Origin of the sequence: Shewanella sp. FJAT-51649 (assembly GCF_019457435.1) — a bacterium.
Lineage (GTDB): Bacteria > Pseudomonadota > Gammaproteobacteria > Enterobacterales > Shewanellaceae > Shewanella > Shewanella mangrovisoli.
The window spans coordinates 2,825,908-2,883,578 of sequence record NZ_CP080411.1 but is presented as its reverse complement, the minus strand read 5'-3'; the positions used below and the strand labels follow the sequence as shown (position 1 = coordinate 2,883,578).

Here is a 57,671-nt window from a genome sequence, read left to right as displayed (position 1 = left end):
ACGCCCAGAACTGTTTGCCGCTGTGTTACCGGCCGTGGGTGTGCTGGATATGCTGCGCTTCCACAAGTTCACTATTGGCTGGGCTTGGACCAGTGAATACGGTAGTGCCGACAACGCTGAGCAATTCCCTGCGTTATTGGCTTACTCGCCTTACCATAACGTTAAAGCGCAGGCCTATCCTGCAACTATGGTGATGACGGCCGATCACGATGACCGCGTGGTACCGCTACACAGCTTTAAGTTTGCCGCCATGATGCAAGAGAAGCAGCAGGGCGATAAACCCGTCATTATGCGCATTGAGTCCAATGCAGGGCACGGTGCGGGCAAACCGACGGCGATGAAGATCGACGAGTTTGCCGACATTTACAGCTTCCTGTGGCAAAGCTTCGGGCTGACATTGCCGCAAACTCTCGCAAAATAGCGAACTATGTTAATGAAATGGGGTCGTTTGACCCCATTGTTATTTACAAATCCCTCAATTGCGCTGAAACCCGCGCTATCCCTATCTATATCTTCGTCGGGTCATTCACAAGTCTTGTTTCCCTAGGTATAGTAAGCGTCAATTTTTCAACCAAAATTTGCTGATTTCAAATGACGTTTAATTGGCCCATTTCAGTCTATTACGAAGACACCGACGCAGGCGGCGTTGTCTATCATTCGAACTATCTCAATTTTTTTGAGCGGGCGCGAACCGAGTGGTTAAGAGCCTTAGGCGTAAGCCAGACTGCACTGTTAGCCGATGATACGGCGTTTGTGGTTAAGCGGGCGGAATTGGATTTTAAAAAAGCCGCGCGTTTTGAACAGAACCTTATTGTAGAAACTAAGGTCATAGAGTTGAAAAAGGCCTCGTTGGTATTTCATCAACGTTTGGTTGATCATCAGGGAGACTGTTATTGTGAAGGTACAGTGCTAGTGGCCTGTGTTGCCTTATCACGAATGCGGCCCCGAGCTATTCCCTTAAATATTGTGCAGGAGTTTGACAGTGCAAGCTGATATGTCGATTGTTGGGTTATTTTTACAAGCCAGTTTATTAGTGAAATTTGTGATGTTCACTTTACTTTGCTTGTCTGTAATGTCTTGGACGGTGATTTTACAACGCCGTAGCTTATTGACATCTGCAAAAAGTAAATCGGCAAAATTTGAAGATAAATTTTGGTCAGGCGTTGATTTAAACCGTCTGTATAAAGAATTATCGGCTCGTCCAGATAATACTGGCTTAGAGTCATTATTTGTGACGGGTTTTAAAGAATATTCACGTCTAAATAAATTAAATAGCAAAGTACCAGATGCGGTGATGGATGGGACTTCACGTGCCATGCGAGTCACCTTATCCCGTGAATTAGAAAAGTTAGAGGCCAACTTACCTTTATTGGCAACTATTGGTTCGACTAGCCCTTATATCGGTTTGTTTGGTACGGTATGGGGTATTATGAATTCATTTATCGCTATCGGTTCAATGGAAAACGCGACGCTTGCCATGGTGGCGCCAGGTATTGCAGAAGCTCTGATTGCAACCGCAATGGGTCTGTTTGCGGCAATCCCAGCAGTTATCGCTTATAACCGTTTTGCCACCCAAGTTGAAAAACTGGAAATCGGTTACGCTAACTTTATGGAAGAGTTTTCTAGCATCCTGCATCGCCAAGCGTACAGTGAGAAGGAAGGCGTATAATGCAAGTCGGTTATCAGCGTAAACGTCGTCGCCCCGTTGCCGAAATCAACGTGGTGCCTTATATCGACGTCATGCTCGTGCTGCTGATTATTTTCATGGTAACAGCGCCGATTGTGACCCAAGGGGTGAAAGTGGAGCTGCCGCAAGGTGCCGCCGAAGTGCTGCCTGCGGACAGTAAGCCGCCAGTAGTAGCGTCTATCGATGCCGACGGCGCTTATTTCCTCAATCAGGGCGGTTCCAATAACGAAGAGATGGAATTGGATGAGTTAGCCACCGCCGTTGCGGCGATCATGGTGACTGAGCCTGAGCGCCCAGTGGTGGTGAAAGCCGATAGAAATATTCCTTACGATAACGTGATCCAATTGATGGTGACCCTGCAGCAGGCAGGCGTTCCTTCAGTCGGTTTGATGACGGATTCACCCAAGGAGAAATAGGTGGCGGATAATTCAAATGTTGCATTACCTCTGTCGATTTCAGCAGGTATTCATATTGGCGTGATAATTATTCTGGCTATTGGCATAGATTTCACCCATAAACCTGAACCTGTGCAACAAGTTAGCGCCCCTGCAGTAAAAGCTGTTATGGTTGATCAGCAAAAAGTGGCTAATCAAGTTGAAAAGCTTAAGCAGGAAAAGCGCGATGCCGAGCGCCGCGAACGTGAGCGCCAAGCCGAACTTGAACGCAAAGCACAGGAAGCAAAGCAAGCCCGTGAGCGTGAACAAGCACAGTTGAAGAAACTGGCGGAAGAACGTAAGCAGCAGGAAATTGAGACCCAAAAGGCCAATGATGCCGCGAAAGCCGCGCAGGTGAAGCAGCAACAGGAAAAGGAAAAAGCGCAGAAAGCTGAAGCCGACCGCAAGCAGAAGGAGCAAGAACGTAAACTTGCTGAAGATGCAGCCCAAAAAGCGGCGGAAAAACGCAAAGTAGAAGAGGCCGCAGCCGCGAAAGCCGAGGCTGACCGTAAGCAGAAGGAAGCCGAAGCCAAGGCGAAAGCAGAAGCTGACGCTAAGGCCAAAGCGGAGGCAAAAGCCAAGGCCGATGCTGAAGCGAAAGCAAAAGCCGAAGCTAAGGCAAAAGCGGATGCTGAAGCCAAGGCGCGTGCTCAGCAAGAGCAGGAAATGGCCGATGCGTTAGCCGCCGAGCAGGCAGCGTTATCGCAAACCATGAATAAGCAAATGCAAACGGAAGTGGGTAAATACACCGCGATGATTAAATCGACGATTCAACGTAACCTAGTGGTTGACGAGTCGATGCGCGGTAAAACCTGTACCGTTTCTGTGCGTTTAGCCAATGATGGTTTTGTGATCAGCAGTCAGACGCAGGGTGGCGATCCTAATGTGTGCCGTGCAGCAAAAGCGGCGATCTTAAAAGCGGGCAAGTTACCAGTGTCTCCGGATCCTGCGGTTTATAACTTGATGAAAGAAATTAACTTAATCGTTGAACCAACGTTTAATTAAAGGAGTCCCATGAAAATTTTGGCAAAATGGTTAGCATTGGCGGTTCTGCTTTGCACTATGCCGGCAAAAGCGGCGCTGGATATTGTGATCACTGAGGGTGTGGATGCGGCGCGTCCAATCGCAGTGATGCCATTCCAATGGCAAGGTGCGGGTGCGCCACCTCAGGCGATCGCCGATGTGGTGATGTCTGACTTAATTCGTAGCGGTACCTTCAAACCATTAGATGAATTAGGGTTACCACAACGTGGTATCGGTGCATTAGCTCAGTTTGACGCGAGCGCGTGGGCCAATGTGGGTGCCGAAGCCGTCGTAGTGGGTTCGGTAAAACCCTATGGTACGGATCAGTTTTTGGTGAGTTTTGACCTTATCGATTTGGTTAAAGCGCAAAACCAAGCGCTAAAAGGGCCGACCAGTGCGACAGAATTTTTGATGGACAGTCGCCAAACTGTGATTTCTGCGGCGCAGTTCCGTCAATATGGCCACCGGATTAGCGATATCGTCTATGAGAAGCTGACCGGTATTCGTGGCGCTTTCTTAACCCGTATTTCCTACGTGGTGGTGAATCACACTCAGAAAGCCGCTTATTCACTGATGATCGCCGACTATGACGGTTACAACGAGCAAATGTTACTGCGCTCTCCAGAACCGCTGATGTCGCCTTCTTGGTCGCCTGATGGTCGTCGTTTAGCTTATGTAAGCTTTGAAAACAAAAAGGCTGAGATTTTTGTTCAGGATCTTTACACCCAAGTACGTACAAAGGTGAGCAGCTTCCCAGGCATTAACGGTGCACCCACTTTCTCGCCCGATGGTAAATCCTTGGCTGTGACCCTCTCAAAGGATGGTCAACCTGAGATTTACGTTATCGATATCGCCACTAAGGCAGCAAAACGTATTACCAACCACTATTCCATCGATACTGAGCCATCTTGGTATCCCGATGGCAAGTCATTGTTGTTTACCTCCGAGCGCGGTGGTAGACCACAGTTATATCGTGTAGATTTAAATTCAGGCAAAGTGACCCGTGAAACCTTTGAAGGTGAATGGAATTTAGGTGGTTCAATTACCCCTGATGGTCGTAGCATGATTTTTGTGAATCGCACAAACGGTAAATTTAATATTGCACGTATGGATTTAAGTACGCGCTTTATGCAGGTGCTGACATCGACACGTTTGGACGAATCTCCAAGTGTGGCCCCTAATGGTACTATGGTGATTTATGGCACTACGTATCAAGGCAAGCAAGTTTTAGCAGCTGTTTCTACGGACGGACGCTTTAAAGCGAGATTACCGGTAGGTCAGGGTGAGGTGAAATCACCTTCTTGGTCTCCGTTTCTCTAATGTATTAGCTCGATTTATTCACATTTAATTTTATAAGGAACAGATAATGGATCTGAACAAGTTGTTAAAAGCTATGTTGGTAGCACTTCCAATTATGGCTATTAGTGCGTGTAGCTCAACTTCTGAATCAGAAACTGATGCAATGGGCTCTACAAACGGTTCTGGTAGCGAACTGAATGGTGGTGGCGTTCAAACTGGCGGTATTGGTGGAATGTTGTCACCTGAAGAGCAACAACGTCAGCAACTCGAGCAGTTGAGAAAAGAACACATCATTTACTTCGACTTCGACCGCAGTGAAGTTCAAACTGAATTCGCCGCCGTACTCGAAGCCCACGGTACTTATTTAGTTGAGCACCCAAGCGTACGCGTATTGATTGAAGGTCATGCCGACGAGCGTGGCACGCCAGAATACAACATCGCACTGGGTGAGCGTCGTGCTAAAGCTGTTGCTAAATACTTACAAGGCATGGGTGTACAACCTAGCCAAATGAGCATCGTAAGCTATGGCGAAGAAAAGCCACTTGACTTCACTCGTACCGATGAAGGTTTTGCTAAAAACCGTCGTGCAGTTTTAGTTTACTAAGATTGAATTACGGAGAGTAACTAGATGAAACGTGCCGTCTTAATTACGGCAATGTTCTTCGGCGCAGGAGCTGCAGTGGCAGCTCCTGCTCCTGTTGAAGATATTGCTGGTGGTTCAGGTGATGACAGACTTGCTCGTTTAGAGCGCATTGTAAAATCGAGACAACAAAGCGAAATTGATATGCAGCGCCGTCTGGATACTTTGCAGCAAGAAGTTCTCGACTTACGTGGTTTGACCGAACAACAGAATTACCAAATAGAGCAGATGCAACAACGTCAGCGTCAGCTTTACGATGAAATTGCCAATTTATCCTCCAAAGCTGCTGCCGCGCCAGCTGCTTCTACTCCTTCAACGCCCGCTGCTGTGGCAGCAACCGCCAATGCCGCCGCCAGTAGCCTAAGTGAAACGGCCAGCTACGAAAGTGCGGTGAACTTAGTGCTGAAAGAGCGCAAGTATGATGATGCTATTCCAGCGTTTCGTGCCTTCATTAAACAGTATCCAGATTCAGTCTATGCTGCCAACGCCAACTATTGGTTAGGACAGTTACTGTTTAATAAGAGTGAATTTGCTGAAGCCAAACAAGCCTTCAACACCGTCGTGACTCGTTTTAGTGATTCCAACAAACGTGGTGACAGTCTAGTGAAGCTTGGCATGATCGCAGAGAAAACCGGTGATAAAGCCGGAGCGACTCAATACTACCAACAAGTAGTAAAAGACTACGCCAACAGCGCTGCAGCACGCATTGCACAACAGCAATTGGCTGCAATTAAAGCATAATTAACTAAAAAACATACTCTTAGTCTGTTTTTCATGCAAACGACAAAAAATTGGGAATTTACGCTTGCATGGGAAAATGAAAAAGGTATTATAGGCGCCCTCGGAACGGCGAGGTCGTTCGGGGCGCAAAATACCAGTAAATGGGTCGTTAGCTCAGTCGGTAGAGCAGTTGGCTTTTAACCAATTGGTCGAAGGTTCGAATCCTTCACGACCCACCACTTACTCTAGTAAATAGAATAAGTTAGCGGTATTTGAAGTGTTGTAAATAAGATGGGTCGTTAGCTCAGTCGGTAGAGCAGTTGGCTTTTAACCAATTGGTCGAAGGTTCGAATCCTTCACGACCCACCACTTTTCTGGAAGTGTAAAATTCAGAGTCCTTAGATGGGTCGTTAGCTCAGTCGGTAGAGCAGTTGGCTTTTAACCAATTGGTCGAAGGTTCGAATCCTTCACGACCCACCACTTTTCTGAGAGTGTAAAATTCAGAGTCCAATAGATGGGTCGTTAGCTCAGTCGGTAGAGCAGTTGGCTTTTAACCAATTGGTCGAAGGTTCGAATCCTTCACGACCCACCACTTTTCTGGAAGTGTAAAATTCAGAGTCCTTAGATGGGTCGTTAGCTCAGTCGGTAGAGCAGTTGGCTTTTAACCAATTGGTCGAAGGTTCGAATCCTTCACGACCCACCACTTTTCTGGAAGTGTAAAACTCAGAGTCCTAGATGGGTCGTTAGCTCAGTCGCTTATTTTATAAAGCTAGGGCAGTTGGCTTTTAACCAATCAGTCGAATGGTTTAAATCCTTCACGACTCGCCACTTTTCTGAGAGTGTAAAATTCAGAGTCCTTAGATGGGTCGTTAGCTCAGTCGGTAGAGCAGTTGGCTTTTAACCAATTGGTCGAAGGTTCGAATCCTTCACGACCCACCACTTTTCTGGAAGTGTAAAATTCAGAGTCTTAGATGGGTCGTTAGCCTGTCGCTTATTTTATAAAGCGAGGGTAGTAGGCTTTTAACCAATCAATCGACTGGTTTAAATTCTTCACGATTCGCCACTTTTCTGAGAGTGTAAAATTCAGATTCCTTAGATGGGTCGTTAGCTCAGTCGGTAGAGCAGTTGGCTTTTAACCAATTGGTCGAAGGTTCGAATCCTTCACGACCCACCACTCTAAAATTCCCTAGTAAACTCCTCTTTAGCTTGCAATCCCAAAGTATTTTCGCGTTATATTCAGCATTTTCTACTTTTGTCTCATAGACTTATTGCCAATGTTGCTCGCTTGTTAAATTGTCCATATTGGCTGCGGACAAATAATAACAACTGGGGAAACATAAAATGAAACAAGCAAAACTTAGCTTGCTTTACTCTGCAACCTTATTGGCATTTATGGGCTCTGCCAATGCGGCTTCTTTAAAAAATACTGACGTTGAATTTGGTGGCTATATCAAGGCGGACGTGATGTTCAGCGATTATGGCAATGGGGCACCCGATTCGGGGGATTTATCCCGTCAGTTTTACGTGCCGGGTACCATTTACGGTAAAGACGGCAACGGTAACCAAGTGGTGGATTTCCAAGCCCGTGAAACGCGATTCAATTTTAAGGCGGCAACGGATCTTGATGGCCATAGCTTGTCGGGCTTTATTGAACTGGATTTTATGACCCACACCGATGGCAATGAGCGGGTGTCTAACAGCTATTCACCACGTATCCGCCATGCCTATGTATCCTATGATAATTGGACCGTAGGTCAAACCTGGACCACTTTCCAAAACCCTGCAGCTCTGCCCGAAAACCTCGACTTTGTGGGTGCTGCAGATGGTACGCCCTTTGTGCGTCAATCGTTACTGCGTTATACCCATGGCAACTTCCAATTTGCGATAGAAAACCCTGAAACAACGGTAACTCCGAATCAAGGTGGCGCACGCATCACCAGTGGTAATGGTGTCGTGCCTGATGTGGTGGCGCGATATAATCTCAAGACGGACGGCGGCGCCTCATTCTCATTTGCGGGTATTGCTCGTCAACTCAATTTAGAAACCAAAATCGGTGCGACCCAAATCGATAGTTCGAGCTTTGGCTACGGCGCCAGTGTGGCGGGGATTATCCCCATTGGTAAAGATGATCTGCGCTTTACCGCAACCTATGGTGACGGTTTAGGGCGTTATATGGCGCTTAACTACATTAATGCGGGTGTGTTAGATGCGAGCGGCGATATTGAATCCATTCGTACCTTCGGCGGCTTTGTGTCTTACCGTCATTGGTGGAACGAGCAGTGGCGCACCAGTGTAACACTCTCTGGTATGCAAGCGGATAATGATGTGGCTTTAACAGGCACTGGGGTGAATAAGGATGCTTATTCTGGCTATATCAACCTGTTGTATTCCCCTAGTAAACCACTGACCTTTGGGGTGGAATATATGTACGCCCAAAACAGTAAAGAGAATGGTGATGATGGCGATTTAAGCCGGATCATCTTTTCGGCGAAGTATGTGCTCTAACGTTTGATGTAATAAATAAAAAGGAGACCTCAGGTCTCCTTTTTATTTGGTATTGGGATTAACCTAATAGGTTGTTATCGCGAACATATTGTTCGAAATCGGTGCAACCACCTACGTGTTTTTCATCAACGAAAATCTGTGGCACAGTTTCGACTGGCTTGCCGACAGTTTTCTCGAGATCCGCTTTAGAAATCCCTTCGGCGTGAATATCCACGTATCTAAATTTAAAGTCATCACGTTTTTCAACGAGTTGCTCTGACAGTTGTACTGCTCGCACGCAATAAGGACAGCCTGGACGGCCAAAAATAACAACGTACATAATAGCTCCTTAGGATTACTTTAAGCGTTTTATACCATAGCGCTAACCGAATTGATAATGTCAGATGTGTTTATTTTCAGTTTGATAGCGCCCTTGGTAATCGAAATAGCTTTCGAGCAGATCCCAGCCTTTTTTATGCTTTTTCAGCAGTAACAGATCTGGCATCCGAAAGGCGGCGCTATCGGCAATCAGCTCAGACACTTTTTTGTATTGCTTAGGTTTAAGGCCCGGCGTGCGACTATGGGGGAAAATAAACAGCGCATACAAGGCACGCCATTGGGCGGGCGTTTGCAGTTTAAAGCGTCGATTAAACTCGTTTCCTTCAATGTCCAGATATTGCACCTTAAGATCGCCCGCATCATCCATTAACGTCATATGCTGGCAGCGGAACAGATGATGGTGCTGCTTGTTCAATACTTGCTTAAGGCGTTTGTCGGGGTCGATTAAGGTCGACTGGCAATGCTGGCAAATACGCGCCGCTATGTCGTTCTCTTGCCCGCAATCGGGACAGGATTTAGACCTAAATCGAAAGTCACATTGCTGCTTTTGCCCATGATGCTCGACTATGCCCTGACAGCGACGGCCAAAGTGTTCGATAATATCGCCATCATTGTCGGTTAATCCCCAAAAGATATTGGCAAACTGGCAGACAGGGCAGTGCACTTGTACCGGAACCGACTTGCTATTTGGCTTAGCTTGGCCGACTTCTGGAAAATACAAATCATAGCCATTGGCTGCGTAATCAATCACTAAACAATCTTTTTTACCTTCACAGATCCTAAGACCTCGGCCAATCATTTGCTGAAACAAACTCACCGATGCGGTGGGGCGTAATATCGCAATCAAATCCACATGGGGCGCATCGAATCCGGTGGTCAATACCGCCACGTTGACGAGGAACTTAAGCTCTCTGGCTTTAAAGCGCTCGATAAGTTCATCACGTTCATTATCTGGCGTCTGCGCCGTGACGATTGCTGTTTGCTCGCAGTGCTCCTTGTTGAGCTGGCTGACAATTTCTTCAGCATGGCGCACTGTCGCCGCGAAAATAATGATCCCCTGGCGATGGTGACTCAGCTCAATCAGTTGCTTCACAATCGCCGTTGTCGCGCGTCCGGCGTGATTCAGCAGCGCATTGACTTGGGTCTCGGGATATTCGCCATTGTCATTGGGCTTGATTTGGCTGAAGTCATATTGAGCGCTTAAACCATCAAACAAGGTGGGTGCGGTTAAATAACCTTGTTTAATCAGCGGACGGATAGGGAGCTCGAAAATACACTGCTCGAAGATCCCAAGTTCAGGCGAGCCTACTTTGCCGTGGTAGTGGTGTTTGTAAATCCAACCTGTCCCGAGCCGATAGGGAGTGGCCGTTAGGCCTAATAACCTCAGCTTGGGATTACGCTGCTGTAAATGACTTAAGATCTGCTGATATTGGCTGGTTTTTTCGAGGCTGACTCTGTGGCACTCATCGATAATCACCAATGAGAAGGGCTCATCGAATTGATTTAATGCACGCGCGGCGGATTGGATGCTGGCCACGACGGTTTTGCCGTCAGTCGATTTTTGATTTAACCCAGCGGAGTAAATGCTGGCCTCAGTCGTCAGTAATCCCACTTTTTGCGCGTTTTGGGCAACCAGTTCCTTCACATGGGTTAAAACCAGCACTCGTCCTCTGGCGATGCGGGCAAGCTCGGCAATAACGATACTTTTCCCGGCTCCCGTTGGTAGGACTAACACGGCGGAATCGGTGCTTTTTTTAAAATGCGCGATGGCGGCATCGACGGCTTGTTGCTGGTAATCCCTGAGGGTAACGTTTGGGCTGGAATTAACTGACACGCTGCTAGGTATTCTTGGTCGATTGAGTTTGGCGCCAAGCTTAACACAGAACCAAAAAAATGCCCCTTGGTTGGAGGGGCAACTAAGAGAAAGGGGCAATCAGGCACTTTCTCAACAGGGTTTGCTTCATTTAAAGGAACCTGTACTCGACGGAGCAAGGTTCAAACGTACAGGAGCTAAAGCTGCGCTTAACCGTGATAAATCACGATTAAGCGCGGGATAACGATTACTCGTTACGATTCAAGCGAGTTTCAATCAAGGTCTCAATCACGGCTGGATCGGCCAGCGTTGATGCATCACCTAAGTTGGTCACTTCGTTCGCGGCAATCTTACGCAGGAAGCGGCGCATGATTTTGCCAGAACGGGTCTTAGGTAATCCTGTTGCCCACTGGATAAGATCCGGTGTGGCCAGGGCGCCAATTTCTTTACGAACCCATTGGCGTAGCTCTTGGCGAAGTTCTTCACTCTCTTCTGTACCACGGGTTAAGGTGACATAGGCATAAATACCTTGGCCTTTAATATCATGCGGATAGCCCACAACCGCGGCTTCAGCGACCAGTTCGTGTGATACCAGTGCACTTTCTACTTCTGCTGTACCTAATCTGTGTCCAGAGACGTTAATAACATCGTCTACACGGCCGGTGATCCAGTAGTAACCGTCTTCATCGCGGCGCGCGCCGTCACCGGTAAAGTACATGCCACGGAAGGTTTTGAAGTAGGTCAGCACGAAGCGTTCATGGTCGCCATATACGGTACGCATTTGTCCTGGCCATGAGTCGAGCAGCACTAAGTTACCTTCGGTTGCACCTTCTAAAATGTTACCCATGTTGTCCACGAGTGCCGGTTGTACCCCAAAGAACGGGCGAGTCGCCGAGCCGGGTTTGGTATCGGTTGCACCTGGTAATGGCGTAATCAAAATGCCGCCGGTTTCGGTTTGCCACCAAGTATCGACAATCGGGCAATGTTCATGGCCGATGACCTCGTGGTACCAGCGCCAAGCTTCAGGGTTGATAGGTTCGCCCACAGAGCCCATGATGCGCAGCGAGCTGCCATCATACTTGTCAAAATGCTGTTTACCTTCGGCCATCAGTGCACGAATAAGTGTTGGCGCTGTGTAGAGGATATTCACCTTGTGACGGTCAATCATCTCGCCTAAACGCGCAGGGCTTGGGTAATTCGGGATCCCTTCGTGGATAAGCACGGTCGCACCGTTCGCGAGTGGGCCGTACACCATGTAGGAATGACCCGTGATCCAACCCACGTCGGCGGTACACCAGTAAATCTCACCGGGTTTGTAATCGAACACATACTCGTGGGTCATAGAGGCATACACCATATAACCGCCGGTGGTGTGCAATACGCCCTTGGGATTACCGGTTGAACCAGAGGTATAAAGTAAGAAGAGCGGATCTTCGGCGCCCATTTCTTCAATGGCGCAGTGCTCGGATGCGGTATCAACCAGAGAATGCCACCACACATCGCGGCCTTCGACCCAATCAACCTTGCCGCCAGTACGTTTAAGTACAATCACCTTCTCAACGCTGGTGACATCGGGATGCTTTAGCGCATCGTCGATGTTGCGTTTGAGTGGGATCGCGCGGCCACCACGCATACCTTCATCGGCGGTGATGACGACCTTAGATTTACCGTCGATGACCCGTGAAGCGATTGAATCGGGTGAGAAGCCACCAAAGACCACCGAGTGTACGGCACCGATGCGGGCACAGGCCAGCATTGCCACTGCCGCTTCTGGCACCATTGGCATATAAATGGTCACAATATCGCCACGGCGCACGCCTTGGCTGCGTAGGGCGTTGGCAAACTTACACACTTGAGTGTGCAGCTCACCGTAAGTGATTTTACGTTGTTCGCTGGCGTTATCGCCTTCCCAAATGATGGCAACGCGGTCGCTGTGTTCTGCTAGATGGCGATCTAAGCAGTTGGCCGAGGCGTTTAGGGTGCCGTCGTAGAACCAGTTAATCGATAAGTTATGATCGTCAAAAGTGGTTTTTTTGATTTTAGTGTATGGCTTTATCCAATCGATCCGTTTGCCGTGCTCTCTCCAGAAACCCTCTGGATTGACAATCGACTCTTGGTACATTTTTTTATATTGATCGTTATTTACAAGTGCATTGGCAGCGATATTGCCGGAGACTTTGTAGAGAGACTGCGAGCTCATAGGGCTTCCCTTTCTAAAAATTGCGTAGTCTGAGTATGGTATGCAAGGGGCTGGCAACTCCATTAGACCTTGGTCTAGTTTTAAAATCTCCTTTATATTTAGGCTGTTGCACTCGAAAATCTGGCTAGATTTCAGCCATTATTTATCGCACAATAATGGAAAAAAGAGCAAAAATATGAATCTAACCTTAGTCGTCGCCGTTATTGCTATTTGTTATGTCTCACTTTTATTCCTTTTAGCCTGGGGCGCGGAGCGTTGGTTTAGCGGCGTGACCAAGAAGCTTCAGGTAGGCATTTATGGTTTAAGTCTGGCGGTTTATTGTTCATCGTGGAGCTTTTTAGGCACAGTAGGGCAGTCGGCTAATGATTTTTGGTCCTTCATTCCGATTTTTATCGGTCCTATCATTATTTTCACCTTAGGTTTTGGCATGCTGCGCAAGATGGTCCTCGTGTCCAAGGCGCAAAATATTACCTCGGTCGCCGACTTTATCGCCGCCCGTTACGGTAAGTCACAAACCTTGGCGGCCATTGTAACCCTCATCGCGCTATTTGGCATCATGCCCTACATTGCCCTGCAACTTAAGGCGATGGTATTTAGCCTTAATTTGTTTCAGCCAGCAGACGATCCTTTAAACGGCATTACTATCCCTTTACTTATCACAGCATTGCTGGCGATTTTTGCCATTCTATTTGGAACGCGTAAGCTCGATGCCACCGAGCATAACCCCGGCATGATGCTGGCGATTGCCTTTGAATCGCTAGTCAAACTGGCGGCATTTTTGCTGGTGGGGATTGTGATTAGCTTTGGGGTGTTCGATGGTTTTGGTGATATCTGGCAGCAGGCGAGTGAAAAAGCCTTAATTAATTACCCAAATCCTCGCATCGAAGCCTTAATGCCTGAGCTGCTCGTCGGCATGGCGGCGTTTTTATGTATGCCACGGCAATTCCACGTGATGGTGGTGGAGTGCGCCGATGAGTCGGTGTTGTCTAAGGGGCGCTGGTTATTCCCACTGTATTTGGCCTTGTTTGGCTTATTCGTTGGGCCACTCGCCCTAGCGGGTAAAGTCATCCTCGGGGATAGCGTTGCCGCAGACACTTATGTGATCAATTTACCGCTTGCGTTAGATCATCCACTGCTGGCCGTGATTGCGCTGTTAGGCACTTTATCAGCGGCAACTGGCATGGTGATTGTGGCGGTAGTGACAATAAGCGTGATGGTGAGTAACGAGTGGCTGGTGCCCGTGATGCTGCGCACGGGTAATATCCGTGAGAAAAACTTTAGCCAGTTTTCGCAGATGCTGTTAAATGCACGCCGCCTGGCCATCGTCATCATCCTTGGCCTGGGTTATGGCAGTTATCTGGCGCTCGCCGACAGTGACTCCTTGTCGCACCTTGGGATGTTATCCTTTGGGGCGTTTGCCCAGCTGGCTCCTGCGCTGGTGGGCGGGCTCTATTGGAAACACGGTAATCGTGCTGGGGTGTTTTTAGGCTTGAGTGTGGGCTTTGGCCTGTGGTTTTACATCATGCTGAGCGGCATGAATGACGGCCAAAATGTGGCGACCTTGTTGTCGAGTAATATCGACCTGTTAGATGCCATTACCCCCAATGTGCGTGACGCCCTCACAGCCTTGTTCGCCAATATTGCCTGCTACATCTTAGGCTCGATTTGGTTTAGGGCGGGGGTGGCCGAGCGTATTCAGGCCAGCGCCTTTGTCAGCCCGGGTAAGCTTAAAAATAATGCCAATAAGAAAAATGGCCCAATCTCTCAGCAGGATTTATTGATCTTAGCCAGCCGCTTTGTGAGCCCAACTCGCGCCTATGAAAGCTTTAGCCGATTCTCCACCGAGGCGGTCAAGAGTGATAGTTGGCACAAGGCAGCGACACCTGAGCTTATCGCCCACACCGAACGCTTACTCGCCGGAGTACTTGGCGCTTCCAGTGCCTCCTTGGTAATGGACTCGGTTTTACAGGGGCGAGACTTGGCCTTGGATGAAGTCTTTAGCCTAGTGGATGAGGCCTCGTCCAAAATTATGCTCAGCCAAGATATGCTGCGCGGGGCTATCGAGCATGCCTATGAAGGAATGAGCGTTATCGACAGCGACCTCAACTTGGTGGCATGGAACTACAAATACGTCGAGCTGTATCAATATCCTGAAGGATTCTTGCAGCAAGGTATGCCGATTGGCGAAGTGATCCGCTTTAACGCGGCGCGGGGCTATTGCGGCGAGGGGGATATTGAGTCACAGGTCGAAAAACGCGTGCAGCATATGCGTAATGGCACGCCGCATACCTCAGAGCGGCAACGTAAAGACGGCAAAGTGATTAAAATTCAAGGCAATCCTATGCCAGATGGCGGCTTTGTGATGACCTTTACCGACATCACTCAATACCGTGAGCAGGAACGGGCTTTGCTTGAGGCCAATGAAACCCTCGAATCGCGCGTTAAAGAGCGTACCTACGAGTTAGCCATGCTAAACAGTGAGTTACTTGAGGCTAAGGCGCAGGAAGAAATGGCGAACGCTTCTAAGAGTCGCTTCTTAGCGGCGGTAGGGCACGACTTAATGCAACCGCTGAATGCCGCGAGATTGTTTACCGCGTCCTTGTCCCAGTATCCTAATTTGGACCGCGAGGCGCGCACCACCCTATCCCATGTGAATAGCTCGCTCAAAACCGCGGGCGAGTTGCTCACCGACTTATTGGATATTTCGAAGCTGGATTCCGGCATGGTGGAGGTCAATCGCCGCGATTTTGCCATATCTGAGCTGCTCAATGGTCTGTCGGTCGAATTTGAGGCGATGGCGGCGGATAATCAAATTCGCTTTAAGATGATCCCCTGTAGTGCGACGGTCAACTCAGATCCTTCGCTACTGCGGCGCGTGCTGCAAAACTTCTTAACCAATGCTTATCGTTATGCCCGAGGTGGGCGGGTGCTGTTTGGCTGTCGCCATCGCGGCAGTGAGCTAGAGATCCAAGTATTGGATACGGGCTGCGGCATTGATGAGCATGAAACCCGTGAAATCTTCAAAGAGTTTAAGCGCTTAAATAATCCACGTAGTAAAAGCGTTAGCGGTCTTGGCCTTGGGCTAGCGATTGCCGATAGGATCAGCCGGGTACTAAACCACAGTATTCAAGTGTCCTCACAACTTGGACGTGGTTCAGTGTTCTCTATAAGTGTGCCTTTAGGGGAAACCGTGCGTCAGCCGCAGGTCAAGGCCTTGCCATCGCTATTACAACCTTTGTCTGGCATTAAAGTGCTGTGTATCGACAACGAAGAGGCCATTTTGGCTGGGCTTGAGAGTCTACTCAGCCGCTGGCAGTGTGAGGTGATTTGCGCCAAAGATTTAGCCGATGCACGCATAAAGTTAGGCCTAAAAGGGGTGGCGCCGGATATTGTTTTAGCAGATTTCCACTTGGACGATGGCCAAAATGGTGTCGATGCGATGGACGGGATCCGCGCGCTCTATGGCAAAGAGTTACCGGGGATTTTAATCACCGCCAATACCCGTAAGGAGTTGGTGGAGGATGTGCAGCGCCGAGGTTACCACTATATGGCGAAAATGATTAAACCGGCGGCGCTACGGGCCTTGATTTCGAGCCTGGTCAAGGCGAGTCGTTAAAGAAGGGGCCAACATCAGGATGTTGGCCCCATATTGAGTTCACTCGAGCTTAGAGCTTAAACGCCGCCAGTTTGGTATTGAGATTAAGCGATAGCTCGGCGAGGCTCTCGCTTTCTTGAGCAAGATAGGTGGCTGATTCAGACACTTCAAGCGCCGAACTATTAATCCCGCAGACGTTACGGTTCATTTCTTCTGCCACCGCGCTTTGCTCTTCGGCCGCGGTTGCAATCTGAGTGGCCATATCACTCACGTGCTTAATATGGGTCACAATGAGGGATAAATCGTTGCCTGCCTTTGTGGACTGGTCAACGCTCTTTTCAGCCAGATCGCGGCTCGTATCCATCGCATTGGCGGCACTGACAGCACGTTGTTGTAATAGGGAAATGGTGTTTTGAATTTCCTCTGTGGATTGCCTCGTTCTGCTGGCTAATTGCCGCACTTCATCGGCCACCACGGCAAAACCTCGGCCCTGCTCACCGGCACGCGCCGCTTCAATGGCGGCGTTTAATGCCAATAAATTGGTTTGATCCGAAATGCCACTGATCACCGCCGTCACTTCACTGATCTGCATGATTTCTTCTTTTAGCTTGTTCACTTGCTGCGTTGCTTGCTCCACTTCTTTGGCAAGCGCATGGATACCATCAACGCTGGCGTGCACGTCTTTATCGCCAAGTCCGGCTTCGCGGGTGGCTTCTTTGGTGTCTTTCGCGGTACTTTCGGCATTATTGGCCACATCGGCAATAGTGGCGCTCATTTCGTTCATCGCCGTGGCTAACTGGGCGAGTTGATCCCGCTGGTTGTTTACCGCTTGATTGGTTTCTTCGGCGGTTGATGCTATACGTGAAGCGGCTTGTGAGACGTTGTCGGCGCTGTGGTTAGCCTCAGCCAATGCCGTTCGAATGCTTGTCATGCTCTGATTGATATTGTGCGCTAGGGCCGCAAGTTCATCTTTGCCTGTGACCGCAAGCTGCGGCGTCAAGTTGCCAGTGGCGATGATTTGCATCGCGTTATTCACTTGATCTAAGGGTTGAACAATAGAGCGACTGATGATGTAGCCCAGTGCCGCCATCAGTAGAATGAGAATAAGTGTAGTGCCGCCCATTAGCACATATTCATGCCAAATCGTGTTTTCAATGTCTTGCAGTAAAATCCCCGATCCTAAAATCCAGCCCCAGGGTTTAAATCCCATCACTAAGGACATTTTCTGGGCTTTTTTGCCATTGCCTGTTACCCAAGGATATTGCAAGACACCTTGCTGACCATTGCGCCCTAATTCGACCATGCTGAACCAGTACTGCTCTGCGCCATTGTTGCCCATTTGCTGGCTGACTAACTCGGGTTTAACGGGGTGAACTATGATGTGGCGTGTTTCATCAATCACAAACAGGTAGTTGTCACCGTCGAACCGCATATTGTTAAGCATCTCTTTTGCGGCTTGTTGAGCCTGCTCTAGGGGTAAGTTTTGCTGTAAAGCCTGAATACGACTGAGGGCTAAGCTGAGCACTGCGTTGAGTCTGGCTTCACGTTCTGCCATCAAATTGCTTTTTAAGGTAGTGACAGAAAGGGTGAGAAGAATTAAGGCGCCGATAAGGGCTGTGATAAGTTGTAGCGCGAGTTTTCGGCTGACGGGGATGTCGGCGAGTTTAAACATAAAAGCTCCTTTTTCTTGGTCACGCTCACTAAGCTATCCTTTTTGCCTAGGTTTTTAGCGGCTGCTTATGAAACGTACTTATGTGGAAGTCAGTGTTATTAAGCATTACTGGCTTTAACTAATTTTCCAGTTAACTTGCTAAATAAATGTGAAAATAGTGAGATTTTATGCAATTTGTGAACAAGGTTATCTAAAGCGTTTTTATGTGACGACTTTCACTCAAAGTAAGGAGATCCACATTAAGAGTACAAAAGATAATTCAATTCTGAGCCGGTTGAGTGAGCCAGTTGAGTGAGTAGGGTTAGGATGGCAAAGCCAAAGCCTGAGGCCTTTGAGAAACAGTTCTGCCGAGCGTTAAGGCATTCGGCAGAACTGAAACTGAGCTGAACTGATATTTGGCTGAGTTTAAATGGGGCCAAGCTAAGACGTGCAGAGCAGAGCAGAGCAGAGCAGAGCAGAGCAGAGCAGAGCAGAGCAGAGCAGAGCAGAGCAGAGCAGAGCTTGCATCACGAGTGCATTGTGATTGAACAACATTAGCCGTGGCTGATAGTGATGCTCTCTGTCACCAGTGCCTCGCTTTGATTGGCATGGGGCGGTGCAATCGTTGCCGCCACTTGCTTCATCGCCTGAGTCAGCCTTGTGAGCTGTGAAGAACTAATCACATAGGGCGGCATAATATAAATCAGGTTGGCAAAGGGGCGCACCCATACGCCTAAGTCGACAAATTGCTGTTGCAGTGCGGCGGTATTGACCGCTTGGTGCATTTCGAGCACGCCAACCGCGCCGAGCACGCGCACCTCTTTCACGCTGGGAATATCGATGGCATCGGCAAGCTCGCGCTGCATTTGCTGCTCGATGGCGGCAACCTGTGCTGGCCACTCCTGCTGATTGATTAAATCTAAGCTGGCGCAGGCGGCGGCGCAGGCGAGGGGATTGCCCATAAATGTCGGGCCATGCATAAAGACACCTGCGGGCGATTGGCTAATGCCTTGGGCGACGTTATCCGTGCACAAGGTGGCGGCAAGACTGATATAACCGCCCGTTAACGCTTTGCCCAGGCAGAGAATGTCGGGCGTGATGTCGGCATGCTCATAGGCAAATAACTTACCGGTCCGCCCAAAACCCGTGGCGATTTCATCGAGAATAAGCAGCACATTATATTCATCACACAGGGCACGCAGGCCGCGTAAATACTCGCTGCTGTAGAATCGCATTCCCCCAGCGCCCTGCATAATCGGCTCGATAATCACGGCGGCAATCTCTGGATGTTGCTCGCGTAAAATACGTTGCATTGGCGCTAAATCATCTTGGCGTAATGGCTCACCGAAGGGTGTTTGCGGCGCGTCGACAAAACACTGTTTCGTGACGGCTTCGCCAAACATGGTATGCATGCCACCTTCGGGATCGCAGACACTCATGGCGGCAAAAGTATCGCCATGGTAACCCTTCTTCACCGTAAGAATGCGCTGTTTTTGGGCCTTTTGCGCTAAAGGCAAATCTTGCCCCTGCCAATATTGCAGCGCCATTTTGATGGCAACTTCGACGGCAATTGAGCCTGAGTCGCAGAGAAAGACTTTAGTGAGGGGCTCGCAGGTCATCGCCAGCAGTTTTTTGCAGAGTGTAATGGCGGGCTCGTGGGTAATGCCGCCAAACATCACATGGCTAAGTTGGTGCAGTTGCCGCTCCATCGCCGTTAATATCGCTGGGTGTCCGTAACCATGTACGCAGGCCCACCAGGAGCTGGTGCCATCGATAAGCTTACGGCCATCGACCAATTCCAGCTCGCAGCCTTGTGCACTGTGTACCCCATAAACAGGAAGTGCACGGGTCATTGAAGTATAAGGATGCCAAATATGGGCGCTATCAAAATCCAAATCGAGTAAATTGCGCATAAAAGCTCACAGCGTTGATTGAAAATTAATCAGTGGTAAACCTGTATCACTGGTTGGCGTTGACAGTTTAAGGGCTGAGGTTATCCTAGCCAAGGTAAAATACAAAAATAAAAGGGTGTTCAATGTCGCAGTTGCAAGTTCGTCATGATTGGAAGCGGGAAGAAATCGAAGCCTTATTTGCGCTGCCGATGAATGACTTATTATTTAAAGCACACAGTATCCACCGTGAAGTGTACGATCCTAACGAAGTGCAGATCAGCCGATTACTGTCGATCAAAACCGGTGCTTGTCCTGAGGATTGTAAATATTGTCCGCAGAGTGCGCGTTACGACACTGGCCTTGAAAAAGAGCGCCTATTGGCGATGGAAACCGTGTTGACCGAAGCACGCAGTGCTAAAGCCGCGGGTGCTTCACGTTTCTGTATGGGCGCCGCTTGGCGTAACCCGAAAGATAAAGACATGCCATACCTCAAACAAATGGTGCAAGAGGTCAAAGCCCTTGGCATGGAAACCTGTATGACCCTAGGCATGCTAAGTGCCGAACAAGCCAATGAGCTGGCCGATGCAGGTCTTGATTACTACAACCACAATTTAGATACCTCGCCTGAATATTACGGCGATGTGATCACGACCCGTACCTATCAAAACCGTTTAGATACCTTAAGCCACGTGCGTGCATCAGGCATGAAAGTTTGCTCTGGTGGTATTGTTGGTATGGGTGAAAAGGCCACAGACCGAGCAGGTTTATTGCAACAACTAGCGAATTTGCCTCAGCATCCCGATTCTGTGCCCATTAATATGTTGGTCAAAGTGGCGGGTACACCCTTCGAAAAACTCGATGATTTAGATCCGCTGGAGTTTGTCCGTACCATTGCTGTGGCGCGTATTTTAATGCCTAAGTCCCGTGTGCGTTTATCGGCGGGCCGTGAAAACATGACTGACGAACTGCAAGCTATGTGTTTCTTTGCGGGTGCGAACTCGATTTTCTATGGCTGCAAGCTGTTGACTACGCCAAACCCTGAAGAAAGTGATGATATGGGCCTGTTCCGCCGTCTGGGCTTACGTCCTGAGCAGGGCGCTGCCGCGACTATCGATGATGAACAGGCGGTATTAGCCAAAGCCGCGGCTCACCAAGATAAAGCCTCGGCACCTTTTTACGACGCAGCGGCGCTGTAACTAAGGCTTATCGCCACAGTAAAACTTGCTACGTTGGACTTGCGTTTTGTTAAGTGGCGAAGCGCAGGTTCCAAGGATGATGCGGGCTGTGAGACTCAGCGAGCATTTGAGCTGACGTTGTGCCGAGACTGAACGAAAAACCAGTCAAGACGCCGAGTAAGCCAGCAAAGTAAAATACACAGCAAGAAAAGTTGAGCAAGACAAGTTGAGTAAGAAAAAATGAGTTCACCAGTCACCTCAAAACTGGGTTCAAAAATTCTCGCCCGTCAGCAGGCGTTAGCCGAGCAAGGTTTGCTTAGGCAGCGTCAGGCATTGTCGAGCGCGGCAACACTCAGTGAGGATGGCCCTCAGTTTGGCTTAGCGGAGCAGCACTATCTTAACTTCTGCAGCAATGATTACTTAGGTCTATCCCGTGCTCCCGCATTGGTCGAAGCGCTGCACCTTGGCGCTAAGCAATATGGCGTGGGTAGCGGCGCATCACCACTGGTGACGGGTTACAGCGAGGCGCATTTGGCGCTAGAAACTAAGCTGTGCCAGATAACGGGGTTTGAGGCGGCGCTACTCTTTAGTTCAGGGTTCAGCGCCAATACCACCTTGTGTAAGACCTTGTTTAATAAGCAGGATGTGGTACTGGGCGATAAACTGGTCCATGCATCGATTATCGATGGATTACGCGATAGCGGCGCGGATTTTAAGCGATTTTTGCATAATTCCACCGAAAGCGCCGAGCGTCTATTAGCGAAGAACGCTGTATCTGCGTTGATCACTGAGAGTGTGTTCAGCATGGATGGTGATATCGCGCCGATTTCGGCGTTATCCATACTTTGCCGAGCACATAATGCTTGGCTAATTGTCGATGATGCCCATGGTTTTGGAGTGGTGGATGCTGTGAATGCTCAAGTTGAGTCGAATTCAGCTTCCAAGCTTATCGATATCCAGATAGTGACCTTTGGTAAGGCGTTAGGCTGTCAGGGCGCTGCAATCCTCGGGAGTCGGCAGTTGATTGAATTTCTGGTCAGCAATGCACGGGAATATATTTATTCTACGGCGTTGTCGCCCGCCAATGCGGCCCTTGCCCTAGCGGCAGTTGAATACGCTAAAGCCCATCCTGAGCTTAAGCAAAAATTACGGAGTAATATATTACTTTTCAAACAGTTGTGCCAAGATGCTGACATTCCACTCCTAGGAAGTGATACGGCAATTCAACCTTTGATTATTGGTGATGCGACACAAACCTTGCGGGTGGCGGAAAAGCTAAAGGCATTAGGCATTTGGGTCGGCGCTATTCGTCCACCGACAGTGCCTGTCGGCTCGGCAAGATTGCGCATTACCTTAAGTGCATCCCATAGCGAGGCAGCAATACGGCGCTGCGTCAGTGGAATTGCCACTGTGCTGAAGGAATGCGCACTGCCCAGGGTTTCTGAGCGGCCTGAACGGTAACCCAGCGTTTGATTCAGAATATCCGGTGAATGGCAGGGCACTTCAATGCTCGGTATTGAGTTCTTGAGAGTGAAGAGCTTGAAGATAAGAGCTTGAATGTAAGAGTCTGAAAGTAAGAGCTTGAACGTAAAAGCTTCTAAGTAAAAGTTTGATGTTAAAGTGAGAATAATCTGTGATGTCTATGCCGCTTGGCGTGAGTGTTAATTCCCATCCATCTGCCAGTCAGGTCGAGCATATTGCCGATAGGTTTTCTGCTGCGGCCAAGCGCTACCAAGAGCATAACTGTTTACAGCGTTTAAGCGGCGCGAGTTTGTTGCAGGGATTTGCTGCCAAGGGTGCAATTCTTGATATTGGTGCGGGGCCGGGAACCGATTTTGCCGACCGTGCAATGGGCGATGATATCAAGGTTTATGCCCTCGATATCGCCCTCGGGATGTTGCAACAACTTCAAGCGACTTTCCCTCGGCATCAATGCGTGTGCGGTAATGCTGAGAAATTACCCTTTGCCGATGGGAGTATCGATAGTATTTACTCCAATTTGGCTCTGCAGTGGTGCCATGATTTATCGGCTGCGACCAGTGAAATGGCTAGAGTCTTAAAACCCGGTGGAGAAGCGTACCTGAGTATCGTGGCAAAAGGCAGCTTGGCTCAGTTATCCCATCTGGGTTTGAGGGTGAACGGTTTTCAATCCCTTGAAAGCTTACAAGCCGCTTTTGATACCAAAGATTGGCAACTGTTTGATGTTCAACTTGTGCCAATGACCGTCTATTTTCAAGATCTTAAAACCTTGCTCTATTCCATTAAGGGCGTGGGCGCATCGGTGCAATCATACGTACAGACCGAAAACCCTTCAGATGCCGATGCTCACTTAGGCAAATTGCGTGGCCGCCGCGATTGGCTGGCATTGCAACAACGCGCAGAACTATTCCGTGAGGCTCAGGGCCTGCCTTTAACCTATCAAATCGCCCAATTTCGTGTACGTCGCCAAGGCGATAGGGGGTAAGGCTCGTCGTTTAGCTTTGAGCGCGTGATTGACTATGGATTAAGAAGGAAAACGCATGTTTTTTGTAACAGGTACAGATACCGATAGTGGTAAAACCTTAGTGTCGACGGCGCTGTTAACCGCATTCAATCGTGAAGCTGCTCGCATAGGCGCTGTAAACTTAAGCCTTGGGGTCAAACCTGTGGCCTCGGGATGTGAAATCACAGAGCAGGGCTTACGCAACAGTGATGCGTTAAAACTGATGTCGGCCTCATCTTTAAAGCTCAACTATGAGCAGGTCAATCCGATAAGCTTTGAACCCGCCATTGCGCCGCATATTGCCGCAAAACAGCAGGGGGTTAATTTATCCCCCGAGGCGATTTTGGCAACGTTAGATAGACAAGCCTTTGCGCAGGCTGATTTTTGCTTGATAGAAGGCGCGGGTGGCTGGCGTTTGCCCTTAGGGGACGGGCGTTATTTATCGGAATTAGTGCAGCAACTTAATTTGCCAGTGATCTTGGTTGTGGGAATGAAACTGGGCTGCTTAAATCATGCGTTATTAACCCAAGAGGCGATTATAGCTGATGGCTTAACCGTGGCGGGTTGGGTGGCAAATTGCGTCGATCCCAATATGAGCGTGTTTGATGAAAACTTAGCATCGCTTAAAGAGATGATGACATCGCCTTTCCTGGGTTGTATTCCGCATCTTAAACAGGCTGATGCAGAACATGCCGCCCATTTTATCGATATCCAGGCTTTGTTGATGAAATAACCCATTCAAAAATACGTGTGATATAACAAAAAAGAGGCCATACAGCCTCTTTTTGTTATTGAGTGTTTAATTTATTGTGACTAAAACTTAACTCGGTAGCCAATATTAAAGGCAATGTCAGTGCTGTTATCCATATTGAAATAATTTTCAACGACGGAAAACTCAATTGCACTTGTGTCTAAGTAATAACGGTAGCCGAGTAATATTTCATTTGACGCCTTAGCGAAATCATTTTCAGTTTCTAATAAACCTTGGTAATGATGTAACTCAATTAACCAGCCATGGCGACCCGTGATATATTCATAGCCGAGATTGACCGAATAGGCATGATTATCGTAGCGGATCCCCGAGAGCACTTCATTTCCCTGCCTAAAACTGACAGCGGCGCTAGAATGAAAATGATGTTTCTTGTAACGGAAGCTGTAATTTAACTGTAACGCTTGTTCAAAGGCTTCATTTTCAAAGGGACCTGAGTCCACATAGTTATAATATAAGCTACCACCTAGGGATAAACCCTGATGTTGGCTCTCAAATAATTGATAACCAACATAAAGCATAATGGCATTATTGAGTGTCTCACCCGAAATATCTTGTTGGTTCACACCATCTTTAGAAAATATTTGGTTTTGGTGTTTTGCCGTATCTTCACGACCGTTTTGACTAAAACCAAAAGCATCATGGAACCACATAGTTACCGAGTCTAAGTGATTATCGCCGCTAAAGCGCCAGTGATAACTTGTGTCTATCATCCATTTGTCATTGATTTGCCAAGTCAGCCCACCTTCGAGGGTGTTGTGGTAGTAATCGGCAAAATAATCATCGGTTTCAGCCCAAACACTTGCTGCACTTGCAGATAAGTGCAGCTCTTTTTGACCTTCAGGTAACGAAAACCCTGATCTAAGCATCGGCGTTAAGCTGCCCGCTTGGGTGGGTGATTGTGCGTAGGTGCGTAAAGGACCATAGTCACTAAAATCGACGGCAGTAGCAAAGGCATTCGGGACAAACAGCAAAGAAAGTGCAAAGGCTGGTTTAAGGTTTGAAAACGGCATAGCTTAAATATCCGTCTAGATAATGAGTTATCTAGATTCGATGGGTTGATGAAACAGGGTATTATCGACCAACAGTTACACTGATGATTAATATAGATGTTAACGTCAATTGCGGAGTTAACATTTTATTTGCATTTAAATTAGCGTATAGCAGAGTAAAACCAACGCAAGCCAAAACACTCGCCCAATCATTGGTAGTGAATATAAGGCAAGTAAGATACTTATCATTAACAATATTGTCGTTGGCTTACGAAAGTACGCAGCATTTAATATGGGTAACTTCATTTTTTCTCTGACATATTCATGATGCGAAATATAACTAACACTGAATATGATGATTGCAGTAGATGGATATCTTGTAAATAAGTGTATATAGCAAATATTCAGTTGCTGTGAAGGGGTAATATACCGCTGTGGAGTAGGGGAGTAAATCTTATGGGCGTGCTAAATAGGGCCGAAAATTGGAACTGAAGTTCCCTATTTTTGTTAGATAGAAATAATCCTAGATATTCCGAAGACGTTATCCTGCCCAAGTTATCCTGTAAATTAAGAAGTTGAATAGCTAAAGAGTTATGATGTTGTCACGACTTGCTGAGAATATAATCGAGTTAGATCTGAACATTCGTTAGTGTAGAACCAAGCGCAATAAAAAACGCCGTAAGTTCGGCGTTTTTATGGTGTAACGGATAGCTAGCTTATTTGCCTAGGGCCAATCGTCACTGTTCCAGCGATACAGCCAAGTGGCAGCAACAGGTTTTTCATCTTTACGCAATTGGATGCGCAGTTCTGCCACATTGGTGCTTTCGGGCTCGAAGGTCACAAATACGCGGGCACCATTGATATCTGGATGAGCGACGATACGAGATGACAGGATCTTGCCCTTGCTGATACTGGCATCAATCACAATGTTCTCAACATCTTGTGGTTTGATATTGCTGTAATCGATAAGCAACTCTTTACCTTTGGCTTGCTTTTGTCCCTTTGAGCTACGAACCACTCGCGCCTTAGTGTTGGCACTCGGGCTATCGTTAGACGCTGTGATGCGATAGGAATAACGATAGGGTTCACCTTGCTTCAATCCGCCCTGAGGCTCCCAGTAAGTGACTATATTGTCGTTAGTTTCGGCGCTCGATGGGATCTCCAGTAGCACTAGCTGACCTTTACCCCAATCGTTAAGCGGCTCAATCCAAGCGGAAGGGCGCTGCTGATAGTTTGCAGTCAGATCTTGATAGTAATCGAAGTTACGATGACGTTGGATTAAGCCAAAACCCTTAATATCTTCATCGCCAAAGGCACTGATCTGCAATTTATTTGGGTTATTGAGCGGGCGCCATAAACGCTCACCGTTACCGCGATCAATTTGTAAGCCTTCGGAGTTATGTACCGCTGGGCGATAATCTGGCTTATCCGGCGTATCTAAACCACCATAGAGAAACATTGAGGTCAGTGGTGCAATCCCTACATGGGTAATATCACGGCGGGGGAATAGGGTCACATCTACCTCGACTCGCGTTGGCGCGCCAGGGTAAATGCCGAAGCGATAGGCACCAGTAACACTCTGGCTATCTAACAATGCGTGCACCACAATCGCCGTTTGATACTTAGACGGACGCTCTACCCAAAAACGCTTGAATAATGGGTATTCCTCACCTTTAGGTTGAGCGACATCGATAGCTAATCCGCGGTTCGATAAACCATAGGTTTGCCCTTTGGACAGCGCTCTAAAATAGCTTGCGCCTTGGAACATGATGAACTCGTCTTTTACCTCATCATCATTGATGGGGTAGTGCAGGCGCACGCCGGCGTATTGGCCAACCTGAGTCAATAATTTCTCTATGGTATCGTTCGGCACACTAAAGGAGGATTCGGTTAACTCGATAGGAAAAGCATGGCTGTTTTCAACCACATCGATATCGACCAAGTTTTTGTATAAAAAGCCGGGGGCAAACAGTTGTACCGAAAACTTCGTGGGGGTTCCGCCCCAAATCGCAGCGTTTTCTTGATAATTGATTTTGCCATAGGTGGCGTAATCAAGATCGATTAGCTCTTTGGGGGCTTTTCTCGCTTCTTTAAACGGTTTTTGAGCCAGTTGCTGGGCAAGTTCAACCACAGTGTCATGGGAGAACATCTTAGCTTTTTTCTCTTGAGCGGCATCGGCGCCATAGGCGGTAAAACTGCTGATGCCGAGCGTACAGGCGAGTAACGAACCGAGAAAAAACCTCGATTTGGTCGCTTTGGGGCGCGAGATAGGGGCGAAATGGTTGAATGTTGAATGCAGTCGCAAAATAGAAACTCCTCACTTTAATGGGCTAAGGCGAGAGACTCGCACTTAATGACTTGCCCAAAACTCCCGATTTATAAATAACTTAGAATGCTTTTGTACGGGAAGTGCTCAGGGGTGAATAATAATTTAATCTTGTTTATCAAAGTGTTCGACAACGAAATTAGAGCAGTTACTTAAGTGGTGCAAGTCTTTTCTGCCGCAGGATAAGTGTTTGCCTTATTGGTTAAAACACTTGCCGGCTGGTGTTATCACTTGGGATATTGTTGATTTCCGTCCTCACCGCGCGCGGTATCCTTGCCTCTGTATACGACATTTTGCGGCATGTTATCGGCCAGCCAGCTTGATTACACACTCATGCTCGGTGGCCGATAGTAGCAGATCCGCTTAGGCAATGCCGCCGCATAGATCTTATTTCAGCATATGGGATAAATCGCTGCCGACAGGGATCGGGATTTCTTGCTGCTCACCACAGAATAAATAGGCAGGATTGTCACCTAGCAGAGATAAGGTGTCTCCCTGACGCCAAAGTGCGCTGCCTTCGACAATACCCACAACTGGCGTGATGGGGTCGACACGAGTGAATTCGAGCAAACGTTGGGCGCGGGTTTCGCCGTTATGTCCCGGAGCGCGGTAGTTCGAATAATGTGGATTTAACTGAAACGGCACTATATTTAACGCGGTAAATGAAGGCGGCTCGATAATCGGCATATCGTTGGTGGTGCGAATACTCAATCCGGAGACATTAGAGCCCGCGCTCCAACCAATATAGGGTTTACCATTTTGCACTTCTTCACGGATTAGATGCACTAAATCATACTTATAGAGCTCGTGCAGTAAATGGAAGGTATTGCCGCCACCGATCAAAATGCCGTCAGCATCTTTAATCGCTTGGCGCGGATCAGGATGCTGGTGAATGCCGCTGATATCGAGCTTGAGTTCACTTAAGCCTGCGACGACTGAGGCCAAATAAGTGTCATAACTCATGCTGACACCAGCATAAGGGATAAAAATCCATTTTTGGGCGTTAGCGGTGAGCGGCTTGATAAAGGGAAGCGCATGGGAAAGGTAAGGCGTATCACCGACGCGAGAGCTGCTCAGCAGTAGGGCATTGATTGTCATTTTTTTATCCTGAAATCTCGGAATGTGCTGGCATGTTAACAAAGTTTAATCGCGATAAACATAGATAAACACACATGAATTTGGCTGTAACGCTGACAGAGCCTAGATTTAAGTTTGGATTAATACATTGTCCCTAGACTCACGAGCCATGAAAGGCAATGTCTAAATTGAGAGAAAAATTAGCGAGTAGAAAAACTCTTATCTTTACCCCTTGAATTTCGATTAATTGGACATATTATGTCTTTGAGCAAAGTTAAATGGCATATGTTTGCCGTAAAGGAGCTGAAATGAAGCGTATTTTTTTATTAATTGCGACTAACCTAGCCGTGTTGCTGGTAGCCTCAATTGTGATGTCTATTCTGGGCGTGAATACGTCGACTATGGGTGGACTGCTTGTGTTCGCTGCGATTTTTGGATTCGGCGGAGCCTTCATCAGCTTAGCCATTTCAAAATGGATGGCGAAAAAGACCATGGGCTGTGAAGTGATCACCACGCCACGTGATAGCACAGAGCGTTGGTTATTAGACACTGTTGCCCGCCAAGCGCAACAAGCTGGGATTAAAATGCCAGAAGTGGCAATTTACCAATCACCAGAGATGAATGCCTTCGCCACAGGCCCAAGCAAAGACAACTCATTAGTTGCCGTGAGTACCGGTCTGTTGTATGGCATGAGTCAAGACGAAGTTGAAGGCGTACTCGCCCACGAAGTGAGCCACGTCGCTAACGGCGACATGGTGACCTTGACCTTAATTCAAGGCGTGGTGAACACCTTTGTTATCTTCGCGGCACGTGTCGTTGCAGGTATTATCAACAACTTCGTCTCAAGCAACGATGAAGAAGGCGAAGGTTTAGGTATGTTCGCCTATATGGCAGTGGTATTTGTCCTCGACATGCTGTTTGGTATCTTGGCCTCGATCATCGTGGCTTACTTCTCACGTATCCGTGAATACCGTGCAGACGAAGGTGCGGCGCGTTTAGCGGGTAAGCATAAGATGATTGCAGCGCTCGAGCGTTTACGCCAAGGCCCTGAAAGCTCGGCAATGCCAGCGCAAATGTCGGCTTTTGGTATTAACGGTAAGCGTTCAATGGCTGAGCTGATGATGAGCCACCCGCCATTAGAGAAGCGTATCGCCGCCTTACAAACTCGTTAATCGAGTTCAAAAGTTCACAAAAAGGAGACCTCGGGTCTCCTTTTTTATTGGGGCTTTTCTTTTGCTGATGATTAGGCTAGGGAGGTTTTTAGTTGTGACTTTTAGGTTGTGGCAATGTAAAACTCTTATATAAGCATGTGGTTACATGATGCAGCGCACATTTTACCCCTCGGTATATTGATAAAGTTACTTTGCATAAGATTGGGTTGCTTATTGCTCAATCCTTAGCTAAGTTAAATCGAGTCGTGCTATTTACATTGGTTGCGAGATGGAAGTCACCCTGACAAGAATTTCCACTGTCAATCGCCATTGGAGGATACAATTGTGAGCAAAAAACTATTAAGTGCGCTTTTCGGGGCAAGTCTTGCAGCGCTAGCGCTGTCACCAACCGCATTTGCCGCGGATCAAAAATTATCAGACTTCCATGCAGAATCTGGTGGTTGTGAAAGCTGTCATAAAGACGGTACACCTTCTGCTGACGGTGCTTTCGAATTTGAACAATGTCAAAGCTGCCACGGCTCTTTGGCTGAAATGGACGCAGTACACAAGCCACACGATGGCAACTTAGTGTGTGCTGACTGTCATGCGCCACACGATATGAACGTAGGTCAAAAACCTACCTGTGAAAGCTGCCATGACGATGGTCGTACTCCAGAATCTATCCTGAAGAAGTAATCCTACTTCGGTATAAGTTTGATAAAAAACGCCAGCAATTGCTGGCGTTTTTTTATATGCATCACTCGTCCTTCGGTTGTCCTTGGATCAGTTTTTTGCCAGAAAACATGGCGGAAATGATCCCGGGTTGGCGTTTGACTTCTGTGTAAATCACGGCAAACACATGCAGCACGATAAGGAGCATCAATAAGTACACGGCGTAAACGTGTACTTCACCGGCCAGTCCCTTCATGGGCTTGATAGCATTGGCTTTATCGGTATCTACGCCTGTGGCATCGTAGGGTTTTAAGCTATTTGGCTCAACATCCGCTGCGGCTAAGTAGCTTTGTACTGTGCTGCCGAGCGGCGGATAGTAAATGTCTGTACCTGCGCGGATCAGGCCTGTGATCATTATGGTGACAAGCAAGAGCATGATGGCGAGTACGGCGAATTTCCCCTTAGGATTGTGGCCTAGATACTGGGGATTTTTACCCGCGGCAAGTTCCGCTTTATAGCTTTGTAACTCGCTCTTGCTATTGGTATTGGGGAACATATGACTAAAGCGGGCATATTTATTGCCCACAAAACCCCAAACCAGGCGGATCAGTAAATTAATTGCAAAGCCATAGCCAATGATGACGTGCATGGTTTTAAGCCCAATTTTGCCGGAGAGTTCGGTAATGCCTAAGTCGCTGCGAAACATCATCATGCCGCCAACGATAATCAGGGCGAGTACAAGGATGAGATTAATCCAGTGGAACAGACGCGTAGGTCTGTCCCACACGCGATAGGACTGCATTTCAATAGAGTTTGGCTGCGGGTTGGACATGGTATTTCCTTATGATTTATGTTGATTTGATCTTACGCCTTTCTATTCAAAATAGCGCATTATTTTCAGTTTAAATTCAGCCTTCTGATTGACAATGCTCAGTGCTAAAGTTGCAGAAGTTTTTGATTTGCGTACGGTAAATATTTTTATCGTAAGTCTTTTGAATCTGTTTTATCTAATGCTAATATCGTGTGCACGGTAGACTTGGAAGTCTATTGAACGGATGTTGAAGTGGTATTGAGAGATGTTTCTCCTCTCAAAATGAATAATCGTTAACCAGACAGGGAGTGAGCAGGATGTTCAAAATATTACATTGGATTGTAGTGTCAAGATCGCAAGTTCTGATGGAATTGCTGGCCGGACGCTGGCCGCAGGAGTTTCTCGTTAAGCTGTCGCAAGTCAGCCCGGATGAGATGTGCGATCAAATCAAAGATAACCAAGCCTCTATGGTGGTGATTGATCTTTCCACCGTCGATCTTCAAAAAGCCTATCAATTTCAACGCTTGCTTGCCCGCGAACATCCGAGTGTGCGAGTTGTTTATATCCAGTTCCCTAAACAAGTTGATGCCCGCTTCTTAATGCAAGCCTCGACCACGGCAGGGGTGTTTTATCTGGATGCAGGATTGACTGAAATCAGCCTTGGCCTTTCCAACATCCTGCGCGGACACAGAGTGATCCCTATCCAATTGGTGAACGGGGTGAATGATGACTTTGGACTGTTTGAAGATACCGAGCCATTAACCATTCGTGAGCGTGAAGTGTTACAAGCCCTGCTGTCTGGCAGCACTAACCTCGATATCGCCAATCAATTGTTTGTCAGTGAGAGCACCATTAAGACGCACTTGTACCGTGTATTCCGTAAGATTGGTGTGTCGAGCCGTGGTCAAGCCATCGCGTGGGCGCAAACCTATTTACACGATGTGGTGGTGTAACCCATTGTTGATGTATTGCTAAGCCAATATTCAATTGAACAAACAAAGAATCAAATAAAAAGGGGCAATCGTCGATACGATTGCCCCTTTTGTGCTTTATGGGTTAAAGACGAATTTAAAGGCTAATGCGTTGAAAATTAGCGACCCAACCAAGCCTGGAGCTTATCTTTATCTGTGATGCTTAAGGCAACCGTATCCTTTGGCGCCTCAGCAACAATCAGTTCTCCGGTCATCAATTCATCGCGTCTAAACCAATGCAGGCTTAAGCGTTCTCCGAGTTGGTATTGCTGAAGCTGAGCTTCAAATTGGCCTGTCACCTGCAGATTATCCGCCGCAATTAAGATATCTCCGGCGCTTAAACCCGCAAGGTGAGCAGGGCTGCCTTGGGCGACAGTGGTCACTTTAAGGCCCATTGGCGCGGCTTGCGTCTTAGCGCCAAAGGCAATCTCATACCCTTTAGCCGTGCCACCGCCGACATCCTGTGCGCCATTGCTCGCGCGTAAGGTCAATTCAACCCCAAACTCGGCAAGTAGCGGTGCCAGTGGAATATCGTCGGTATTGTCTAAATAGGCGAAGAGATCTTGGCAATCGCGCCCCAATAAACGTTCAACAATCCTTTGATGACATTCATCCGTGGTGCCGCGATTTTGCAGGGCATATTCCTGCCACAAAATGCTCATCACATCGTCGAGATTGTATTTTCCCTTAGTCTCGCTTCTTAGGGTTAAATCAAGATACAGGGCAAACAGGGCGCCCTTAGTGTAATAACTGATAATGGCGTTTTGGGCGTTCTCATCCTGCTTATAGAACTTAGTCCAAGCGTTAAAGCTTGAGTCCTTAATGCTTTGTTTAAAGCGGCCTTGACTGCGGTACACCCTTGTAAAGGTTTCGCTCAGCATATCTAAGTAGCTTTGTTCATCGACTAAGCCTGCGCGATAAGTGAGGAAATCATCATAATAGGAGGTGATGCCCTCATAGGCCCACAGCTGCGGCGTATAGGTTTCCGCCTCGAGTTGATAGGGTAAGAAGCATTCTGGCTTGATGCGCTTGACGTTCCAGCTGTGGAAATACTCATGGCTGCAGAGCGATAAATAGGTGCGATAGTCGTTATTAATCGGCGCATCCATCGACAGCGGCAAATCCTTGCGCGAGCACATGAGTGCCGTCGATGCCCTATGCTCTAAACCACCAAAACCATTGTCGAGCACTGTCGTCATAAATAGATAACGCTCAAAGGGCGCAGGCGTGCCAAACAGCTTGATTTGATACTCGCAAATGGCCTTTAAGTCTTGGCAGAGTCTCGGCATATGGGCGCGGTGGCGACCGTTTAATACGATATCGTGTCTGACGCCGCAGGCTTCAAAACTGGCGTGGGTGAATAAGCCCATTTCTACCGGATGGTCGATAAGATCGTCATAGCTTTGCGCGCAAAACTCACCAAAGGCGAATTCATCCCCGCTTTGGCGTGTCATACTGGTGGCAAGGCGCCACTCGTTTAGGCTCGGCTCGGTCGGCGCCGCCATGGTCACTGTGTGTAAGCCTGCCTCAAAGCCGTGGGCGGCTAAAAATACACTGCTACCGTTAAAGAAACCGTGGGTCATATCCAGGTGTGCGGTGCGTACCGACAAGTCCCAAGCATAAACTTGATAGGTTAAGGTGAGTTGGGTGCTTTGATGTTCGACCAACCAAGTTTGTTTATCCAGCTGAGTGAGCGTAAGCGGCTCGCCGTTAGCGCCCGTGGCTTTAAGGTCGATAATATTCTTAGCAAAATCCCGCACCATATAACTGCCAGGAAGCCACGCGGGCAGGCTAAAAACTTGCTTAGGGTGAGGCGTTTGTACCGTCATGGTGATGGCGAACAAATGCGCCTTAGGATCGACGGGAATGATGTGATAGTGGATCATAATTTATCCTATAAAACCGCTGCGTTTTAATGGGCGTCATGCTGCCAAAAATGCGCACAACAGGCAAATGAAACGCAAAATATCTGGAGACACAAAGCGTTGAATTGCTAGTATACTATCCCAATTAACCCAAGGAGGACTCCCCATGGCCGAAGAAACTATTTTCAGCAAAATTATCCGCCGCGAAATTCCCGCCGACATTCTGTATCAAGACGAGCTGGTAACCGCTTTTAGAGACATCTCGCCAAAGGCGCCAACCCATATTCTGATTGTGCCGAATCATTTGATCCCAACCGCAAATGATATGAAAGCCTCGGATGAACCTGCACTCGGCCGGATGATGACAGTGGCGGCTAAACTGGCGGCAGAGGCGGGGATTGCCAAAGACGGTTATCGTTTGATCATGAACTGCAACAAACATGGCGGACAGGAAGTGTACCATATCCATATTCATCTCGTCGGCGGAGAGCCACTGGGACCCATGCTGAGCCAAGGTCAATGAAGGTTAATCCCGAGTTTTTCCCGCTGACTCAAATGGCGCAGCGATTTGTCGATCAGCTCGCCCAGTGCCGCCGCTTAGGGCTCACCGTGCTCGAGGCCAGTGAGCATCATGTACTGATTGAGTTGCCCTATAGCACTGAGTTAATTGGTTATCCCGATACAGGTGTTATCCATGGCGGGGTGATCACCACCCTGATGGACACCGCCTGTGGCAGCGCTGTAGTGAGTGCGATTTTTCAAAAATATCAATCCTTAGAGATTTCGCCCACCCTCGACTTACGGGTCGATTATATGAAGCCCGCCCAGCCCCATAAGCCAGTTTATGGCTTTGCCGAGTGCTATAAGTTGTCATCTAATATCGCCTTTACCCGCGCCATCGCCTATCAGGACAGCATTGATGATCCTATCGCCCATGCGGTGGGCTCCTTTATGCGCATCAGCCCCGAAATGGTAGGGGATGCCTTTAGACAAGCCTTGATGGGAGAAGCCGTGCCGCCCTTAGGAGAGACAGATGAACTCAAATAAGCCGACCGAGCAGAAAACCCTCGATGTGCAGGGAATTGTAAAACGCGCCACCGAGCTGAACGACTTTGGTCATCTGCTTGAACACGTGCCTTATGCTAAGTTTATTGGCATGAAGGTCGAGCGCTTTGGCGACGAGCTGATTTTCAAACTCCCCGCCAAGGATGACAATATCGGTAATCCCATCCTGCCCGCGATTCATGGCGGAGTGATTGCTGGTTTTATGGAAATGTCAGCCATAGTGCAATTAATGGTGTTTATGCAAACGGCAAAAGTGCCAAAAGTAGTCGATTTCTCCATTGATTACCTGCGTGCCGGCCTGCATAAAGACAGCTTTGCCGAATGTCGTATCACCCGTCAGGGCCGACGGGTCGCCAACGTGAATATCAATTGTTGGCAAACCAATCGTAAGCAGTTGATCGCAACCGCAAGGGCGCACTTTTTGATCGATTAATCGCGAGGGCGGGGCAGGAGGAGCACGTTTTGCCTATGCGTACGTTAAGCATAAGTTCAGCTGGCGTCGCGTAGTGTCATTGCCCATCCGTTGTTCGGCACCTAGGTTTTTGTGAGTGAGGGAAAACAAAATGAAAGCAATTTACAGTGGATTAATCTTGGCAGCAGCACTGACTCTCGGTGCCTGCACTAATACGGCGGGCATTTCGGTGAACTCACTGGGAGAAACCCGCGTCGATAACAACAGCTTCGCCCGTGATATCAGTGTTGAAGGGGTTGAGGCGCGCCGCGTTGGCGATCTTATCCAAGGTTCGGCGTTGATCGTCAGCAAGTCCTCAAGCGATATGCGAGTGCAATATAAGTTCACTTGGTATGATGCCAGCGGCTTTACCATTGAAGATGAAGCCACCAGTTGGAAATCGGTGAAATTACACGGTAAACAACAGCTGCAAGTGTCGGCCGTGGCCCCAAATGCGCAAGTGGCGAAATTCGATGTTTATGTGCGCGAGACCTATTCAAACTAAGCTTGAATCATAGGGTTGAGTTGTCACAATCGCGTTAGAGCATTTGGCATTTCAAAGCTAAGTTAACGCGCGTTGATAAAGGCTTTCGCTCCATTTATAAAGACTTACGTTTTTGGGACGTAAGTCTTTTGCTTTTATCTACCCTCATCCTCACCAACCCATCTTCCTTTTGCTCGTTTGTGTGGGATTGAATTTGTCCCGTGACGGTTGCTACGGCGAGAGGCAAAGTTGCGATAACTGACTCAGTTCGACGGAAAAAGTCAAACCGCGACAGAAAAGCGGACTTTAGTCCTAAAACTATTTCAGGGTTGAGCACTACTATCAGCATAATATTAGATGAGGATAGACCTATGACCGCGCACATTAATGCACAACCTACTGATTTTGCTGAAACTGTAATTATGCCTGGGGATCCGCTGCGGGCAAAATATATTGCCGAAACCTACCTTACCGATGCCGTCGAAGTCACCAACGTTCGCAATATGCTGGGTTACACAGGTTATTACCAAGGGCAGCGTATTTCTGTGATGGGTCACGGTATGGGGATTTCCTCAATGGTGCTCTATGGCCATGAGTTGATTAATTTTTTTGGTGTGAAGCGCATCATTCGTATCGGCAGTTTAGGCGCAACCCAAAAACACGTGCAAATGCGGGATGTGATTTTAGCGCAGGCGGCGGGTACCGACTCACCCACGAATGCCAAGCGTAGCAGTGGCTATCATATGGCAACCTCGGCCACCTTTTCCTTACTGCACAAAGCCTATACCCAAGCCAATGAAAAAGGCATTAGCGTGAAAGTTGGCAACGTATTTAGTGGCGATCTTTATTATGATCCCGACGAAGATATGATCCCAGCATTGGAGCGTTTTGGGGTATTGGGTATTGATATGGAAGTGGCTGGTCTTTATGGCTTAGCACATCAACAGGGCATTGAATCATTGGCCATTCTCACGGTATCCGATCACTGCCTAACGGGTGAGGAAACCACCGCCGAAGAACGCCAGTTATCCTTCAATAATATGATCGAACTCGCGCTCGCGACTGCGCTGAATTAGGTCTCACGCTAACCTTTGCACCTTTCGCATTTCACGATGGAATGACAAAAATGAATAATAAAATCACCTTAACCGCCATTAGTTTTCTCGCGAACTTTATTATGGCAGGTTTTGCGACGCAATTTGGGATGTTGATAGAACCCATAGCGGAGAAATTTGCAGCCGATGTGAATGATGTGGCCTCAATCTTCTCCTTACTTAATGGTGGCGCATTGGCTGGGACCATTGCCGCCTTCTTCTTTATTGAAAAGTTGGGCATCAAGCGGATCACCTTGCTCAGTTACAGTCTAGTCGCGCTTTCTGCGCTGGCATTACACCTTACTAGTTCGCTACAACTAGTGATGGTAGCCATGACCTTAATTGGGTTCTGCGGTGGGATTGGTCTGTGTATCGCAGGCACCATTGTGGTGTCTGTATGGCAAGCCAAAATGCAGAGCACTATGTTAGTGGTGCAGGATGCGACCTTTAATGTTGCTGGGGTGGTGTTTCCGCTGATCACAACCTACGCCTTAACCAATGCCTTATCTTGGAGTTACAGTTATTTAGCCGTGGGTTTGGTTGCCTTAGGCACGGTAATTATTAGCTTATTCACCAGTTTTTCTCTGTGCGAGCAATCATCGAATACGGAAGAGAAACAACAATCGGAGTGGAATTTCGGCATTATCAGCGGTGGTATCGGCTTATTTTTAGGCATGCTGGCGCTGTATACCTTCCTCACATGGGCGCCGTTATTTGTAAAACAAAAATTTGATATTCCTTTTGAAGAGGCGGGTAATATCATTACCCAATATTGGTCGGCCGCGCTGATCGGTGCTTTGATTTCAACCCTGATTGTGACCCGGGTAAAAATTCATCATTTCTTAGTCGGTATTATTGGTTTAGCCATGGTGATCACCTTTGTGATTGTGACTACCGACAAGTTGAATTGGATTGCTTATTTAACCTATGGTTACGGCTTTGTCTGCGCGGCACTTTACAATGCGTTTATTGCCTATGGCGTGTCGTTTGTGAAGCAAGCCAGCAGTAAGAATGTCTCCTACATTTTGATCAGTGGCAGTACGGGCGCCATGTTTAGCCCAGCGATCAGTTCGTTCTTCGAGCGTATTATCGGCTTACAAACCGTGATGTATGTGATCCCCGTGCTTTACGCCGCAATCTTTATGTTGTTGATTGCATCGAGTCGGATGAAACCTGCGATGTCAGCACAATCGCTTTCGGCAAGTTAAGCTAAAGGCCCATACTTGGTTGTTATCCGCCGAGTATGGGTGTTGTCGAAGTGGGTTAAATGCCTGCTTCGACAAAAGCTTTAAGTGCATTCAGGTTTTTAATCCGAATGCCTTCTTTTTTACGCTCGATTAAACCGCGCTCTTCCAAATGTTGCAGTGCCCGTCGATAGACCCTGTCTGTGGTACCAAAACGCTCTGCCTCTAAATAACGCTTACTAAAACCATCGACGGGTAAATCGTTTAAATACTCATGGTAGATATCGAATGCCACGTTATAGCTGATGGGATAAAGCAGCCTTCGGGTAAAAATATCGACGGTATCTTGGTAATCAATCGCTATGGCACTGGCAAAAAATAGCGCCAGTTGTGGGTGTTGTCCGAGGGAATGTTGCAACTTTTCGGTGCTAATTAGCGAAATTTCCAAGGGTTCGTTGGCGATGATGTCGAGCTGACACTGGTATTGGGTAAAAAACTCCATCTCACCAAAGAGCTGCGAATCACAATCGATAGTCCCTAATTGGAAACAACGGCCATTTCTGGCGGTGTGCCCCAGCGATACGCGGCCTTGCTTGACTAACACCAGCGAGTTTATGGCTTCACCTTGTGTCATCAGGTGAGCGCCTTTTTTGAGCATTTTGACTTCGCTGATACAGCTAAGAATCACAGCTTCAATAAGAGGATAGTCTTGTTCCCATCGCTGGCTATAACGTCCCTTGGCTAACGGTTTTAGCTGCATTGAGTTGACCCTTCTACCATACTTAAAATCGTCGCCTTCTATAGCATTAGAACGCATATTGGGTCAAATCAGCCAAAGGAGAGAAGGGCGTTTATATTGGCCGATTGTGAGCTGTCAGAGGTTTCAACAAAGGCATTAATGGCGTGAGCTAAGCGTCATTTACTGATGTGCAGTGACAAGAGTGTCTACTTTATGATTTTCGTCATGTATACTTAGCGCCGCCAAGGGGTGTTTGCTAACAAAGTGGCAGACTGAGATGTCATCAGACGAACCCTTAGAACCTGATCCGGCTAATACCGGCGTAGGAATGGGCCAATCAACAGCACACTTCTGAATCGCTTATTCGTTGCCGGATCTCAAACATGTATTTGAGGTCCTATGTCTAACAAAAAGTCTAACAAAAAGTTTTACAACAAGTCTTACACCAGCAAGTCTACCAAGGGTTCCATCTTCTCCTTATCGTTAACGCGTGCGCCATTGGCGCTGGCCATTTCGGCAGCCTTGAGTACAGCCGCGTGGGCGCAAACCGATGCTATCGATAAACCAGAGCCTAGCAATGATATGGAAATCATGGTGGTGACGGCGGATTTTCGCAGTGCCAGCTTAGAAAAAATGCCATCGAGCATTACCGTTATCGATGCCCAGCAAATTCAAGATGAAAGTGCCCAGCACTTTGAAGACGTGATGAATTCTATCGCCAACTTCAACTGGTCGGGTGGCAGCTCGCGTCCTAAGTATTTTCAGATCCGCGGCGTGGGTGAGCAGGAGCAATATCAAGGCGCGCCTAACTCGTCTGTGGGTTATATCATTGATGATATTGATTTATCCGGTATCGGCATGGTGTCGAGCATGTACGATCTGCAGCAGGTCGAAGTGTTACGCGGCCCGCAGGGTACCCGCTATGGTGCCAATGCGTTAGCGGGCTTGATTTACCTTAAGAGTAATGACCCGACCGATGTGTTTGAACATGGCGCCGAGGTCTCTTTAGGTAATGACGATTTGCAAACCTTCAGTGGCTTTAGCTCTGGCCCCTTGAGCGATTCGGGCAAGTTGTTGTACCGCGTGTCGCTGCAGCAACATCAACAAAACGGTTATCGCGACAATCTCTATTTAAATAAAGAAGATACCAATGGTCGTGATGAATTTACTGGCCGCGCTAAATTACGCTGGTATGCCACCGACAATTTGCAACTCGATTTAACCCTGCTGCATGCCGATTTTGATAACGGCTACGATGCCTGGAGTTTAACCAACGATCCTAAACATACTATTTCGGATCAGCCGGGTGTCGATAGCCAGCGCACCACGGGCGCAGGATTTAAAGCAACCTACTCGGGCGCAGAATCGTTTGAGTTGACCTCGCTGACTTCATTTGCCAATACCGATCATCATTACAGTTACGATGGCGATTGGGCGAACCCTGAGTATTGGGCCGCCAAGCAATGTGAGGATGACGGCAATCTCGCCCCTTGTCAGTACGATTACTTCTGGGACAAAACTGGTCAGCGTAAGACCTTATCCCAAGAGTTCCGCTTAAGTTCGACCGACCAAGGCCGTATTCTTGCTGGTTCAACCGACTGGTTACTTGGAGTTTATGCGATGAACCTTAAAGAAGATAACCAACTGTATTCTGAATATAATACTTGGCCCGATGAGGTGTTAGATTCTGAATATGAAGCAACCAATTACGCCGTATTTGGTCAGTTGGATACGGATTTTGGCGCCGATTATGCCTTGTCTGTGGGACTGCGTGCCGAGCGACGCAATAGCCATTATTCAGACACCAACAATGATAATTTTGACCCGAGCGAAACCATGTGGGGCGGCCATATTGCGCTGAGCAAAGTGCTGAATGAATCCCATAATGTGTACGCCAGAGTGGCTCGCGGTTACAAGGCGGGCGGTTTTAACATGACCCTGCCAGTTGAACTCAATGATAAAAAAGAGTTTGATACCGAAACCCTATACAACTACGAAATTGGTCTTAAATCCCATTGGTTTGAAGGGCTTATCGATACGAATCTGGCGCTGTTCTATATGGATAGGCAGGATCAGCAAGTGGCCGCATCCCAGCAGGATCCGAACAAGCCACAACGCTTTATCCTCTACACTGAAAATGCGGGTAGCTCACACAACTACGGTGCGGAGTTGGACGCCACTTGGTATGCCACCGATAATCTCCAGTTTTACTCAAGTCTGGGTTGGTTAGAGACAGCGTACGGCGATTACCAGTACCAAGATAAATACGGTAGCGCCGTGGATTTAACGGGCCGCGATTTGGCCCATTCACCACACTTAACCTACAGCCTAGGCGGTACCTATCGTGCGAATTCGGGTTGGTTTGCCAACGTCAACATGAGTGGTAAGAGTGAGTTTTACTACTCAGACAGCAACGACTCGCGCTCTGAGCCATACACTATTGTGAATGCGCGTTTAGGTTACGAGGCGAGTGCTTGGTCGGCGTATTTATGGGGCCGCAACCTGTTCGATGAAGAATATGGTGTGCGTGGTTTCTATTTTGGTAATGAGCCGGATAACGGCTGGGCGGAAAAGCAATATATCCGCTACGGCGACCCACGCCAAATTGGGGTTACACTAAACGTTAAGTTTATGTAATACCAGAAGAATGAGACATCAGATGTCAGGCTGTGCTCGCTCATTGCGTCACCGCCTGACAATTGCATTATTAGCATTTGACCTAAGGAGTGAAGATGAAACTCACCGCCGAAATTAGCATGTATCCCTTTAATGAAAATTATCTCGACCCGATCAAATGGTTTATCCATCGCTTGGATAATTACCCTACGATTCAACGTGTTACCAATGCCATGGCGACGCAAGTGTGTGGTGACTATCAAGACGTGATGGCAATGCTCGCGACCGAGATGCAAGCCGCCCATGAAAAATGGGGCAAAGCGGTGTTTGTATGTAAGTTTATTGGTGGTGAGCTGAATTTAGCCCACAGCGAGTAACGCTCGGAGTCAATTTGAGCCCTACAGCTAAGTGGTTCAAGCAAGCGATATAGAATGAGAGTAAGGCAATGACAGAATTATGGTTAACGCTGGTCAATAGTGTTAATGCAGCCCTAGGGGAAGTCCATGTGATTACCGCTTGGGAAGCTTTAGCCGTGGTATTGGCCATGGCCTATTTACTACTGGCCATGAAGGCAAGCGTTTGGTGCTGGGCGGCGGCATTTACCAGCACGGCCATTTACACTGTCTTATTTTGGAAAGTGGCACTGCTGATGGAGTCGGTGCTGAATATCTATTACATGGCCATGGCACTCTATGGTTACTGGCTCTGGACCCAAGGTGGCGATAAGCATCAAGGGGTGAAAGTGACTACTTGGCCGCTGAAAACCCATCTAAAACTGATTGTTGCGACCAGTATTGTTTCCCTTGGTGTTGGCCATGGGATGGCAACGTTTACTCAGGCTTCCTTTCCCTATCTCGATGCGGCCACCACTTGTTTTGCGGTGATGACGACCTATTTAGTTGCCAAAAAAGTGTTGGAGAATTGGTTGTATTGGGTGGTTATCGATCTGGTCTCGATTTACCTTTACCTCAGCAAGGGGTTGATGCTGACCTCCTTATTATTCGTGCTCTATGTTGGGCTGGCGGTTGTAGGCTATTTCCTCTGGCGCGCCGCCCTTGCCGATAGCCGCAATCCCCATATTGAGTCGAGCGCCGCAAAGCTACTCGGCTAACGGCGCTAGATATCAAAAGATGATGGCCAATACACAAGGGCTGCGAATGCCTAATAAGCTATTCAACATGACTCTAGTGGTCTGCCACTAATGCCACCGATTATTGGGCAGGACAAGGATGCGCTGCTTGCGGTATTAGCTCAAGCAGGGCTTAAAGATATCAGCCAAATTCAGCCCTTAGCGGATGGATTAAGTAACCACAACTATCATATCGAAACGCCGACGGCGCATTATGTCTTGCGAGAAAACGCCAATGCGGCCGACAGCTTTTGTTCGCGGGAGCAAGAGTTGTTCTATTGGCGCCATCTTGCCAAGGCAAAACTTGCCCCCGAGTTGCTGTGGGTGAGTGGCGATCAGCGTTATTACCTAAGCCAGTTTATCTTCGCGCAATCTCTCCCAAGCCTTCCTTTAGCATCTCAGTTTACGCCGCTGATGGAGGATATTGAGGGCAGGGCAAATCTACTTACCGAAAATCGTATTGCGGCAAGTGGTATTGATACACTTGAGCAGTCCGAGGTGCCACGCGAGCCAAGTATGGCATCAGGTTATCAAGATCTGAGCTTGCAAGACCTGAGTTTGCAGTACGTAGCCTGGAAAGATCTAGAGTATCAATGTAGCGCGGCGACCTTTTGCTTGGGTGAAGTGCACATTGAGGCTTGGCTGCAATCTCATGCCGATATCAAGGGCGCAGCAGAAAAGCAGGCTTGGTATCAGTCCGAACGGCTCGCTTTGTTAGACTCCTTAACGCCGAATCGCGCCCACAGCCTGTTACTGCAATTGCTGCAACGGCTACGCAAGCAAGCGACAGGGCCGTACCACATCAGTATCACTGAGCAATGGCAGGAATATCATGGGCAGTTGTTAGCCTTTGCCGCAGCGGATAAGGGCGAGGCGTGGCAGAGCCGATTGGCGCAATTACTCAGCATACAAATGCAGATCCATGGCTGGACGGCGACCCTAGCCGATTGTTTAGTCGAGCCGCAATTTTGCCATCGCGACTTAAATCCCCATAATCTGCTGCTTAAAGATAACCAGTTGTATTGCATCGACTTTGAGTATGCGACCGCCTCCCATCCGCTGTGTGAACTGGCCGTTGTGCTCGCTACACACCAATTAACGCCTGCGCAGCGGTATCTGTTAGTGCGGCAGTATCTGGCAGGGCACCCTGGCTTAACCTCGGATGCCATCAAGGCGATACCCACCGCCATCGAGATGTACTGGGTGTTTGCCGTATATTGGGCATTATTGATGGCGGCGCACACCCAAGGTGAGCGGCAGCAAGAATACTTCGACTGGTTCGATCATTTCTGGCCACTTATCAGCCACACGTCTTAAGTATTTTGTTTCTCACTGCCTCTGTTTGGTTATGGTTGTTGTGTTAAAAAAATAAACTTTCCATTAACCTCAGTGTCATAGGATGACCAAGGCTGAACGGATGCAAATTGATGAAAAAAGCTGTGTTGTTAGTGGTATTGCTGTTTGGCTTAACGGCCTGCTCGACCAAATTTAGTTACCATTTTCTCGACTGGGCCATAGGTTGGGAGTTGGATGACTATGTCAGCCTTGATAAAAATCAACAAAAGGTTGTCGATGGGCTTATCGACAAGTTTGTGCTTTGGCACCAATCCGAAGAACTCGGCCATTATGTGGCGCAGTTAACCGAAGTTGAGCAGCAGATCCAAACTAATACTTTAACTCCCGCGCTGTGGGCCGAGCATGTCACACTCGCCAAACGGCATTGGTTTCGGTTATTTGAGTTTGCGCTGCCGGAAATGTTGCCGATTATCTCATCGTTAACCGATGAACAGGTGAAGCAAATTCTTACCCAGTCGCGAAAAGACGAGCAGGAATTGATTAAGGAATTTGCCGGTAAAACCCCCGAGCAGTTACAGCAGGAGGCCGATGAGAATCTTATCGAGCAATTTGATGACTGGTTGGGTAGCGTAACGGATGAGCAAAAAACGCTTATTCATCAATATAATCAACAGCGACTGTCGACCTTAGATATGTGGCTCGATTACCGCCACGAATGGTTACGTCAATTTGAAGTTGCCCTTGGGCAGCGCAGCGATATTCCGCTGCTTACCGAGCGATTGACCCTGCTGATGACGCGCCCTGATGAGCTTAAGTCAGAGAAACACCGCGCCATTTTAAGGCAAAACACCGAAGCATTTGGCGGCTTGTTACTCACTATCAATGCTAGCTTGTCAGCAAAGCAGTCCAAGCATTTTTATAAAAAGCTGAACAAACTTATTCAAGATCTTCGTGAACTAAATCAAGAGGGGATTGAAAAAGTAGCAAAAGCCGCGAAAGATTAATCCCGAAGCCAAGGTCTATTGGGCAACTCCATCTAATTCTGAGATTGCCCATGTCCCTTGTTAACCTTTATCAAAAATTCCTCAATGTGAGCCGTTATGGTGAGGGGCTTGCCCCCTTAGCCCTTAGGCTTTATCTCGCGCCAGTGCTAATGCAGGCTGGTTATAACAAACTCGCACACTTTGAAGACACAGTGGCTTGGTTTGCTAATCCCGACTGGGGATTGGGTTTACCTATGCCGACATTAATGGCGGCGCTGGCGGCGGGCACTGAGTTCTTTGGCGCGTGTTTATTACTCGTTGGCTTAGCGACGCGGCTGATATCTATCCCTTTGATGGTAACCATGCTGGTGGCGGCGTTTACTGTGCATTGGCCTAATGGTTGGCTGGCGATTGCCGATGGCAGTTCATGGCTCGCCAATGAGCGGGTGCTCGAGGCGGGTGACAAACTGGATAAAGCTAAATCCCTGTTACAGGAATACGGCAATTACGATTGGTTGACCAGCTCGGGTAACTTGGTGGTGCTTAATAATGGTATTGAGTTTGCGGCGACCTATTTTATTATGCTGCTGGCACTCTTTAGCCTAGGAGGCGGGCGTTATACCAGTCTCGATTACTTTATCGCTAAGCGTTATGGCGTAAAGTAAGCCAAATGACTTTGCCTGTAACACTTTCAATCCCACCCTAGCGTGGGATTTTTTGTACCTCTTTAGCCGCAATTTGCTATGCTTGTGCCAATTTACACGCACCCATTTTTAAGAACAGGGATAATCACTTGGACGCTATCGAACTTTTACTCACCCGCCAATCCACCCCAAGATTAACCGCGCCAGCGCCGAACGAGGGCGAGCTTAAAATCATTTTAGATGCGGCGATTCGAGTGCCAGATCATGGCGCCTTAGCACCGTGGGAATTTATTATTGCCACAGGCCAAGGGTTAGACACCTTAGCGGATATCTATGTCAACGCGGCCAAAGCCAGCGGCGCCGATGAAGATTTTATCAATAAAGCCAAAGGGATGCCGATGCGCGCTCCTATGGTGATTACGGTTGTGGCGAAAACCCAACCACACCCTAAAGTGCCAGTGCTTGAGCAGCACATCGCAGCGGGCTGCGCCACGATGGCGATGCAGCAAGCGGCATTCGCGCTAGGATTAGGCGCCGTGTGGCGCACCGGGGATTTTGCCTTCGACGCCAATGTGAATGCGGCATTAGGCTTAGCACCAGAGGATCAAATCGTTGGCTTTTTATACGTGGGCACCCCAGCGGTAGCCGCACCGAAAAAACCGCAGAAGGATGGCAGCCAGTACGCCCGCTACCTATAACCTAGTTTATCCCCTCTGAATGGGAGTCCTTAGTATGCAAATTGCCCAAACCCCAAGATTACTGCTGCGGCAGTTAACGCCCGATGATGCGTCATTTATTTTGGTATTACTCAACACCCAAGGATTTATCGACAATATCGGCGATAAGGGCGTGCGTAGTTTGCAGGATGCCAAGGACTATATCGCCAATGGGCCAGCGATTAGCTATCGCGAACATGGTTTTGGCTTGTTTGCCGTGGTGCTGGCCGAAAATGGCTTTCCGATTGGAATTTGCGGCCTGATCAAACGGCCGACGCTGGCGGATGTGGACTTAGGTTATGCCTTTTTGCCGCAGTATTGGGGCAAAGGTTATGCGTTTGAAGCCGCTAAAGCCTCACTGGAGTTTGGTAAAACCATAGGGATTGAACGGATTGTCGCCATAGTCAGCCCGCATAATCAGGCCTCTAAGTCGCTGCTGAATAAATTAGGCATGTCGTTTGAAACCCAGTTGCAGCTTACCCCTAACGATGCGCCGGTGGAGCTGTTTAGCTAAGCATTGGTTTCATTTGTCAGTTTGTGCGTTAATGCGCAATAAAATGGGGAGCTTAGCTCCCCATTTTTATCTGTTTGCATTTGCCTGAGGGATGCGATTAATCCGCTAACAGACCACGACTACGCAGCAGTGGCTCGATGCCTGCTTCTTTACCGCGGAAGTTTTTATACATCAACATAGGGTCGTCACTGCCACCCTTAGACAAGATGTTGTTACGGAAGGCATCTGCGGTCGCTTTATCGAAAATGCCATTTTCTTTAAAGGCTTCGAAGGCATCGGCGCCCAAAATATCCGACCAGAGGTAGCTGTAGTAACCGGCAGAATAACCGCCCGCGAAGATATGCGAGAAGTAAGTGCTGCGGTAACGTGGGCTGATCTCATTAATCAATCCCATGGCGGCTAAGGAGTCGGCCTCAAACTTGGCGGCATCCTTAGGCGTTGTATCGGTCAGGGTGTGCCAATCTAAATCGAGCTTAGTGGCGGCCATATATTCAACGGTCGCAAAGCCTTGGTTAAATTTGCTGGCGGCTTGGATTTTTTTCACCAGTTCCTGCGGGATCACTTCACCGGTTTTGTAGTGCTTCGCAAATTGCGCGAGCACTTCAGGCTGAGTCATCCAGTTTTCGTTGACCTGTGAAGGGAATTCCACATAGTCGCGAGGTACAGCCGTTCCGCCTTGAGAGCGATATTCAACATTGGATAACATGCCGTGCAGCGCATGGCCAAACTCATGGAACAGGGTGCTGGCTTCATCGAAGGTGAGTAATGCTGGCTCATTACCCGCTGGGCGAGGGTAGTTCAACACGTTGACAATAATGGGTTTAGAATCGACGCCGTTCATATGATATTGCTTGCGGAACGAGTTCATCCAAGCGCCGCCGCGTTTGCTATCACGGGTAAAATAGTCACCCATAAAGATGGCCATATGCTTGCCGTCTTTATCGTACACTTCCCAAGTACGCACCTCGGGGTTGTATTTGGGTAAGTCGGTACGTTCTTTAAAGGTTAAGCCATAGAGGCGATTAGCCGTGTAGAACACGCCTTTTAAAGTGCTGTCGAGGGAGAAGTAAGGGCGAGTTTGCTGCTCATTAAAGCTGTACTTTGCGACACGGATTTTGTCGGCGTAGTAATCCCAATCCCAGGCTTGCAGCTTAAACTTGCCGCCTTGGCTGTCGATTAACGCCTGCATATCTGCAACTTCGGCCTTGGCTTGGGCAAGCGCTGCTGGCCAGACTTTGTTGAGTAAGCCATAGACATTTTCAGGTGTCTTGGCGGTGCGCTCTTCTAACACGAAATCCGCATGGGTTTTATAGCCCATAAGCTGTGCACGTTCGGCGCGCAGCGCGGCAATTTTTGCCAGAATGACTTTGTTATCATTGGCATTATTGTTGTTACCACGCTCGATATAACCCTTATAGAGCTTTTCGCGTAATTCGCGATTATCGGCATAGGTTAAAAACGGCGTGATAGACGGGCGTGACGTGGTAAATACCCATTTGCCTTCATGGCCTCGCTTTTTCGCGGTTTCGGCGGCGGTGGCAATCACATCGGCGGGTAAACCTGATAAGTCCGCTTGCTTATCAATCACTAGCTCGAAGGCATTGGTTTCGGCTAACAGATTGTCACCAAAGGCTAAGTTAAGCTTGCCGATTTCTTCATTCAGGGCGCGCAGCTTGGTTTTATCCTGCTCGCTGAGGTTGGCACCGCCACGGGTGAACGACTTGTAGGTGTCTTCCAGTAATTTGGCCTGCGCCGTGTTGAGCTTTAGGCTGTTTTTGCTGTTATAGACGGCCTTAACACGTTGAAATAGTTTATCGTTCAATAAGATATCGTCTTCGGCAGACGATAGCATTGGCGAGACTTCCTTAGAAATCGCTTGCAGCTCAGGAGTGGTATCTGCGCCAGTTAAGTTAAAGAAGACGTTGGATACGCGGGTGACGAGATCGCCCGAAAACTCCATCGCTTCGATGGTGTTGGCGAAGGTCGGTTTGTCTTTGTTATCGACAATCGCTTGAATTTCTTCGTGTTGCTGGGCGATACCCGCCTTAAATGCAGGGAGGAAATGCTCGGGCTTAATCTTATCGAAGGCTGGAATTTCCATAAACGTATCATAGGGCTTAAAGAATGGGTTGCTGGCATTTTGGCTGATGATCTGCGCCGACATCGCATTCGGTGCGACAGTCGCCTGCGCCGCAGTATCGCTATGTTGTGCGCTGCAGCCACTTAAGGCGAGGGCGAGCGTGATGGCGCTAAAGGTCAGTTTGATGGCTCGCGGCTTAAGTGTCGGCGCGTTAAGGGCCTGTGATTTTAGGCTTAGTCCCTTCATGTCAATTCCCCGTTAGGTGATTATTATTCTGTCGGATTAATGGTACTGCAAACCATTAATATTATTTTAAGGAGACTGTTTAGCATGTATCCGACTAAGGGTTCCATCGATTTTGTGTTTTGTTTGTAACAAATGGTTAGTCTGCGGTTTTTAATCGAAGAACTATGGCAAACTGAGCCGCGTATCAAGGCAATATTTGGCAAGGGATAAAGCCATTGCTTTGATGCGTTTTAATGTAAGTCCCTAATCATACAAATAATAAATAGGACCTCTATGGAATTGCCTCAGTTTAGCTATACGCGCCTCTGTCGTCGTTTTTCTTATTCTCTATTAGCCGCTGCACTGTGGACATCGACGCAAGCAGCAACGTCGCCAACCACGCTTAGCCAAGATGCGCTTAAGGTGGCCGATTATGCGGTGAGCACCTATGACACGCAGATGGTCGAGAGTCTGGCGCATTTAATCAGTTTTAATACCCAAGCGGTTGAGGGGCAAACGCCCGATACCAACCCCGCCTTTATTGGTTTTAAGTCGAGTTTAAAAAGCTTGAGCCAAGAACTCGGACTCGATTATGCCGACCACGGTTATGTGGTGCTGATTGGCCTCGATGCTAATGCTGTCGATGCACAACAATCACAGGTTGAGAAATTAGGAATCGTCACCCACGGCGATGTGCAACCCGCCAATCCCGCCCTCTGGACTAAGAGTCCCTATGTGCTGGATACCGAGTCTGAACCTGGTAAGCTGATAGGTCGCGGCACCGAAGATGATAAAGGTGCGATTGTCACCGCCATGTATGCGATGAAGGCCATCAAAGATAAACAAATCAAACGGGAAAAACGCATTGAACTGTTGGTGTATCTAGCTGAAGAGTCCGATTGGGATCCACTAAAAGCTTTTTTAGCCCATTACACTCCAGCGCAAATGAATATCACCATAGATGCCGAGTATCCAGTGGTCACCGCCGAAAAGGGTTGGAGTATGATTGGCTTTACGGTACCGAATATCGGGTCAACGCAGGAGCTGGGCACGGCAACGAATGTCCCTAGCCTAACGGCATTCTCCGGCGGCTATTTTGCCAGCCAAGTGCCGCAGCAAGCCGCGGCGCAAATTCATGCCATCACCCCAAGCTTGTTTGAACAATTACAAACGAGCGCGGCCAACCAGCAGGAGATGAAGTATCGATTTGAGCGAACTTGCGAGCAGGCCGTATGCGACTTGCATATTTTTGCCGACGGTAAGGCGGCTCATTCCTCTACGCCTGAAGATGGGGTGAATGCCGTGACGCATTTGGCCGCGTTACTGCAGCCATATACTTGGCCTAAAACCACGGCGGCACTCACTGTCGCCGCTATGAATGAGTTAGTGGGCTTGGGGATTTATGCCGAGCAGTTTGGTGAGTTGGCCTATAAAGATGATTTTATGGGCGCCTTAACGCTGGCGCCCACAGTCGTTGCGCAAACGAGTAAAGGGACGGAAGTCACCATTAATTTACGTCGCCCAGTGGGCAAAACGCCTGAGTTACTCTCAGCCCAAGCCAAGGATGCATTGAACAAATGGCAAGCTGAGCATCAAGTGACTCTCATCGATGTGGAAAGTTATTGGGGCGAACCTATGGTGATAAAGGATGCACCCCATCAGCAAACCTTACTCAATGTGTTTGCCCACTTTACCGGCATAGCATCACCCAAACCTGTGGCCATTGGCGGCTCAACCAACAGTAAGTTATTCCCCAACGCCTTAAGTTTTGGCCCCGCCATGCCGGGTGTGGAATACACAGGCCACACAGAGAAAGAATTTATTACCCATAAACAGTTTATTCTGAATCTGAAAATGTACACCGCCGCCTTTATTGAGTTAACCGCTGCAAAATAGTGCGTTTTCAATTGTGATTAATTAAAGCTGTGGGTGAAATACTTCGGAGAGTGGAGGAGGTTTACTTCACACGTTTAATAAGTCAATGGCGGTAAATCTGAGATTACCGCCATTGCTCTTTAATCGTTAACACAAGATAACAACTGTTCATCTGGCTAAAAGCTTTTGCCCAAACGATTTTAAATCTTTCATGTTTAGGTCGAGTAACTCGTCCCTGTTGACCAAACTTTAGTAATGATACAAAGTGCCTACAACATCGGTGGAGATTAATTTTAAGAGGCTGGAAATAGGTGCGACAATCGCAGATCATGGAAGATAAAGTTATATCAGCAGTGAGGGATTTTGCTAACTCGATAAATTCGGGAGGTAAAGTCAGCGTTGACATGACAGCACTTATTGATGTGACGTCTCAGTTAACTCTCACCAGTTTTGATCATTGGGAAAGCTTAATTCGGTCAGAATTTTCCTTAGCGGTAAGGGATTCAACTCCACCTAAGTGGAAAATTTGGTCTAAACCTACCGAATTGTTAACTTGGCTAGATCTAATAAGTTGGGATGGCTACAAGCGTGAAAAGACGTTGCGTACACTGTCTGGTGCAGCGCCGAACATTTTCTTCTTTTCACTTATCGTTAGAAGGCTCAATGATTGGGTTCCTCAAGTTCGAAAAGCTGCAAGGGAAAAGCTTTTAGATATTGCAAAAGCGACAAACCCTAAAGTTGTTGTTGAAGCTCTTTGTATCGCACTTTCCAATTGGAATTCTTGGGGGAGGATTGAGGAACTAGACAAAAAGGTTCTTTTGCAGATCATATGCGAAGACCAGATAGCAGATTTACTTAGGTCTAAGTTAATGTTATCGACATCGGGGCCTATGCCATCTCTCTTTTCTCAGCTTGGACGTACACCGATTCTGGATGGAAAGATTAAAGAAATTGCTACCCTCTCCATCCAGCCCTCCGTTCGAGCCAAGGCTTTACGAAGCTTATTCGAAGGCCGAATAGTATGGATAGAAGGTCGTAAGTGGGAATGGACTGACATCCGATATTGCAAGGGAAGAATAAAGCCAATCATTTCAGAGCGAAAAGTAAATGTTCAAACTCCATTGATTGACTTGTTAAAAATGTCTGCTGATGACAGATCGGCTATCGTTCGGCGAGTTTCTGCAGAATTTCTAATTCGGGAGTTAGAAAATCTTGGAGTTGTTGCAAGGGAATTAGCTAACAAGTTTGCATCGGATAGGTCTGAAGCAGTAGCCGAACGTGGTCGTTTTGCATTGAAAAAACTGGAGGAAGTGGAGCATGTCAATGCGCTTTAAACAACACGACCTAGGATTGCAGGATTCGTAACTTGTTGTTCGCAGTTTAGGCGGGTGTTCCCCATATAAATTTTAATCCGAAATTTGCGTTTTTGAGTTATAGCTTTAACGCGGAAATGTCCCAAAGTGAGTCAAATATCTTCTTTAGAATCGACATCCGAAATGACAGTTGAAATCAAGACAAACCCAACTGTCTCTCAAAGCATTCTTCTGGCTAAAAACTCATTACGACTATATGGTCGAGCTAAATTAAGTGTAGAAATAAATGCAGCTCAGTTAACCGCATTTTAGCTAGAGCAGATTATTATCCTTGGGGAAGGCTTGGGGCTGTAATGTCTGCCTTTAGCACTAAGACAATCAAGAAAATAACACCTAATAAGGGGAATAATCCCAGTACTGCGCCTAGCATCCCTGTGAGCTTAGGGTTTGTCGTTTTTTTGCGCCCGAGTGAATAACTCAATATGCCGAAAAACATCATGCTAGCTAAGAGCAATAGCAAAATCAGCGATACAATTGACACAGTAAATTCCTTTTTAATTCATATGTTAGAGCTTGATAATAAAGAGCGAGTTAATGCTGAGTCAATCTTATTTATCATGATTGAGTGCTATGGCGGTGGGTAATTGGTCAGTTTTACCACTTACTTAGTGAATCCTAAAGAACCATAAAACAGACGATATCGAATAAATCTGGATGGCGATGCTACTAAGCCATGCAACATCGACCAACAATGAGGACTCGCCTTTAGCATGTGATGCTCCCAACATTTTTACAAACTTTGAGTGTAAATGTAATGAGAATTGTTACCATTTATGTGTATTGATAATTATTTTCAATTAAAATGCATCTCTCAAAAAACAATGATGGGGAATCATGATGCAAAAAACGCTGTTAGCGACACTCATTGCGAGTTTTTTATTCGTACCAGGCACCTATGCCAGTGAGGACAAGTCCGCGACCAATATTGAGGTCATTAGTATAAAGGGGAGTCGATTAGACAAGGCCGCAACGGCAACAGGTTTACCCTTAACTCTTAGGGAAACTCCGCAATCAGTTACCATTATCGATCAAGAGTTTATTCAGAGTTTCTCACTGGATAGTGTTGCCGATTTAATGTTTTTAACCCCAGGGGTTTATGCTCAAAAAGCTGAAACTAATCGCTATTTCTTTAGCTCCCGCGGAAATCCCATTACTAATTTTCAGTTTGATGGCGTGCCCGTTAACTATTCGAGTTTCTTTAATGACGCTTCAACCGACACCATATTATTCGATCGCGTAGAGGTTGTTCGTGGTGCAACCGGACTGTTAACGGGGGCGGGTGAACCATCGGCGGCCATTAACCTTATCCGTAAACGGCCTAAAGCTTCACCTGGTGGTTATGTCAGCGCCAAAGTCGGCTCATGGGATAGCTACCGTGTTGAAGGCGATGCCTCTGTTGATGTGACACAAAGTGGTGCAGTGCAGGCTCGTTTTGCTGCTGCCTATGAGAAATCAGATAGTTACATTGATCTTGCCGAAGATGAAAACCTCCAAATTTACGGTGTTATAACGGCAAGACTTGGTGACAATACCTTATTTACCCTAGGTGCCGATTACAGTGACCGCGATCCTAAAGGCTCAACTTGGGGTGGTATCCCGCTATTTTATGCTGATGGCAGCTTAGCCAATGATCTACCTCGCTCGACCACAACGGCTGCCTCTTGGTCGAGTTGGCAACGGAATGGCGCGAATGTCTTTGCCACGCTTGAACATGATTTTGATAATAATTGGGACCTTAAATTTGACGTCGAACATCGTGAAGATGAGATGGACGGCCACTTGCTGTATCTCTATGGTGCGCCGGATAAAACGACTGGCTTAGGTATGAAATCATCGGCGATGATCTACCAATCGACACGTAAACAAGATGCCGCACGACTCTTTGCCTCAGGGCCATTTGAGCTCTTTGGCCGCGAGCATAAATTGACTGCGGGTTTATTGTATTCTAAGCAAGATACGACAGCAGATTCCTACTATCCATTGAATAGTTTAAGTATTGGTAACTTCTTCGAATGGGATGGCTCAATTGCCGAACCTAATTATCCGTCGACGCCAATCTATCAGGAAGGGGAGGAAACGCAAAAAGGGGCCTATCTCGCGACCCAAATTAATTTACATGATCAATGGATGTTGTTACTGGGTGGCCGCATTAGCCAATATAAATTTGAATCAAACGCGGCTGATGACTACAACAATAGCGATGTTTTTACACCTTATGCTGGCCTTATATACAACCTGAACGATAGCATCTCGGTTTACACCAGTTATACCGAAATATTTCTGCCACAAGACGCAAGGGACGCGAACAATAAGCGCTTAGATCCCATGACGGGGAACAATATTGAATTGGGGGCGAAAGGGGATTTCTTCGATGAGAAACTGACCGCCAGTGTTGCTGTTTTTAAAGTGCAAAAAGAAAATGTGGCAGAACGTGACCCAAATTATCCCACGCCTTTACCCGATGGTAGCTATCCAATGCGTGGAGTGGACGGAACCAGTAACCAAGGTTATGAAGTTGAGCTAAACGGTAAACCAACAGAAAATTGGGATCTGTTTTTCAGCTATACCTATAGCAAATCAGAAGATCAGGATGGAGCGGCTTTTAGCACTCACTTACCTAAAGATTTGGTGCGTTTATCCTCACTTTATCACTTTGATGGTGCACTTGCGGATTTAACCGTTGGCGGTAACTTAAGCTGGCAGAGTAAAATTTACAAAGATAATGCGGGTCCTAATGGTGAGCGCTCCGAGCAAGACAGCTATTACCTAGTCAATCTGATGACAAGCTATCAACTGACGGATGATGCTAAAGTTCAGCTAAATATCAATAACTTATTTGATAAAAAATATTACTCCAGCATTGATTTTTACAATCAAGGTTTCTTCGGTGAACCTCGAAAGATTGAGTTAAACCTAAGCTACAACTTTTAAATACTCTTTCCTGTAAGCTAAAGCCGTTAATGCCGTGTCCATTAAGACACGGCATTAACATCGCTCAGTGATAGGAGATTAGTGAATATAACGCCCGACATTTGCTAATAATCTGCTTTTGTCGTTTGCTTGACTCTTGCTGGGAGAGTCAATATCCGCGGCTTTGCTTGAATGCTCTATATCGAGCAGTTTGGCGATCAGCCTTATCACTCCTATTCATACCATTTACATAGCGCTTGTATGCCAATCAGTGATTAGTAACCGACGGCTTCGCTACCCGAATGACGGGGATCGGTGGCACCAAAAATCCCTTGGTCTGTCACCATAATGGATTGAGTGCTGCCCATGGCTGATTGTACTTTTACCTTATGGCCTTTGGCTTCGAGTAACGAAATGGTATCGCGGTTCAGGCTGGTCTCGACCCGCAGTTCATCGGGTAGCCATTGGTGGTGTACCCGCGCGGCATTACTGGCTTCGGCAATGTTTAAGCCGTGGTCAATCACATTCATAATGATTTGCAGCGTGGTGGTAATGATGCGTGAACCGCCTGGGCTGCCCGTCACTAAGAAAGGTTTGCCGTCTTTCATCACTATGGTGGGGCTCATTGAACTCAACGGGCGTTTATTACCTTCCACCGCGTTGGCATCGCCACCCACTAAGCCATAACCGTTAGGGGTGCCAGGTTTAGCGGAGAAATCATCCATTTCGTTATTGAGTAAAATGCCCGTGCCTTTGGCGACTAAACCCGAGCCGTAGCTGAAGTTTAAGGTGTAAGTGTTAGACACCGCATTGCCCCATTTATCAACCACTGAGAAGTGGGTGGTTTGGTCACTCTCATAGGGCGCTAGATTACCGGGTTTGATTTCGGTACTGGGCGTGGTTTTGTTTAGCGCAATTTGGCTCGCAATCTTTTGGGCGTAGTCTTTATTGGTTAACTGCTTGACGGGCACCTTATAAAAATCGGGATCGCCTAAATACTCGCTGCGATCGGCGTAGGCATGCTTCATGGTTTCGGCCATGACATGAATGGTTTGCGCCGTGTTGTGGCCGAATTGATCGATAGGGAACTGCTGCAGCACATTGAGCATTTCGATAATGTGCACGCCGCCCGAGGATGGCGGTGGCATAGAAACCACCTCATATCCACGGTATTGACCACGAACGGGTTCACGCTCGACGGCTTTGTAGTGTTGTAAATCTGCTAAGGTCATGATGCCGCCAGCGTCTTGCACGGCCTTAACCAGTTTCTCTGCGGTTTCACCTTCGTAGAACCCTTTAGTGCCTTTCTCGGCGATAAGTTGCAGGGAGTGGGCAAGTTCTGGCTGCTTTAAAATATCATCCACTTGGTAGTCGCTACCGTCGGCCTTATAGAAGATGGCTGCCGTGCTTGGCCATTGGCTCATGCGGCGTTTTAAGCCTGCGAGGGATACCGCCAGATCTGGGGTCACGCTAATCCCTTCCTGCGCCATTTTGATAGCGGGCGCCGTGACTTGTGCCATGGTCATAGTGCCATATTTTTCAAGGGCTAAACTCATGCCCATCACAGTGCCAGGGACGCCAACTGCAAGGCCATGTTCACGGCTTAATTTAGTCACCGCATCGCCATTCTCATCGAGGAAAATATCTTTTTTCGCCTTTGATGGCGCCATTTCACGGTAATCGATGGCAATAGTTTTGTTTTCTTTGGCCAGATGGACGAGCATAAAGCCACCGCCGCCAATGTTGCCTGCGCGGGGTAAGGTCACGGCTAAACTGAATGCTACCGCCACTGCTGCATCGACGGCATTACCGCCTTGCTTCAAAATTTCGATACCTGTGCGACTGGCCAGGGTTTCTTGGCTGGCGACCATGCCATGCTTTGCCCATACGGGTTGTGCCGTGGCCATTTGGCTGAAAATCGAAGGCTCTTCAGCATGGAGAGTGGGCGAAGATAACAAAGGCAGTGCCATGGCGATGGCGAGAATAAGAGGTTTAAAAGGTCCTGCGCGGCGCATATTCAATCCTGAATTTATTTTCATTTTGGCTATGCAATGTGCCGAGAATTAGGCTTAATTGCAACCTTGGATCTTGCTTAGTGTGTTTAACGGATAAGAATTCGCCTAATGAGACAACTCATTTTTGCCTTTGCCAGCGTGGCGCAGAGTATTGACGCTAATAGCTGGAATAGCTTGATGGGGAAGGACAATCCCTTCTGCCAGCATGCC

At 47.8% G+C, this 57,671-nt stretch carries 49 protein-coding genes, 8 tRNA genes and 1 riboswitch (2 of these 58 only partly in view); of the genes, 43 read left to right on the top strand and 14 right to left on the bottom strand.

Features of this window, described 5'->3' with window-relative positions:
- From K0H59_RS12830 to K0H59_RS12750, 17 genes are all read left to right on the top strand, one after another.
- A protein-coding gene (locus K0H59_RS12830; RefSeq protein WP_220053337.1) for a prolyl oligopeptidase family protein crosses the window boundary here: on the top strand, positions 1 to 421 show its 3' end. The gene continues 1,760 nt to the left of window position 1, outside the view; 421 of the gene's 2,181 nt are visible here — the last part of the coding sequence; its start codon lies off the left edge, out of view; it ends in the stop codon at positions 419 to 421.
- A gap of 170 nt (positions 422 to 591) precedes the next feature.
- Positions 592 to 993 carry a tol-pal system-associated acyl-CoA thioesterase gene (ybgC, locus tag K0H59_RS12825; protein ID WP_011626519.1) on the top strand — a complete coding sequence of 134 codons (402 nt, stop codon included), beginning with the start codon at positions 592 to 594 and terminating at the stop codon, positions 991 to 993.
- On the top strand, positions 983 to 1,669 hold the full coding sequence (tolQ, locus tag K0H59_RS12820; RefSeq protein ID WP_011626518.1) for a protein TolQ: 687 nt from the start codon (positions 983 to 985) through the stop codon (positions 1,667 to 1,669). Before ybgC ends, tolQ begins: the two co-directional genes overlap by 11 nt.
- On the top strand, positions 1,669 to 2,103 hold the full coding sequence (tolR, locus tag K0H59_RS12815; protein ID WP_011623130.1) for a protein TolR: 435 nt from the start codon (positions 1,669 to 1,671) through the stop codon (positions 2,101 to 2,103). The genes tolQ and tolR overlap by 1 nt, the downstream gene beginning before the upstream one ends.
- On the top strand, positions 2,104 to 3,126 hold the full coding sequence (gene tolA, locus K0H59_RS12810) for a cell envelope integrity protein TolA (RefSeq protein ID WP_011717445.1): 1,023 nt from the start codon (positions 2,104 to 2,106) through the stop codon (positions 3,124 to 3,126).
- Positions 3,127 to 3,135: 9 nt separating this feature from the next.
- Positions 3,136 to 4,464, top strand: coding sequence for a Tol-Pal system beta propeller repeat protein TolB (gene tolB / locus K0H59_RS12805; protein ID WP_011717444.1), 1,329 nt, complete (start codon positions 3,136 to 3,138; stop codon positions 4,462 to 4,464).
- 46 nt (positions 4,465 to 4,510) lie between these two features.
- Positions 4,511 to 5,047 carry a peptidoglycan-associated lipoprotein Pal gene (pal, locus tag K0H59_RS12800; RefSeq protein ID WP_011717443.1) on the top strand — a complete coding sequence of 179 codons (537 nt, stop codon included), beginning with the start codon at positions 4,511 to 4,513 and terminating at the stop codon, positions 5,045 to 5,047.
- A 24-nt stretch (positions 5,048 to 5,071) separates the two neighbouring features.
- On the top strand, positions 5,072 to 5,824 hold the full coding sequence (ybgF, locus tag K0H59_RS12795) for a tol-pal system protein YbgF (RefSeq protein WP_220053336.1): 753 nt from the start codon (positions 5,072 to 5,074) through the stop codon (positions 5,822 to 5,824).
- Positions 5,825 to 5,966: 142 nt separating this feature from the next.
- A tRNA-Lys gene (locus K0H59_RS12790) sits at positions 5,967 to 6,042 on the top strand.
- 54 nt (positions 6,043 to 6,096) lie between these two features.
- Positions 6,097 to 6,172, top strand: a tRNA-Lys gene (locus tag K0H59_RS12785).
- Between the two features lie 35 nt (positions 6,173 to 6,207).
- Positions 6,208 to 6,283 (top strand) — tRNA-Lys (locus K0H59_RS12780).
- Between the two features lie 36 nt (positions 6,284 to 6,319).
- A tRNA-Lys gene (locus tag K0H59_RS12775) sits at positions 6,320 to 6,395 on the top strand.
- Between the two features lie 35 nt (positions 6,396 to 6,430).
- Positions 6,431 to 6,506, top strand: a tRNA-Lys gene (locus K0H59_RS12770).
- 34 nt (positions 6,507 to 6,540) lie between these two features.
- Positions 6,541 to 6,631 (top strand) — tRNA-Lys (locus K0H59_RS12765).
- A 35-nt stretch (positions 6,632 to 6,666) separates the two neighbouring features.
- Positions 6,667 to 6,742: transfer RNA gene (locus tag K0H59_RS12760), tRNA-Lys, on the top strand.
- 159 nt (positions 6,743 to 6,901) lie between these two features.
- Positions 6,902 to 6,977, top strand: a tRNA-Lys gene (locus tag K0H59_RS12755).
- Positions 6,978 to 7,144: 167 nt separating this feature from the next.
- Positions 7,145 to 8,308, top strand: a complete 1,164-nt coding sequence (locus K0H59_RS12750; RefSeq protein WP_011717441.1) for a DcaP family trimeric outer membrane transporter — start codon at positions 7,145 to 7,147, stop codon at positions 8,306 to 8,308.
- 58 nt (positions 8,309 to 8,366) lie between these two features.
- Here K0H59_RS12750 and K0H59_RS12745 read toward each other — a convergent pair whose 3' ends face one another.
- From K0H59_RS12745 to acs, 3 genes are all read right to left on the bottom strand, one after another.
- Positions 8,367 to 8,627, bottom strand: a complete 261-nt coding sequence (locus tag K0H59_RS12745) for a GrxA family glutaredoxin (protein WP_011072684.1) — start codon at positions 8,625 to 8,627, stop codon at positions 8,367 to 8,369.
- 60 nt (positions 8,628 to 8,687) lie between these two features.
- Entirely contained in the window at positions 8,688 to 10,460 is a 1,773-nt protein-coding gene (locus K0H59_RS12740; RefSeq protein WP_220053335.1) for a DEAD/DEAH box helicase, read from the bottom strand.
- A 226-nt stretch (positions 10,461 to 10,686) separates the two neighbouring features.
- Positions 10,687 to 12,639 (bottom strand): acetate--CoA ligase, encoded by a 1,953-nt coding sequence (gene acs / locus K0H59_RS12735; protein WP_220053334.1) that lies wholly within the window; start codon positions 12,637 to 12,639, stop codon positions 10,687 to 10,689.
- 175 nt (positions 12,640 to 12,814) lie between these two features.
- Between acs and K0H59_RS12730 the strand changes: the two genes are divergently transcribed.
- Entirely contained in the window at positions 12,815 to 16,255 is a 3,441-nt protein-coding gene (locus K0H59_RS12730) for a NahK/ErcS family hybrid sensor histidine kinase/response regulator (RefSeq protein ID WP_220053333.1), read from the top strand.
- A 49-nt stretch (positions 16,256 to 16,304) separates the two neighbouring features.
- Here the strand turns inward: K0H59_RS12730 and K0H59_RS12725 are convergent, their stop codons facing one another.
- Complete coding sequence (locus K0H59_RS12725; protein WP_220053332.1) at positions 16,305 to 17,906, bottom strand: methyl-accepting chemotaxis protein; 1,602 nt, start codon at positions 17,904 to 17,906, stop codon at positions 16,305 to 16,307.
- A gap of 533 nt (positions 17,907 to 18,439) precedes the next feature.
- Positions 18,440 to 19,798, bottom strand: a complete 1,359-nt coding sequence (gene bioA, locus K0H59_RS12720) for an adenosylmethionine--8-amino-7-oxononanoate transaminase (RefSeq protein ID WP_011717436.1) — start codon at positions 19,796 to 19,798, stop codon at positions 18,440 to 18,442.
- A gap of 122 nt (positions 19,799 to 19,920) precedes the next feature.
- On the opposite strand from bioA, the gene bioB reads away from it, so the two are divergent.
- The 4 genes from bioB (at position 19,921) to bioD (ending at position 24,167) form a co-directional block, all read left to right on the top strand.
- Positions 19,921 to 20,973: a biotin synthase BioB gene (gene bioB, locus K0H59_RS12715; protein WP_011623120.1), complete on the top strand. Its 1,053-nt coding sequence runs from the start codon at positions 19,921 to 19,923 to the stop codon at positions 20,971 to 20,973.
- A gap of 219 nt (positions 20,974 to 21,192) precedes the next feature.
- Positions 21,193 to 22,413, top strand: a complete 1,221-nt coding sequence (locus K0H59_RS12710; RefSeq protein WP_220053331.1) for an 8-amino-7-oxononanoate synthase — start codon at positions 21,193 to 21,195, stop codon at positions 22,411 to 22,413.
- A gap of 175 nt (positions 22,414 to 22,588) precedes the next feature.
- The gene (bioC, locus tag K0H59_RS12705; protein WP_220055602.1) at positions 22,589 to 23,416 is read left to right on the top strand and encodes a malonyl-ACP O-methyltransferase BioC; all 828 of its coding nucleotides are present in this window, start codon (positions 22,589 to 22,591) and stop codon (positions 23,414 to 23,416) included.
- Positions 23,417 to 23,471: 55 nt separating this feature from the next.
- Positions 23,472 to 24,167 carry a dethiobiotin synthase gene (gene bioD / locus K0H59_RS12700; protein ID WP_220053330.1) on the top strand — a complete coding sequence of 232 codons (696 nt, stop codon included), beginning with the start codon at positions 23,472 to 23,474 and terminating at the stop codon, positions 24,165 to 24,167.
- A gap of 80 nt (positions 24,168 to 24,247) precedes the next feature.
- On the opposite strand, the gene K0H59_RS12695 is transcribed toward bioD, so the two are convergent.
- The 3 genes from K0H59_RS12695 to pepE form a co-directional block, all read right to left on the bottom strand.
- Positions 24,248 to 25,216, bottom strand: a complete 969-nt coding sequence (locus K0H59_RS12695) for a DUF3187 family protein (RefSeq protein ID WP_220053329.1) — start codon at positions 25,214 to 25,216, stop codon at positions 24,248 to 24,250.
- Positions 25,217 to 25,919: 703 nt separating this feature from the next.
- On the bottom strand, positions 25,920 to 27,500 hold the full coding sequence (locus K0H59_RS12690; protein ID WP_220053328.1) for a glucan biosynthesis protein G: 1,581 nt from the start codon (positions 27,498 to 27,500) through the stop codon (positions 25,920 to 25,922).
- A gap of 408 nt (positions 27,501 to 27,908) precedes the next feature.
- The gene (gene pepE / locus K0H59_RS12685) at positions 27,909 to 28,619 is read right to left on the bottom strand and encodes a dipeptidase PepE (RefSeq protein ID WP_220053327.1); all 711 of its coding nucleotides are present in this window, start codon (positions 28,617 to 28,619) and stop codon (positions 27,909 to 27,911) included.
- Positions 28,620 to 28,906: 287 nt separating this feature from the next.
- Between pepE and htpX the strand changes: the two genes are divergently transcribed.
- Both htpX and cctA read left to right on the top strand, forming a co-directional pair.
- A complete protein-coding gene (gene htpX, locus K0H59_RS12680; RefSeq protein WP_011717429.1) occupies positions 28,907 to 29,770 on the top strand; it encodes a protease HtpX in 864 nt (287 codons plus the stop codon).
- Positions 29,771 to 30,094: 324 nt separating this feature from the next.
- Positions 30,095 to 30,445 carry a tetraheme c-type cytochrome CctA gene (gene cctA, locus K0H59_RS12675; protein WP_011717428.1) on the top strand — a complete coding sequence of 117 codons (351 nt, stop codon included), beginning with the start codon at positions 30,095 to 30,097 and terminating at the stop codon, positions 30,443 to 30,445.
- 61 nt (positions 30,446 to 30,506) lie between these two features.
- On the opposite strand, the gene K0H59_RS12670 is transcribed toward cctA, so the two are convergent.
- Positions 30,507 to 31,253 (bottom strand): cytochrome b/b6 domain-containing protein, encoded by a 747-nt coding sequence (locus tag K0H59_RS12670; RefSeq protein ID WP_220053326.1) that lies wholly within the window; start codon positions 31,251 to 31,253, stop codon positions 30,507 to 30,509.
- A gap of 296 nt (positions 31,254 to 31,549) precedes the next feature.
- Between K0H59_RS12670 and K0H59_RS12665 the strand changes: the two genes are divergently transcribed.
- The gene (locus K0H59_RS12665; RefSeq protein ID WP_011717426.1) at positions 31,550 to 32,185 is read left to right on the top strand and encodes a LuxR C-terminal-related transcriptional regulator; all 636 of its coding nucleotides are present in this window, start codon (positions 31,550 to 31,552) and stop codon (positions 32,183 to 32,185) included.
- A 137-nt stretch (positions 32,186 to 32,322) separates the two neighbouring features.
- On the opposite strand, the gene K0H59_RS12660 is transcribed toward K0H59_RS12665, so the two are convergent.
- On the bottom strand, positions 32,323 to 34,089 hold the full coding sequence (locus tag K0H59_RS12660) for a M61 family metallopeptidase (protein ID WP_220053325.1): 1,767 nt from the start codon (positions 34,087 to 34,089) through the stop codon (positions 32,323 to 32,325).
- A gap of 145 nt (positions 34,090 to 34,234) precedes the next feature.
- Here K0H59_RS12660 and hinT point away from each other — a divergent pair, with 145 nt between their 5' ends.
- From hinT to tsgA, 6 genes are all read left to right on the top strand, one after another.
- Positions 34,235 to 34,591, top strand: coding sequence for a purine nucleoside phosphoramidase (gene hinT, locus K0H59_RS12655; protein ID WP_011623075.1), 357 nt, complete (start codon positions 34,235 to 34,237; stop codon positions 34,589 to 34,591).
- A complete protein-coding gene (locus tag K0H59_RS12650; RefSeq protein WP_011717424.1) occupies positions 34,588 to 35,115 on the top strand; it encodes a PaaI family thioesterase in 528 nt (175 codons plus the stop codon). The genes hinT and K0H59_RS12650 overlap by 4 nt, the downstream gene beginning before the upstream one ends.
- A complete protein-coding gene (locus K0H59_RS12645) occupies positions 35,102 to 35,566 on the top strand; it encodes a PaaI family thioesterase (RefSeq protein ID WP_011623073.1) in 465 nt (154 codons plus the stop codon). The genes K0H59_RS12650 and K0H59_RS12645 overlap by 14 nt, the downstream gene beginning before the upstream one ends.
- A gap of 130 nt (positions 35,567 to 35,696) precedes the next feature.
- Positions 35,697 to 36,089 carry a YcfL family protein gene (locus K0H59_RS12640; protein ID WP_011717423.1) on the top strand — a complete coding sequence of 131 codons (393 nt, stop codon included), beginning with the start codon at positions 35,697 to 35,699 and terminating at the stop codon, positions 36,087 to 36,089.
- Between the two features lie 350 nt (positions 36,090 to 36,439).
- Positions 36,440 to 37,144 (top strand): purine-nucleoside phosphorylase, encoded by a 705-nt coding sequence (gene deoD / locus K0H59_RS12635; protein ID WP_011717422.1) that lies wholly within the window; start codon positions 36,440 to 36,442, stop codon positions 37,142 to 37,144.
- 50 nt (positions 37,145 to 37,194) lie between these two features.
- Positions 37,195 to 38,370: an MFS transporter TsgA gene (gene tsgA / locus K0H59_RS12630; RefSeq protein ID WP_220053324.1), complete on the top strand. Its 1,176-nt coding sequence runs from the start codon at positions 37,195 to 37,197 to the stop codon at positions 38,368 to 38,370.
- A gap of 55 nt (positions 38,371 to 38,425) precedes the next feature.
- Here tsgA and K0H59_RS12625 read toward each other — a convergent pair whose 3' ends face one another.
- Entirely contained in the window at positions 38,426 to 39,106 is a 681-nt protein-coding gene (locus K0H59_RS12625; RefSeq protein ID WP_220053323.1) for a Crp/Fnr family transcriptional regulator, read from the bottom strand.
- Positions 39,107 to 39,320: 214 nt separating this feature from the next.
- Positions 39,321 to 39,431, top strand: a riboswitch (TPP riboswitch).
- Positions 39,432 to 39,484: 53 nt separating this feature from the next.
- On the opposite strand from K0H59_RS12625, the gene K0H59_RS12620 reads away from it, so the two are divergent.
- From K0H59_RS12620 to K0H59_RS12585, 8 genes are all read left to right on the top strand, one after another.
- The gene (locus K0H59_RS12620) at positions 39,485 to 41,722 is read left to right on the top strand and encodes a TonB-dependent receptor (protein ID WP_220053322.1); all 2,238 of its coding nucleotides are present in this window, start codon (positions 39,485 to 39,487) and stop codon (positions 41,720 to 41,722) included.
- A gap of 95 nt (positions 41,723 to 41,817) precedes the next feature.
- Positions 41,818 to 42,078, top strand: coding sequence for a YkoF family thiamine/hydroxymethylpyrimidine-binding protein (locus tag K0H59_RS12615; protein ID WP_086902132.1), 261 nt, complete (start codon positions 41,818 to 41,820; stop codon positions 42,076 to 42,078).
- Between the two features lie 68 nt (positions 42,079 to 42,146).
- Positions 42,147 to 42,812 carry a nicotinamide riboside transporter PnuC gene (gene pnuC / locus K0H59_RS12610; RefSeq protein ID WP_220053321.1) on the top strand — a complete coding sequence of 222 codons (666 nt, stop codon included), beginning with the start codon at positions 42,147 to 42,149 and terminating at the stop codon, positions 42,810 to 42,812.
- Positions 42,813 to 42,902: 90 nt separating this feature from the next.
- Positions 42,903 to 44,147 (top strand): phosphotransferase, encoded by a 1,245-nt coding sequence (locus K0H59_RS12605; RefSeq protein ID WP_220053320.1) that lies wholly within the window; start codon positions 42,903 to 42,905, stop codon positions 44,145 to 44,147.
- A gap of 110 nt (positions 44,148 to 44,257) precedes the next feature.
- Positions 44,258 to 45,130, top strand: coding sequence for a DUF6279 family lipoprotein (locus tag K0H59_RS12600; protein ID WP_220053319.1), 873 nt, complete (start codon positions 44,258 to 44,260; stop codon positions 45,128 to 45,130).
- Positions 45,131 to 45,180: 50 nt separating this feature from the next.
- Entirely contained in the window at positions 45,181 to 45,774 is a 594-nt protein-coding gene (locus K0H59_RS12595; RefSeq protein ID WP_220053318.1) for a DoxX family protein, read from the top strand.
- A 128-nt stretch (positions 45,775 to 45,902) separates the two neighbouring features.
- Positions 45,903 to 46,451 (top strand): NAD(P)H nitroreductase, encoded by a 549-nt coding sequence (locus K0H59_RS12590; protein ID WP_220053317.1) that lies wholly within the window; start codon positions 45,903 to 45,905, stop codon positions 46,449 to 46,451.
- 34 nt (positions 46,452 to 46,485) lie between these two features.
- A complete protein-coding gene (locus K0H59_RS12585; protein WP_220053316.1) occupies positions 46,486 to 46,983 on the top strand; it encodes a GNAT family N-acetyltransferase in 498 nt (165 codons plus the stop codon).
- A 97-nt stretch (positions 46,984 to 47,080) separates the two neighbouring features.
- Here the strand turns inward: K0H59_RS12585 and K0H59_RS12580 are convergent, their stop codons facing one another.
- Complete coding sequence (locus K0H59_RS12580; protein ID WP_220053315.1) at positions 47,081 to 49,309, bottom strand: M3 family metallopeptidase; 2,229 nt, start codon at positions 49,307 to 49,309, stop codon at positions 47,081 to 47,083.
- Between the two features lie 273 nt (positions 49,310 to 49,582).
- On the opposite strand from K0H59_RS12580, the gene K0H59_RS12575 reads away from it, so the two are divergent.
- On the top strand, positions 49,583 to 51,184 hold the full coding sequence (locus K0H59_RS12575) for a dipeptidase (protein ID WP_220053314.1): 1,602 nt from the start codon (positions 49,583 to 49,585) through the stop codon (positions 51,182 to 51,184).
- A gap of 308 nt (positions 51,185 to 51,492) precedes the next feature.
- Complete coding sequence (locus K0H59_RS12570) at positions 51,493 to 52,497, top strand: hypothetical protein (protein ID WP_254915767.1); 1,005 nt, start codon at positions 51,493 to 51,495, stop codon at positions 52,495 to 52,497.
- A 304-nt stretch (positions 52,498 to 52,801) separates the two neighbouring features.
- On the opposite strand, the gene K0H59_RS12565 is transcribed toward K0H59_RS12570, so the two are convergent.
- A complete protein-coding gene (locus K0H59_RS12565) occupies positions 52,802 to 53,017 on the bottom strand; it encodes a hypothetical protein (protein WP_088211561.1) in 216 nt (71 codons plus the stop codon).
- 356 nt (positions 53,018 to 53,373) lie between these two features.
- Here K0H59_RS12565 and K0H59_RS12560 point away from each other — a divergent pair, with 356 nt between their 5' ends.
- Entirely contained in the window at positions 53,374 to 55,467 is a 2,094-nt protein-coding gene (locus K0H59_RS12560) for a TonB-dependent siderophore receptor (protein WP_088211699.1), read from the top strand.
- A gap of 254 nt (positions 55,468 to 55,721) precedes the next feature.
- Here K0H59_RS12560 and ggt read toward each other — a convergent pair whose 3' ends face one another.
- Positions 55,722 to 57,461 (bottom strand): gamma-glutamyltransferase, encoded by a 1,740-nt coding sequence (gene ggt / locus K0H59_RS12555; protein ID WP_088211562.1) that lies wholly within the window; start codon positions 57,459 to 57,461, stop codon positions 55,722 to 55,724.
- A 108-nt stretch (positions 57,462 to 57,569) separates the two neighbouring features.
- Between ggt and K0H59_RS12550 the strand changes: the two genes are divergently transcribed.
- On the top strand, positions 57,570 to 57,671 hold the 5' portion of the coding sequence (locus K0H59_RS12550; protein WP_088211563.1) for a GNAT family N-acetyltransferase. 1,164 nt of this gene lie beyond the right edge of the window; 102 of the gene's 1,266 nt are visible here — the first part of the coding sequence; it begins with the start codon at positions 57,570 to 57,572; the stop codon falls past the right edge of the window.

Bases quoted from the DNA above. Each gene is read 5' to 3' on its own strand.
- tsgA (WP_220053324.1), top strand. From the start codon at position 37,195: ATGAATAATAAAATCACCTTAACCGCCATTAGTTTTCTCGCGAACTTT.
- bioC (WP_220055602.1), top strand. From the start codon at position 22,589: ATGTCTATGCCGCTTGGCGTGAGTGTTAATTCCCATCCATCTGCCAGT.
- K0H59_RS12595 (WP_220053318.1), top strand. From the start codon at position 45,181: ATGTCCCTTGTTAACCTTTATCAAAAATTCCTCAATGTGAGCCGTTAT.
- K0H59_RS12750 (WP_011717441.1), top strand. From the start codon at position 7,145: ATGAAACAAGCAAAACTTAGCTTGCTTTACTCTGCAACCTTATTGGCA.
- K0H59_RS12640 (WP_011717423.1), top strand. From the start codon at position 35,697: ATGAAAGCAATTTACAGTGGATTAATCTTGGCAGCAGCACTGACTCTC.
- K0H59_RS12745 (WP_011072684.1), bottom strand. From the start codon at position 8,627: ATGTACGTTGTTATTTTTGGCCGTCCAGGCTGTCCTTATTGCGTGCGA.
- K0H59_RS12665 (WP_011717426.1), top strand. From the start codon at position 31,550: ATGTTCAAAATATTACATTGGATTGTAGTGTCAAGATCGCAAGTTCTG.
- K0H59_RS12560 (WP_088211699.1), top strand. From the start codon at position 53,374: ATGCAAAAAACGCTGTTAGCGACACTCATTGCGAGTTTTTTATTCGTA.
- K0H59_RS12625 (WP_220053323.1), bottom strand. From the start codon at position 39,106: ATGCAGCTAAAACCGTTAGCCAAGGGACGTTATAGCCAGCGATGGGAA.
- pal (WP_011717443.1), top strand. From the start codon at position 4,511: ATGGATCTGAACAAGTTGTTAAAAGCTATGTTGGTAGCACTTCCAATT.
- K0H59_RS12670 (WP_220053326.1), bottom strand. From the start codon at position 31,253: ATGTCCAACCCGCAGCCAAACTCTATTGAAATGCAGTCCTATCGCGTG.
- K0H59_RS12730 (WP_220053333.1), top strand. From the start codon at position 12,815: ATGAATCTAACCTTAGTCGTCGCCGTTATTGCTATTTGTTATGTCTCA.
- ybgC (WP_011626519.1), top strand. From the start codon at position 592: ATGACGTTTAATTGGCCCATTTCAGTCTATTACGAAGACACCGACGCA.
- K0H59_RS12580 (WP_220053315.1), bottom strand. From the start codon at position 49,309: ATGAAGGGACTAAGCCTAAAATCACAGGCCCTTAACGCGCCGACACTT.
- pnuC (WP_220053321.1), top strand. From the start codon at position 42,147: ATGACAGAATTATGGTTAACGCTGGTCAATAGTGTTAATGCAGCCCTA.
- K0H59_RS12710 (WP_220053331.1), top strand. From the start codon at position 21,193: ATGAGTTCACCAGTCACCTCAAAACTGGGTTCAAAAATTCTCGCCCGT.
- K0H59_RS12600 (WP_220053319.1), top strand. From the start codon at position 44,258: ATGAAAAAAGCTGTGTTGTTAGTGGTATTGCTGTTTGGCTTAACGGCC.
- pepE (WP_220053327.1), bottom strand. From the start codon at position 28,619: ATGACAATCAATGCCCTACTGCTGAGCAGCTCTCGCGTCGGTGATACG.
- htpX (WP_011717429.1), top strand. From the start codon at position 28,907: ATGAAGCGTATTTTTTTATTAATTGCGACTAACCTAGCCGTGTTGCTG.
- K0H59_RS12570 (WP_254915767.1), top strand. From the start codon at position 51,493: ATGGAAGATAAAGTTATATCAGCAGTGAGGGATTTTGCTAACTCGATA.
- K0H59_RS12660 (WP_220053325.1), bottom strand. From the start codon at position 34,089: ATGATCCACTATCACATCATTCCCGTCGATCCTAAGGCGCATTTGTTC.
- tolB (WP_011717444.1), top strand. From the start codon at position 3,136: ATGAAAATTTTGGCAAAATGGTTAGCATTGGCGGTTCTGCTTTGCACT.
- acs (WP_220053334.1), bottom strand. From the start codon at position 12,639: ATGAGCTCGCAGTCTCTCTACAAAGTCTCCGGCAATATCGCTGCCAAT.
- K0H59_RS12645 (WP_011623073.1), top strand. From the start codon at position 35,102: ATGAACTCAAATAAGCCGACCGAGCAGAAAACCCTCGATGTGCAGGGA.
- tolR (WP_011623130.1), top strand. From the start codon at position 1,669: ATGCAAGTCGGTTATCAGCGTAAACGTCGTCGCCCCGTTGCCGAAATC.
- K0H59_RS12725 (WP_220053332.1), bottom strand. From the start codon at position 17,906: ATGTTTAAACTCGCCGACATCCCCGTCAGCCGAAAACTCGCGCTACAA.
- K0H59_RS12650 (WP_011717424.1), top strand. From the start codon at position 34,588: ATGAAGGTTAATCCCGAGTTTTTCCCGCTGACTCAAATGGCGCAGCGA.
- bioD (WP_220053330.1), top strand. From the start codon at position 23,472: ATGTTTTTTGTAACAGGTACAGATACCGATAGTGGTAAAACCTTAGTG.
- hinT (WP_011623075.1), top strand. From the start codon at position 34,235: ATGGCCGAAGAAACTATTTTCAGCAAAATTATCCGCCGCGAAATTCCC.
- K0H59_RS12695 (WP_220053329.1), bottom strand. From the start codon at position 25,216: ATGCCGTTTTCAAACCTTAAACCAGCCTTTGCACTTTCTTTGCTGTTT.
- K0H59_RS12575 (WP_220053314.1), top strand. From the start codon at position 49,583: ATGGAATTGCCTCAGTTTAGCTATACGCGCCTCTGTCGTCGTTTTTCT.
- ggt (WP_088211562.1), bottom strand. From the start codon at position 57,461: ATGCGCCGCGCAGGACCTTTTAAACCTCTTATTCTCGCCATCGCCATG.
- deoD (WP_011717422.1), top strand. From the start codon at position 36,440: ATGACCGCGCACATTAATGCACAACCTACTGATTTTGCTGAAACTGTA.
- K0H59_RS12620 (WP_220053322.1), top strand. From the start codon at position 39,485: ATGTCTAACAAAAAGTCTAACAAAAAGTTTTACAACAAGTCTTACACC.
- K0H59_RS12605 (WP_220053320.1), top strand. From the start codon at position 42,903: ATGCCACCGATTATTGGGCAGGACAAGGATGCGCTGCTTGCGGTATTA.
- bioB (WP_011623120.1), top strand. From the start codon at position 19,921: ATGTCGCAGTTGCAAGTTCGTCATGATTGGAAGCGGGAAGAAATCGAA.
- K0H59_RS12585 (WP_220053316.1), top strand. From the start codon at position 46,486: ATGCAAATTGCCCAAACCCCAAGATTACTGCTGCGGCAGTTAACGCCC.
- ybgF (WP_220053336.1), top strand. From the start codon at position 5,072: ATGAAACGTGCCGTCTTAATTACGGCAATGTTCTTCGGCGCAGGAGCT.
- bioA (WP_011717436.1), bottom strand. From the start codon at position 19,798: ATGCGCAATTTACTCGATTTGGATTTTGATAGCGCCCATATTTGGCAT.
- K0H59_RS12615 (WP_086902132.1), top strand. From the start codon at position 41,818: ATGAAACTCACCGCCGAAATTAGCATGTATCCCTTTAATGAAAATTAT.